The organism is Mesorhizobium sp. USDA 4413 (genome assembly GCF_056280365.1).
In genome coordinates, this window is record NZ_JBVPRP010000001.1 from 6,184,397 (window position 1) to 6,241,384 (window position 56,988).

Here is a 56,988-nt window from a genome sequence, read left to right on the forward strand (position 1 = left end):
TGGTCGTCGACATGCGCGAGGCGCACCGCATGCGGCTCGATCTCTTGGCAACCGAGCTTGCGCCGGTCTTTGCCGATGTCCCGGCCGACATGGATAGCTTCGACTTCGCCGTCTCGTCAGGCTTGCAGCCGCGGCTATGGATCGATGCGGTGAGTCACGTCGCCATGGGACGCGACCGCCGCACCTACCGCTTCCTCAAGGATACGCGCGTCGGCCGTGTCGTGCTGGCCGAGACGACCGAGATGAAAGCCGTCGCCGATGCGGTGACGCGCTACGTGGCCGAACGGGTCGTCGAGCGACAGCATATGATGGAGGGCGGCGTGGAGAACGCCGTTCCCGGCCTGCATCGGCCCGTGGTGCGGGAAGCGGAGCCACCCATTCAATCCGAAAGCCGCCTCAATGGCTGGACAGCCTTCTTCGCCGGCCTCGGCCTGATAGCCGCCGGTGCGCTTGTCGGCCTGGCGGTTTCGCTGGCGATGTTTTGGGATCGCATCGTGCACATGAAGATCAGCTTCTGACGAGCTCGCGGTTCGCGGCCGGCACGTCGAGATCCGTCGTTTGCAGATCCGAAGGCGGCAGCGCCGGCCCGGTCAGGCCACGCCGCGTCAAGCGCACGCGCCAAGCGCCCTTTTCGCCATCGATCTCGAACAGATTGTACTGAGCGGCCGGATGCTTGCTGCCCGGCGCCTGGCCTGCGGCGGCAACCCCGACCACGGGCACTTTGGCGCCACGTGCGCCGATGGTGAACAATGACGGCAGATGCGAATGGCCGTGCAGGACGAGCTCCGCGCCATGCCGGCGAATGACCTTGTGAAAACGGGCGATGCCGAACAGCCGCTTATGTTGCTGGACGGCGCCGCGCACCGGCGGATGGTGGATCATGATGGCGCGGAACAGCCCTTGTCTCGCCGCGTCGTCGAGAACCTTGCCGAGCCGCTCCGCCTGCCCTTCCATGAAGAAACCGTTGGCCATGAAGGGCGCCGTGGCGCGCGCCGTGGTGACGCCGATCAGCGCGACATTGCCGCGCACGCGCAGATACGGAAAGGAATTGCGATCGATAGGAGTGTTGACGCCGTCGCCCGTCATCCAGGGAGCCCACGCCCGGCAGACCTTGTCGAAGGCGCCTGGCACATAGGCGTCGTGATTGCCTGGCACCACGGAAACGTCATGCGGCGATCCAAGCGTCTCCAGCCAGTGTTTCGCCATCTCGATCTCGCCGTCGAGCGCCAGGTTGACGAGATCTCCGGTGACGGCGAGATGGTCCGGCGCGCTCGCCTTTATGTCGGCGACGAGAGTGTCGATGACGGCGTCATGCATGTGGCGGCGCCGGTTGCGCTGCCAGTTGACATAGCCCAGCACCCGCTTGGACGCGAGGTCGCGATAGGTTACATCGGGCAGCGGTCCCAGATGAGCGTCGGAAATATGCGCGAGCCTGAACATGGTCTCTTCTTAAGCGACGCTGGCAGAGCTTTCCACTCACCCTTTGCTGTTCGGACAAGCGGGTTCCGAAAAAGTGTCCCACGGTTTTGCGGCCAGAACCTGCGAAAAACAAGGAAAGCCAAGCAGATAGCCGTGGGGCGACCCACGAACATCTGCTTGGGGATCGTGGAATGAACCGCCGCGCCGATCCGGAAGAGACATTCCGGCAGACCGGTTGGCCGGGATTGCGGGCAAGGCTGTTCCATTTTTACTTCCTGCTGCGCCGGCCCATGACGCTTGGGGTGCGCGGGCTGGTTTACGATCGCGCCTCCAACTCCGTCTTCCTGATCCGTCACACCTACGTTCCAGGATGGCAGCTCCCGGGCGGCGGCGTCGAGATCGGCGAAACGCTTGAGGAAGCGCTGGCGCGCGAGCTGGCCGAGGAAGGCAACATCGCTCTGACGGCTCCGCCGGTGCTGAAGTCGATGCATTTCAACCGCCGCGCCAGCAAGCGCGACCATGTCGGCCTCTATCTGATCGAAGCTTTCAGCCAGACGGCGCCGAAACGGCCGGACCATGAGATCGCCGAAGCAGGCTTCTTCCCGATCGACCGCTTGCCCGAGGCCACGACGCCGGCGACGCTCCGGCGGATAAAAGAGATTTTTCGCGGCGAGCGTATCTCGGCTTACTGGTAGTCACGCCGCCTTCCTGAACCTGTTGCGGTCATGCGGCGCGGCATAATCGAGTTCCGGCCCCGCCGGGACGATCCCCGTCGGGTTGATCGATTTGTGGCTGCCGTAATAATGCGCCTTGATGTGATGCAGATTGACCGTGCTCGAGACGCCGGGCACCTGATAGAGATCGCGCAGATAGTTCGACAGGTTCGGATAGTCGGCGATGCGGCGCAAATTGCATTTGAAGTGGCCGACATAGACCGGATCGAAACGGACCAGCGTCGTGAACAGCCGCCAGTCGGCCTCGGTGATCTGCTCGCCGGTCAGATAGCGCCGCCTCGAAAGACGCTCCTCGATCGCATCGAGTGCCGTGAACAGCTCGCCGAACGCTTCCTCATAGGCTTTCTGCGTGGTGGCGAAGCCGGCGCGATAGACGCCGTTGTTGATCGCCGGATAGACCAGCGCATTGATCCTGTCGATCTCCGCGCGCCGCGCCGCGGGATAGAAGTCGAGACCCGAATCGCCCCATTCGTCGAAGGCGGAATTGAGCATCCGGATGATCTCGGAGGACTCGTTGTTGACGATCGTCCTTTCTTGCTTGTCCCACAGAACCGGCACCGTCACGCGGCCTGAATAGGCCGGATCGGCCTTGGCATAGATCTGGTGCAGGAAATCGAGGCCGTAGAGCGTGTCCCCGGTGGCGCCGTCCTCGGCTTTGAAGGTCCAGCCGTTTTCGCCCATGAAATGGTGCACCACGGAGACGGAGATGATGCTCTCCAGCTTCTTCAGGACACGGAAGATCAGCGTACGGTGCGCCCAGGGGCAGGCGAGCGACACATAGAGATGATAGCGGCCGGGTTCCGCCTTGAAGCCGCGCGGGCGCCCTTCCGCCGGCCTGCCGTCGCGTGTGATCCAGTCGCGCCATTGCGACTCCGTCCGCACGAACCGCCCATCGCTGCCGGTCCTGGGCGAGCGATCCTGCCATTTGCCTTCGATCAGCAGTCCCATGCGAAAAATCTCCCTGTAGCTCAGGCATATCTAGACCGACAACCGGACTGGCGAAGCCTTCGGGCACTGAACAGTTCGTCAAACGACGATCTGGTTCGTTAAACAAACGAACCAGATCGCCAACTGGAGCAGAGAAACGCAAAGGGCACCGATTGCAGCGACACCAATTTGGTGCTAGCGGAGGCGCCCATGTTCGACTTTGCCTCGATCCGGTTCGACCGACGACGAAAGGGCGCCCGCGCTTAAGAAGCGCTGACTGGCGAACGCTGCCGCTTTTGCAGCAAACCTTCCTCGTATACCGGAACGCAAAGACCATGAGCCTTGCCGACGTGAAATACCTGCCGGAAACCCCGGCGCATGATGCCGAAATCGAAGCCATCAACGACGAGGCCTTCGGCCCCGGTCGTTTCGTTCTTGCCGCCTACAAAATCCGCGAGGCCGGGGGGCACGACCGCTCGATGTCCTTTGTCGCCGTCAAGGACGATACGGTGATCGCTTCGGTGCGCATGACGCGCGTGGCCGCGGGCGCCGGTCGCGCGATGATGCTCGGCCCGCTTGCGGTGCGCCCCGCCTTCAAGAATCTCGGCATCGGCCGCAAGCTGGTCGCAATCGCGCTGGAAGCCGCCAGGAAGGCCGGCGCGCCTGCCGTCATTCTGGTCGGCGACGAACCCTACTATGGACCGCTCGGCTTCAAGCGCTTTCCGCGCGGACAGATCACCATGCCGCGCCCGGTCGATCTCGACCGGCTGCTGCATCACGAGATCAAGCCGGGCGCAATCGCCCGTTTTGCCGGCGATGTCTGTCACGCCAACACGGCAAGGGTTGCGGAATTTGCCCCGGCCGCGGCGCGTTCGGCCGCCAGTGCGCAGCCGTCGATCGACCCGCCTATCGCGGTTGCGCCTCCTTTGCGCGCTTCGTAGCATAATCCGGATCCTGGGAGGCTTGCATGAACCCGAACGGCCAGATCGCGATCGTCACCGGCGGCGGGTCGGGCCTTGGCGAGGCAACCGCGCGCGCCTTGGCGGCCAAGGGCGCCCGCGTCGCGATCCTCGACGTCGGCATCGAGCGCACCGCGAAAGTCGCGGCGGACATCAGCGGCATTGCCGTCCAATGCGATGTCAGCAGCGGCGACAGCGCCACGGCCGCAATCGCCGAAGTCGCTGAAAAGCTTGGGCCGCCGCGCATCCTGGTCAATTGCGCCGGGATCGCCATCGGCGTGAAGACGATCGGCAAGGACGGACCGCATCCACTCGACCAGTATCGCAAGGTGATCGAGATCAACCTGATCGGCACCTTCAACATGATCCGCCTCGTCGCCGACCGGGCGGCGAAACTCGACCCGCTCGCCGGCGGCGAGCGCGGCGTCATCGTCAACACCGCCTCCGTCGCCGCTTATGACGGCCAGATCGGTCAGGCTGCCTACGCGGCGTCCAAGGGCGGCGTGGTCGGCATGACGCTGCCTGTGGCGCGCGACCTGGCGCGGTCCGGTATCCGCGTCTGCACCATCGCGCCCGGCATCTTCAAGACGCCGATGATGGCCGGCATGCCGCAGGAGGTGCAGGATTCGCTCGGCGCCTCCGTCCCGTTCCCGCCGCGGCTCGGCGAGCCGTCGGAATATGCGGCGCTTGCCCTCCACATCGTCGAGAACCAGATGCTGAACGGCGAGACCATCCGCCTCGATGGCGCCATCCGCATGGCGCCGAAATAAGCGGGATGGCTGGCTCGCCGACAGGCGCCGATGCCTCTCCCGAAAAGACCGGCCCGCTCGCCGGCCTGAAAGTGATCGAGATGGCCGGGCTTGGTCCGGTGCCGCTTGCGGCCCTGATGCTGTCCGAGATGGGCGCCGGGGTGCTGCGCATCGAACGCGCCGACTCCGGCCAGCCGCTTCTGAGCCTGCCGGAAGAATACGATCTCGACCGCCACGGCCGCTCCATCCTCAAGCTCGACCTGAAGCGTCCGGCGGGCGCGGAACTGCTGCTGCGCCTTATGGCAAAGGCCGACATCCTCGTCGAAGGCTTCCGCCCCGGCGTAATGGAGCGGCTCGGCCTCGGGCCCGATGTCGTTCTCCGGCGCAATCCGGCGCTGATCTATGGCCGCTCGACCGGTTTCGGTCAGGACGGTCCGCTATCCCCGCGAGCCGGGCATGACATCACCTATCTCGCCTATGCGGGCCTCTTGCATGCTCTCGGCAGGCAGGGCGCGCCGCCGGTGCCGCCGCTCAACCTCATCGCGGATCAAGGCGGCGGCGCCATGATGCTGATCGCAGGCGTGCTCGCCGCCCTGTTTCAGCGTTCCGTGACCGGCAAGGGCCAGGTGATCGACGCGTCGATGATCGAGGGAGCCTCGATGCTCGCAGCACCCATCCACGCCTATATGGCGGCGGGTCTGTGGAGCGACAGGCGCGGCGAGAACCTGCTCGATTCCGGAGCGCCGTTCTACGATGCCTATGAGACGGCGGACGCAAGGCACATTGCCGTCGGCTGCCTCGAACCGCGCTTCTTCGCCGAATTCGCCAGGCTGCTGCCGCTCGACAATCATCTCGTCGGCAGCCAGTATGACAAGTCGTCCTGGCCCGTGATGCGCGCCGCCATTGCCGGTCGGATCAAGACGAGGACGCGCGACGAATGGGCCGCGCTTTTCGCCGCGACCGACGCCTGCGTGGCGCCCGTGCTGTCCCTGGCCGAAGCCAGGGATCACCCGCACAATCGCGCCAGGCAAAGCTTCGTGACGTCGGGTAGACTCGAGCGTCCGGCGCCCGCGCCGCGTTTTTCGCAAAGCCCACAGACGCGTGCCACGGCGCCGGCCGCCGCCGATCGCCTGCCCGCGGGCATATTGGCCGGTTTCGGTTTGAGCGAGGAGGAGATCGGAGCCCTTGCAAAGGCGGGTGTACTCGGCCGATAACCGGAGAACAGAAATCAACTTATCTCAGGTGAGCTTGTGACCGAATCGAAAAAAGACGTCATCCGCGAGACCGACGCCGAGGCGGTCAGGCTGGCGAAAACCCTGATCCGCTCGGCGCGTTTCGGCGCGCTCGCCGCGATCGAGCCTGGCACTGGCGCGCCGCTGGCAAGCCGGGTAGGCGTCGCAACCGATATCGACGGCGCACCGCTGATCCTGATTTCGATGCTGTCCGCGCACACCGGGGCATTGCTCGCCGATCCGCGCTGTTCGCTGCTGCTTGGCGAGCCCGGCAAGGGCGATCCGCTGGCGCATCCGCGCATCAGCCTGGCGTGCCGCGCCTTGCGGCTGGAGCGGGGATCGGCCGATCAGATCCGAGCCGAACGGCGCTACCTCAACCGCAATCCAAAAGCGAAGCTTTATGCCGGGCTTGGCGATTTCTCGTTCTTCCGGCTTGAGCCCGAGCGCGCTAGCCTGAACGGCGGCTTCGGCAAGGCCTTTCTTCTCGACCGCGACGATTTCATCACCGGCGCCGCCCTTGCCGAGGAGTTCGCCGGCAGCGAGCAGGCGGCGCTCGATCACATGAACGCCGATCATCGCGACGCGCTTGCCCTTTATGCCCACCATTTCGGCCGTGCGGAGGGTGGCGGCTGGATCGCCACCGGCTTCGACCCTGACGGCATGGACCTCGCCGCCCCGGATGCGACCTGCAGGATTTTCTTTCCCCAGCCTCTGCAAAGCGCGCGCGAATTGCGTTCGGCGCTTGTGGAGATGGCAAAGGCGGGGCGCGCGGCGGAGCAAGAGGGATAGTTGATCGCGAGCCGGCGAAAGCAACGCTTGAGATTTAGATAAAATGATCTACCCTTGTTGTGACGCTGATTCAGCAGCGCCCATCGACATCTGAACATAGTGGAATCAGGCGCCATTGCCCCCTGGCGCCAGGATGATCCAGGACCCTTGGGGGATCTATGATCTCAAATAAGCTAATCGCCAATGCGGAATCGGCGGCCGCCTTTCTCACTCTCATGGGCAACGAAAAGCGCTTGCTGATCGTGGCCCATCTGATCGACAACGAAATGTCGGTCGGTGCCATCGCCGAGAAGGTGCAACTCAGCCAGTCCGCGCTGTCGCAGCATCTCGCCAAGCTGAGGGCACTCGATCTCGTCGAGACCCGGCGCGACCGCCAGATGATCTACTATTCCTGCAAATCCGAAGCGGTGCGCGAATTGCTGCGCATGCTGGAAGGAATTTTCGGCGAAGGTGACCTTTCACAGATGGCCTACCGGTTGCGCCGCGCCGGGGCTTGACCCGCGGTTCCGGTCGCTCATACCTCGCCGACCACTCCTCGGCGAGGTATGCATGAACCTCATCCCTATCGACGACCCTCGGGACCCGCGCGTTGCCGCCTATCTCGACATCCGCGAGCGCGATCTCGTCGGCCGGCAAGGGCGCTTCGTCGCCGAAGGCAAGGTGGTGCTGGACCTCCTGTTGTCGACCGGGCGCTTCGCCGCCGAGTCTGTCCTCATCCTCGAAAACAGGCTGGCTGGCGTCCAGGGGATCCTGCGCAAGGCGCCGCCGGATTTTCCGGTCTATGTTGCCGCCGGTGAGGTCATGGACCGGATCGCCGGCTTCCACATGCACCGCGGCATCCTGGCGATCGGCATGCGCGGCGCGCCGGCCTCCGCCGAAATTCTGGTGGAAACCTTGCCTCGGCGGGCGTTGGCCGTCGTCCTGGTCGGCATATCGAACCACGACAATATGGGGGCGATCTTCCGCAATGCCGCGGCCTTTGGCGCGGACGCCGTGCTGCTCGACCAGACCTGCTGCGATCCGCTCTACCGTAAGGCAATCCGTGTTTCGGTTGGCGCGGCGCTGAAAGTTCCGTTCGCCTCCTTCGGCGATAGCGGAGCCTTCATCGCGACCCTCGATCGGCTTGGCTTCAGCCAGTTCGCTCTGTCGCCGCACGGCGCAACCGACATCCGCGCCGCGCAACGTTCGGCGAGGCTGGCGCTCTATCTTGGCACCGAGGGCGAAGGCCTGCCGCGGGACCTGCTTACCCGGCTGCACACGGTCAGGATCGGTATGGCGCAAGGTTTTGACAGCCTGAACGTCGCCGCCGCGTCGGCCATCGCGCTGCATCACTTTTCCGACCGGTAGCCGCAGAACGACCCGGGGACGCCCTGCGATCGTCTTTTCTCAGTTGGACGAGCCGGCCTTCTGCAAAGCCCTCACGCGGTCGGCAAGGCTGATGCCGCCCCCATTCTGCTGCCCCTCGCCCGCCAGCGCCTTGGCGATAGGAGAATCCGGCCCGTCGAGCTTCATCGTCAGATTGACGACCTCGGCCGCCAGTTCGTTCATCTGTTCGCGAAGACCGGCGCCAGAGCGTGCGTCGCCCGCCGATTCCGGCATTGCCGTCCCCGAGGCGGCAAGATCGGTTTTCAGCCGCTTGTTCTCACGCGCCAGCGCCGCCAGCCTTGCCTCCAGCCGTTCCCGGTCGCCCTCGAGCTTGGCGATTGCCTTATCGACATCGTCATTTGTCCCATCCGAGCCGGCAGCCAGTCGCGCGACGCCGTTCGCGGCGGCGATTTGCTTCGAACGTTCCCGCATTCGAGCAAGGTCCTTCTCGCGCCGGTCGAGCTTTTCCTCGCGGTCGGCAAGTGTGGCGAGCAACCGCTCCACCTTCTTCTCGAGCTCGGCCGTTTTCTTCTTCTCGACCTTCAACGCTTCGCGCGCGGCCTTGCTTTCCGAGGCGATCTCCTGGTTGCGCCGGTCCGCCTCCCTGCGCTGGCCTTTGAGCAGCGCGATGTCGCTCGCGAGCTTTTCCAGCTCCGATTCGCGCGCGACCAGCTCGATCTGGCGGTTCGAGGACGAGAAGCTGGCATCGTCATACATCTGCTCGAGCTTTTGCAGCTCCAGCGCGCGCTTCTCCAATGCCCGCTCCGTCTGTGCGAGCTTTTCCGACAGGCGGTGCAATTCTTCCTCGCGCTGCCGGAGCTCCGCATTTTTGGCCTGCAGATCGGAGAGGGCCTGGTTCTTGTCCTTCGTTTCGACCGCGAGCCCCTTCAAGGCCTCTCGCCCGCGACCGATCTCGACCATCTGTTCGGCCACCTTCTCCTGCAGGTTCTTGACGGTTATCTCCAGCCGGCGCGTCGTCATGGCATATTCCGCACGGACCCGGTCCTTGTCCGCCTGGATCTCGGCGGGCGTCAGCGGCAACGAAGCCTCGAGGCGTCTGCGCGTCAGGACAACGGCCCGCCGCCAGACCGCCGGCGCGATCAGCGACACCAGAAAAACGGCGCAGAGGAAACCAAGTACGAAGAACAGGACCGACTGGACCAAGGCGTGCTATCCACTTTACGGGCGGCAATCGTGGCGTTGTGCCATCTTGGCATGGCGGAAATTCAACGCCGCGGCAAGAGCTTGCCGCGGCGCGATCAGCACTGTCCGAGCGATTGTAGCCAGCGCAAGATCAGAACGGGTTCCAGGTCGGCCTTTCGGTAAGCTTCAGATAGCCGAGATTGACCCCGAGACGGGCACCGACACCGGTGCGGATCGGCACGATCAGCACCCGGTTGGCCTGCAATACGTTGAAGCCGACGCCCGCAATGACATAGGCGGAGCCGGCGACGCCGCCGAACCGGTTATAGAGGCTGCTGATGTCGTCGAGGTTGTAGACCAGCATCATCACCCGCGATCCCTCGCCGCCGAAATCCCAGCCGAGCGACGGACCTTGCCAGAACACCTTATGGTCGCCGGCGTTCTTGGTGTAGAGCGTTCCCTCGCCATAGGTCAGGCCGCCGATCAGGGCGCCCGATCCTTCTTCGCCGAGCAGGTAGCCGTTGGGCAGGCCGTAGGAGGCAAAGATCTTCTCGACGACGGTGGCCAGGCCGCCGGACGTCTCGCCGAAGAATTTATGACCGGAATCGACGATTTCCTGAGCGGTGTACTGCTGAGCCCGCGACGCTGAGGTCGAAAGGACCAAAGCCGCCAGGAGTGTGATGGTCATGGTGAGGACACGGACGAACGTCCGGTCATAGTATCGGGAAAACATGCTTCCAAATCTCCGTCAGGGAGCACTTTCGCCGACGCCTCGCACCCCTACGGCTCTTGCCGGCCGTTCAGGGTGGCTATCACAGGCAAATTATGCCGTAATCCTTTTTCAACCATTAAGCTCCCACACGAAGATGGCGGTTCGAAGGCTGCGCCTGCGCCTGTGCGTCGAGTTTCCCCCGCGAACACACCATTTTCACCGCCGACAATTTTGGATTTGTTGATGCGCGCTCGGGCCCTGTGTATTCAGAAAGCCTTGGAAAAGAGCGTGATTCGTGTGGGCAGGCGCGAAAACTGTCTCTCGGCCATGAACAAGTGACTTAAGCAGGGATTTCGCCGATGGCCGAGCTTTTCACCCTTTCCGCGCCTGATCTCGCCGCGCTGCTTTGCAGCCGCGTCTGCCACGACATTATTTCGCCGGTCGGCGCAATCAACAACGGCCTCGAATTGCTCGACGAAGGCGGCGCCGACGAAGACGCCATGAAGCTCATCCGCCAGAGCGCCAAGAATGCCTCGGCGCGGCTGCAGTTTGCCCGCATCGCCTTCGGCGCCGCGGGTTCCGCCGGCATGATGATCGACACCGGCGATGCCGAGGCCGTGGCCATTGCCTTCTTGAAAAACGAAAAACCGGAACTGGTTTGGAACGGCTCCCGGGCGCTTCTGCCCAAGAACAAGGTCAAGCTGCTGCTCAACCTCATTCTCGTCGCCAACGCGGCCATACCGCGCGGCGGCAAGCTGGTGATCACGCTGGAGAACCTCGAAACCGAGCCGCGTTTTTCGCTGTCAGCCAGCGGCCCGATGTTGCGCGTGCCGCCGAAATTCCTCGAATTGCATTCCGGCCACAAGCCGGAGGAGCCGATCGACGCCCATTCGGTCCAGCCTTACTACACGCTGCTTCTGGCGCGTGAGGCCAATATGACGATCTCGATCCACGCGACGGCCGACGAGATCGTGCTGACCGCCGCATAAGAAAAGCCGAAGTATTTTTGCGGCTAGTATTTGTTCTGACAGTGCAGGTCAAGCAATTCCAGCCGCAATCGATGTAACGTCGCCGCGGACCAAACCGCGCGATACGTCTGTTTGGAAAAACTTTACCCAACGGCTTTTCGGCTTCTTTACCAGATTGGGCGTATGGTGCTTTCGGTTGCCCGGAGGTTGCCGGTTCGGCAGATGGCAAAGAGGACCCGGATATGAAGCGTTGCCTGTTCGTCGATGATTCGAGCGTCATCAGGAAGGTCGCAAAACGCATTCTTGGCGGCTCGGACATGATTGTCGTCGAGGCGTCGACCGGGGTCGAGGCTGCCGACATCTGCGCCGACGACATGCCGGATGTGATTGTCATCGATGGCGGGCTGACCGACATCCAGGCGGTCGACCTCATTCGCCGCATTCGCGCCATCGAAGCTCCCGTCAAGCCGCAGATCCTGGTCTCGCTGGTCGAGGTGGACGTCGCAGCGATCATGCGCGCCAAGCGCGCCGGCGCTCAAGGCTATCTGCTGAAGCCCTTCAACCGCGCGCAACTGCTCGAAAGCTTCCGTTTCCTCAAGATCGCCGCCTGATTCGCGGCAATCGATCCAACAAAAAACCCGGCCGGAGCCGGGTTTCTCGTTTAAATCCCTGGGTCGCCTACGCGCTGACGCGGATATCTTCCGGCTCGCGCAGCACATAGCCGCGGCCCCACACCGTCTCGATGTAGTTCTGGCCTCCGGACGCCGCGTCGAGCTTCTTGCGCAGCTTGCAAATGAAGACGTCGATGATCTTCAGCTCCGGCTCGTCCATGCCGCCATAGAGATGGTTGAGGAACATTTCCTTGGTAAGCGTGGTGCCCTTGCGCAGCGAGAGCAGCTCCAGCATCTGATATTCTTTACCGGTCAGGTGCACGCGCTGGCCACCGACCTCGACCGTCTTGGCGTCGAGATTGACCACCAGGTCGCCGGTGGTGATGACCGACTGGGCATGGCCCTTGGAGCGGCGCACGATCGCATGGATGCGCGCCACCAGTTCGTCCTTGTGGAAGGGCTTGGTCATGTAGTCGTCGGCGCCGAAACCGAGGCCGCGCACCTTGTCCTCGATGCCGGCCATGCCGGAGAGGATCAGGATCGGCGTCTTGACCTTGGAGAGGCGCAGTGTGCGCAGGACTTCATAGCCCGACATGTCGGGAAGATTGAGATCCAGAAGGATGATGTCGTAATCGTAGAGCTTGCCGAGATCGACACCTTCTTCGCCGAGATCGGTCGTATAGACGTTGAAGCTTTCCGATTTCAGCATCAATTCGATGCTTTGTGCGGTTGCACTGTCATCTTCAATCAGCAGAACACGCATTTCATTCCCCTTTTCTGCTGCCGGACCATCTCACGACCCGTCCGGGACCCGGAGCAGTGATTGCCTGAACAGAAGGTGCCACCGACTGGTTAACAAATCCTAATTTCGTGTCATCCACGATACCAGATTTTTTAACCCCTTTCTACACCCGCTTGAATCTAATAACGAATCACAGACCCAAACCGCTAATGCACCACATTAATAAGTCAGCCTAAGTGACTCTAGAGACTCGCCGGCCCGGGCTTCCGCCGCAGCCGGAAATTTTTACCCGGCCTTAAGTCCTCGCCCGTATGATTAACAATGCCCGTAAACGAATGGTTACCGCCGGCAAAAATCTTTAGGGCTTTGTTTCCTATAGCCCAGGGAAAGCCGGGGGAAACGGGCGGCGCTTGGGTCGTTCCGGGCGGACTGGACGGTATGCAGGTGTGCGTTTGCGGAGTATCGAGTCATGAAGTCACGTGAAAACCTCGTTCGGCTGAAGCAGTTTCAGGTGAATGAGAAGCGGCGGCAGCTCTTGCAACTGGACATGATGATCGCCGAGTTCGAGCGCATGGCCGTCGAGTTGGAAGCGCAGATCATCGCCGAAGAGAAAAAAGCCGGCATCACCGACATCAACCATTTCGCCTATCCGACCTTCGCCAAAGCGGCGCGCCTGCGCCGGGACAACCTCAGGAACTCACAAAACGACCTCGCCCAACAGCGAAGCACCGCCGAATCATTACTCGGCGAAGCTGAAGCGGAGCTGTCCAAGGCGGAGATGCTGGAATCGCGCGACACCAAGATCCGCGAGGCCGAAACAGGCGGCCGCAGCGCCATGATCGGCTAATCGCGGGCATTTCGCACTCATGCCGGAGATCTGCCGGCATCTTCAGAACCGGCGATCGGCAGAAGGCGGCGTCGCCGGGCAATTCCAGGAGATGTGAACGGTTGGCCTGGTGTCGCTGCTCGCAGTCCCCGACGCCGTGAAGGCAAAGGCCAAGGACCGGAACATCCGGGTCGAGCGTATGTCGGTCGTGCCCGACCGGGAAGGCCTTGTCGAGCTTGCCGGGCTCGATGCCGGAAAGCTCGCGCCCCGTGTGGCGAAAGCCTTTCCGCTCGACCAGGCGGGGGCTGTGCACGCTTTGCTCGCCACGCGGCCGATCGGCAAGGTCGTGCTGACGGTTTGAGGCTTTTGCATAAAACGGAAGGGCGCGGTGTTCCCGCGCCCTTTCGTCTTAAGTCTTCAGGCCTAGTGCCGGTATTGCTGGATTCGCGTGGTGCGCAGCCCGGCAAGGCCGTATTCGTCGATCGATGCCTGCCAGGAGAGAAATTCTTCGGTGGTGAGCTTGTAGCGCTGGCAGGCTTCCTCGAGGCTGAGCAGGCCGCCGCGCACCGCCGCGACCACTTCTGCCTTGCGCCGGATAACCCAGCGCCGCGTGTTCGTCGGTGGCAGATCGGCGATCGTAAGAGGGCTGCCGTCGGGCCCGATAACATACTTGACTCTAGGTCTAACCAGATCGGTCATCGTACTCTCTACTAAAAACTCAAAGACCCAATCCCCGCCACAGTACCGCCACAGCTTTAAAAATTGCCTAAGCGAACCCTAATCACTAGGTAAGGATCATGAACGCCCGGTTAGGATTTCGTTTAGAATTTGAAACACCGGCCTCCAGGCCCTGAAATTGCCGGTAATCTCGTCCTGGGCCGCAAGCTGGCGCGGACGTGGCGCTTGACCTATATTCCGGCCATTGGCATTGAGCGCCGCACAGTGAAAGCATCATGAACAGCCTCGATCTCCCTCGCCGCCCAGAAGAAACCCGCGTCGTCGTCGCGATGTCGGGCGGTGTCGATTCGTCTGTCGTCGCAGGCATCCTGAAGCGCGAAGGCTATGACGTCGTCGGCGTGACGCTGCAGCTTTACGACCATGGCGCGGCCACCCACCGCGCGGGCTCCTGCTGCGCCGGCCAGGACATCGACGACGCCCGCCGCGTCTCCGAGACGCTGGGCATTCCGCATTACGTGCTCGACTATGAGGAGCGCTTCCGCAAGGCGGTCATCGATCCCTTCGCCGAGAGCTATGTCGCCGGCGAGACGCCCATCCCTTGCGTATCCTGCAACCAGACCGTGAAGTTCGCCGATCTTTTGGCGACGGCGCAGGATCTCGGCGCCGACGCCCTTGCCACCGGCCACTATATCCGCTCGCGCGCCAATGGCGCGCATCGCGCGCTCTACCGGCCGGTCGACGCCGACCGCGACCAGAGCTATTTCCTGTTCGCCACCACGCAGGCGCAGATCGATTACCTGCGCTTTCCCCTCGGTGGCCTGTCGAAGCCGCAGGTCCGCGCCATCGCCGAGGAGATGGGACTCACCGTCGCCGCCAAGCAGGACAGCCAGGACATCTGCTTCGTGCCCCAGGGCAAGTATTCCGACATCATCGCCAAGCTGAAGCCGGCCGCGGCCAATCCCGGCGACATCGTCCATATCGACGGCCGCGTGCTCGGCCGCCATGAAGGCATCCTGCGCTACACGATCGGCCAGCGCCGCGGCATCGGCATCGCCTCCGGCGAGCCGCTCTATGTCGTTCACCTCGACGCCGACCGCGCGCGCGTCATCGTCGGCCCGCGCGAGGCGCTGGAGACGCACAAGATCTATCTGCGCAACATGAACTGGCTGGGCGACGGACCGCTGTCGGACGTTCCGTCCGGCGGGATCGAGCTTTTCGCCAAGGTCCGCTCCACCAGGCCGCCGCGTCCGGCCGTGTTGCATCACCGCGACGGCGTGACTTCCGTCGAGCTGGCCGACGGCGAATCGGGCATCGCTCCGGGGCAGGCCTGCGTGCTCTATTCCGACGACGGCAACGAGGCGCGGGTGTTCGGCGGGGGGTTCATCGAGCGCTCCGAGCGCGGCGCGGAAGCCGAGGCGATGCTGTCCAGGCTTGCCGCCAGGCCGGCGCAGATTCCCGCCGAATAATTCTCAGTCTGATTGCTTCACGCGGATGAGCCGGTGTGGACCACCGTGCCGGCGGTCAGGATGCGCAGCACCCGGATCGCTTCCTCGCCGTCGGTGCGCGGCTCGGCGCGCATCTCGATGCATTGCATGAAATGGGCAAGCTCGCGCGTCAGCGGCATGCCCTCGCCGACGGCCACATAGGAAGGCTCGTTGGCGGTGAAGGCCCACTGGCCACTGTCCTGCCACACCGCGTGGCGGTAGACGGCAAGCTTGCGCTCCCAGGGCTCGACGTCATCGAACACCGCCATCGCCTTGGTGCCGACGACCGTCAGCCGTCGCTCGCGATAGGGATTGAGGCGCGAGGCGAAGAGATGGCTGCGCAGGCCGTTCGGGAAACGCATATGCAGGTGCGCGAAGTCGCTGAGATTGTCGAGGAGTGCAGCCCCCTCGCCCCTCACCTCGATCGGTTCGGTGCCGGTGATGGCGAGGATCATCGACAAATCGTGCGGCGCAAGGTCCCAGAGCGCGTCGTTTTCGGTGTGGAACTTGCCGAGGCCGAGCCGGTGCGAGTGGATGTAGCGCACCTCGCCGAGCTCGCCATTGTCAATCAGCGCCTTCAGCGTCTCGAAGGCGGGATGGAAGCGCAGCACATGGCCGACCATGAAGATGCGGCCATTGTCCTTTGCCGCCTTCACCGCGCGCTCGGCGTCGGCGACCGTGAGCGCGATCGGCTTTTCGACCAGCACGTCCTTGCCGCTTTCGACGGCGCGCACCGCGGTATCGGCATGGAATTGCGGCGGCAGCGCCATGACTATGGCGTCGACGTCGGTCCGCTCGAATAGCCTGTCCGGCTCGATCGCCAGGCAGTCCTGTTCGCTGGCGAAACCTTCGGCGCGGGCGCGGTTGACGTCGGAAACGGCATGCAGCGCGCCAAGCGCCTTGAGGGTGCGGATATGGTTGCTGCCCCAGTATCCGCAACCGAGGACGGCGATGCGCGGCTTCATTCGTTCAAACTCTAGAATTTTATGGCCGAGACATAGCGACGTGCCCCGCCGAACTCAACCCCGGGACATGCCCTGAGTGTCTGTCCGGCAAAGCTTTTCTGGGATGAGATTAGACCGGCCGGATTATGCCGGCATGTCGGCCTTATCCAAGCTTGACAGCCTCACCCTCGCAACCTTATATCCGCGCGACCTCGGCGAACGCCTCGCGACGCCCGTCCATTCAGGACGGTTTTCCGGGCCGTTGCCACCCTGGCGGGGTAGCTCAGTTGGTTAGAGCACGGGAATCATAATCCTGGGGTCGGGGGTTCAAGTCCCTCCCCCGCTACCAGCCCCCTGAGGGCATCCAAACTCAATGAAATAATGGGCGGCTAGGCCTCGTGCCCCGACACGGCCCAATACATCCCTTCCGGAGCCAAAGCGAGCTTAATTGAATTCGCTTTGGCGGCGGCCTATACGTCGCGGCCATGGAAACCATAGCCAACGCCCAGAAAAACACGATCCCGCTGTCCGCCAGCAAGCCTCATGCCGGACGGGCGGCGCCGTTCCTGCCGATGAGCCGCGCCGAAATGACGGCGCTCGGTTGGGATGAATGCGACATCGTGCTTGTCACCGGCGATGCCTATGTGGATCATCCGAGCTTCGGCATGGCAATCATCGGCCGCCTGCTCGAATCCCAAGGTTTCCGGGTCGGCATCATCTCGCAGCCCGATTGGCAGTCGGCGGAGCCGTTCAAGGCGCTGGGCAGGCCCAGGCTGTTCTTCGGTGTCACCGGCGGCAACCTCGATTCCATGGTCAACCGCTATACCTCGGACCGCAAGCTGCGCCACGACGATGCCTATACGGCGGGCGGCGAGGGCGGCAAGCGGCCGGACCGCTGCACCATCGTCTATACACAGCGCTGCCGCGAGGCCTACAAGGACGTGCCGGTGGTGCTGGGCGGCATCGAAGCCTCGCTGCGCCGCATCGCCCATTACGACTACTGGTCCGACAAGGTGCGCCGCTCGATCCTGGCCGATGCCAAGGCCGACCTTTTGATCTACGGCAATGCCGAGCGCGCCGTCGTCGAGGTGGCGAACCGGCTTGCCGCCGGCGAGACGCCACGCCAGCTCGACGCCATCAGGGGCGTCGCCCTGTTCCGGCGCGTGCCCGAACACTTCACGGAACTCAATGCCGACGATCTCGATTCCGCCGACGAGGGCGCGAGCCGCAAACCCGGCGACATCGTGATCCGGCTGCCGTCCTTCGAGCAGGTCGAGAACGATCGCGATGCCTATGCCCGCGCCTCGCGCGTGCTGCATCGCGAGGCCAACCCCGGCAATGCCCGCCCGCTCGTCCAGCGCCATGGCGACCGCGACCTGTGGCTCAATCCCCCGCCCATCCCGCTGACCTCCGAAGAGATGGACGCCGTCTACGACCTGCCCTATGCGCGCGCGCCGCACCCATCCTATGGCAATGCCAAGATCCCCGCCTGGGACATGATCAAGTTTTCGGTGACGGTGATGCGCGGCTGCTTCGGCGGCTGCACTTTCTGCTCGATCACCGAGCACGAAGGCCGCATCATCCAGAACCGCTCCGAGGGTTCGATCCTGCGCGAGATCGAGAAGATCCGCGACAAGACCCCGGGCTTCACCGGCGTGATCTCCGATATCGGCGGGCCGACCGCCAACATGTACCGGATGGCCTGCAAGGATCCCAAGATCGAGGCGGCCTGCCGACTGCCGTCCTGCGTGTTTCCCGATATCTGCCCCAATCTCAACACCTCGCATGACGACCTGATCCGGCTCTACCGCAAGGTCCGCGAGGTCAAGGGCGTCAAGAAGGTCATGGTCGCCTCCGGCGTGCGTTATGACCTCGCCGTCAAGAGCCCCGAATATGTCAAGGAACTGGTGACCCACCATGTCGGCGGCTACCTCAAGATCGCGCCCGAGCACACCGAGCGCGGGCCGCTCGACAAGATGATGAAGCCGGGTATCGGCACCTATGACCGCTTCAAGGAGATGTTCGACGCCGCGGCCAAGGAGGCCGGCAAGAAATACTATCTCATTCCGTATTTCATCGCCGCCCATCCCGGCACGACCGACGAGGACATGCTGCATCTGGCGCTCTGGCTGAAGAAGAACCGCTACCGCGCCGATCAGGTGCAGACCTTCCTGCCTTCGCCCATGGCGACGGCGACGGCAATGTACCATACCGGCGTCAACACGCTGAAGGGCGTCCGGCGCGGCGCGACCGACAAGGTCGAGACCGTTCGCGGCGGGCGGCAGCGCCGGCTGCACAAGGCATTCCTGCGCTATCACGACCCCGACAATTGGCCACTGCTGCGCGATGCCCTGAAGGAGATGGGTCGCGCCGACCTTATCGGCCCTCGCCCCGACCAGCTTGTGCCCGCCCATCAGCCGCCCGGAACCGGCAAGGCCGCCGGCACGAAGCGCCCGGTGCGGCCTATCGGCAGAGGACGGAGGTTCACCACCAAGGGCGTTCCCTTGTCAAAGAAGTGAGCCGCCTGCAAAGCTGGGGCGACCTCTTCTCTTCTTGTCCTCAGTGCGCGCTTGTTGCGGGCGCAGCCTCTCGCTGCATGACGGCGGCAAAGAAGCCGTCGGTATCATTGCGGGCGGGCGTCAGCGACAGATAGTCCAGGTGAGACGAATTCGTTAGTTGCGGCGCGGCCTGGTTGAGCGGCACGGCCCGAAAAGCGGAATGCCTCGCCAGGAAAGCGGCCACCTGCTCCTCATTCTCCTCGGGCAGCATGGAGCATGTCGCGTAGACCAGCCGTCCGCCGGGCTTCACCAGACGCGCCGCGCTCGCCAGAATCCGGGCTTGCAACGACACGAGATTGTCCAGACCCTGTTCCTCCGGCGCCCGCCAGCGTGCATCGGGATTACGTCGCCAGGTGCCGGTGCCGCTGCATGGCGCGTCCACCAGAACGCGATCGAAACCGCCCTTGTGGCGCTTGATCCAGCGATCCGTCTCGCTGGTCAGAAGCCGCGTCTCGATATTGTGCAGTCCTGCCCGCCGGAAGCGCTCGGCACTGCGCTTCAAGCGGCCCTCCATGACGTCGCAGGCGACAATGTGGCCCTTGTTGTTCATCTGCGCGGCGATGGCCAGCGTCTTGCCGCCGGCCCCGGCGCAGAAATCGACCACGCGCTCGCCCGGCCGGGCATCGACCAGCATGGCGACAAGCTGCGAGCCCTCGTCCTGGATCTCGACCTCGCCGGTTCTGAGCATCGGCAGGCTCGCCAGCGAGGGACGTTCATGCACACGAATGCCGTAAGGAGCCATGGCCGAGGCCTCCGCCTGCAAGCCAAGGTCTTTCAACGCGCGAAGCATGGCCTCGCGCGTCGACTTGATCGAATTGACGCGCAGATCAAGCGGCGCCGAGGTCAGAAGCGCGGCCATCTCCTGCCTGAACGCTTCCTTGAAACGGCGCCGCAGGGGGTCGGCTGCCCAGGACGGGCATTCAAGGCGCACTTCTTCCGGCATGCCGGGATGGTCGATCGTGCCTCCCTGCAATTTGACCAGCAGCGCGTGCTCGTGATCCTTCAGGATGGCGGGCGCGGATTTCGCGCCATTGAACAAGCGCTTGATCTGATCGGGCGCCTTGCTTTCCTTCAGCGTCAACCATGCAAGCAGCCGGTTGCGGGGCCTATCATCCCGCCCGTGCCTCGCCAGCCACCAGCCAAGCCGTGCATGATGTCTGAGAAGCGCATAGAGCAAGTCCAGAATCTGACCACGGTCGCTGTCGCCGATATAGCGCCTGGCCCGAAACCAGGCCGAGACGACAGCATCCGCGGGACGCGGAACGCTATCGACTTCATGTATAAGTTCGATTGTGGCTTGCAGACGGGCGGCAGGGGTCACGGAACGGCGATCAGGCTGAAAACACCCCCCTATAGACGACAGATTTGCTCCTGACTATTCTTCGCGCGTCCCCGCGCTCAGCCCTTGCGTTCCTGCAGGATGTTGCCGCCGTCCACGACGATGACGGCGCCGTTGACATAGCTCGCCGCATCAGACGCCAGGAACAGCACGGCGGCCGCGACTTCCTCGGGGCTGCCGGCGCGGCCGAGCGGCGTGTTGCGCGCAGCGGCGAGTTCCTCCGGTGTCGAGGCACCCGTCGCGATCCAGCCCGGCGCCACGGCGTTGACCGTGACGCCGTGGCGGCCGACCTCCAGGGCGAGCGCATGCGTCAGCCCGATCATGCCGGCCTTGGCCGCGGAATAGGCGGCCTCGCCTTCATTCGATACGTAGGGCCCCGTCACCGAGGCCATGTTGACGACGCGCCCATGGCCGCGTTGCACCATGCCTGACAGAAATCCGCGCGTGCTCAAAAAGGCGGTCTTCAGGCTGACATCGATGCCGCGATCCCAGTCGCTTTCGCTGAGGTCGAGAAACCGTCGCTGCAATGCCGGCTGGACAACGGTGCCCATCCCGGCATTGTTGACGAGGATGTCGATCTCGCCGGTCTCGGAGCCTAAGCGCTCGACATCGCCGGAGAGCGTCAGGTCGGCTACGACAGCGCTTATATCGAGCCCTTCCGCCCGCAGTTCCTCCGCGCGTTGCTCGACGCGTGCGGACGAAGCGGTGATGACGACAGAAAGACCGGCCTCGCCCAACGCCCGCGCGATCGCGATGCCGATGCCGTCGGCGGCGCCGGCGCCTGTCACCAAGGCCTTGCGGGACTTGCGGAACACGATCATTTCCTCTCCACCATTAGAATGCCGGTATGCCGTCGCGGGCACTCATGCCCGCAATGAAACCGTCCACCGGTTCAGTAGCCGGCGCTGACGCCGAAATCGATCGAAAGCGCGGCTCCGGTGATCGGCGCCGCGCTTGGCTGGCAAAGATAGTGGACGAAAGAAGCGATCTCCTCCACCTGGATGAACCTTGCTTTGTCTCGTTGCGGATAGTGTCCCAGCAGCCGGCGCTTGTAGCCGTCGGGGTCATCTCCGCCATAGGTCTTGGCCTGATATTCGATCATCGGCGTCGCCGTGTCGCCGGGACAGACGGCGTTGACCCTGATGCCTTGCGGGGCGAGTTCCAGGGCGAGAGCCTTGGTCAAAAGCACCAGCCCGCCCTTCGAGGCGCAATAGACGGAAGCCCCGTTGTTGCCGACGATGCCGGCATCGGAGGCGATGTTGATGATCACGCCTTGCGCTGCCGCCAGAGGCGGGATGGCCGCCGAGATCAGGAAGAAGGCGCCCTTGAGGTTGACGTCCAGCACCAGGTCCCACTGGTCTTCCTCGACCTCGTTTGCCGGGCCTTCCAGCCAGACGCCGGCGGCATTGACGAGAATGTCGATCGCGCCGCCCCACTCCCTGGCCTTGGCCACTGCGTCGCGGCACGCGGCGACGGAGCGGATATCGAGCGGCAAACCGATCGCGTCCGCCCCGGTCGCGGCAATCGCCGCCACGGCGGCGTCGAGCTTGGGGCCGGCAAGATCGGCAAGCGCGATCCGCTCGCCGTCGGCCGCGAAACGCAGCCCGGTCGCGAGACCCATTCCCCCGGCCCCGCCGGCGATGAGGACCGTCCTGCCAGCCATTCGATAACCTCCGCGAAACGCAGTGCCTGACAGAGGCAACCACGTCACCGGGTCATGTCGCATGGACCAGCCGGGCAAAACAATGATCTCAGCGCGCGTACGGCCCGCGATCATCCCAGCTCGAGCGTCGTGATACCGAAGACCGTCGACAGGGTGTTGCCGGGCTTACCGCCCTTGCACAGGCGTGTCGGCGCAAAACCCGGAACCATGCCGGCAGGCTGCTCAGCCAACGGCAAGGGCGGACATATCGAAGATCGTCCCGCTGGTCCGTCGGAAACAGTCCACGCCGGTGGCGCGCTCATCGGGACTCGTCAATTCAACGCAGGGCCGCGGGCCAGACTATATTGGACGGGTTTCCCGAACCGATGCAAAGAGTTACCAACGGATTCACCGCCTAATCGTTCGTTGTTCCAATAGGCAACTGGACAGGACCGGCGAAGATCGGGAATCTTCATTTGTCGTTGCTTGGAATCGCATGGAGTATCGCAGGAAATGCCGCTGAGTGCCGCTGAGATCGCCCGTCATCCGGCAGCGCTTCGCAGCGTCCAGGAACAGGCCAAGGCGCTCATCCATATCTATGAAACAAGCCCGCGGCTGGCTGCCGTCTTTGCCACCCAGCAGCGCTGGCTCCTCGGCCATGTCGGCCTGGCGTTGCATTTCCGGCGCGATCCCAGCGACCGCCGCACCGAGATGACGATGGCGCGTTTCATCGAGGCCGTGCGCCGCAACTCCGTGGCCAGCCGCAACACCGCCGAAGCCTTCGTCAAGGAGATGCTGCACTACAACATCGCCGAATATATCTCGGCCAGCGGTGATGGCCGGGCTCACCCCATGCGGGCCACTGCGAGCACCATCGAGACCTTCACCGGCTGGATCTACGCGCATCTGAGGACGCTTGACCGCATAGACGGCGGGACGCGGCTTGCAGCCTTCCTCGATCGGCCCGAAATGCTGCCCACTCTGCAGCCGCTGATCTCCGATGGGTTGCTCGTCAGCGACGGCGTGCGGGAGCCCGGACCGACTTTCTCGTTGTTTATCTGGCTGAATAACGGCGGCATCGTGATGGACTGGCTGATGTCCGGCATCGACCCGGAGGACGTCCATCTCGACAGGATACCGACCAGCGTCATTTCGGTCAGCGAATTCGCACACTGGCTGAAGCTCTCCCGCACGCATCTGGCGCGCAAACTCCATGATGCCGAGGCGCTCGGCAGCATCGGCTGGGTTGGCCAGCGCGGTCATTCCGTGATGTGGGTTTCGCGACAGTTCTGCGATGAATACATGGCCGTCCAGGCGTCCAAGCTCGCCGTTGTCGACGAAGCTTTCGAAGTCTGTCTCTCGACTCTGAAAGGGCGCTGACCACCGGAACGCCGCAGCCCTGCGCCAGACCGGCCCCCGCCGCTGGCGGGTGCAGGCCAAAACTGCCATCCGCAACGTGCGAGCACACAGCTCGCACTCATCGACGCGGCTTTCGCCGCCAGCACGACGCGAGCGACGGACTGACAGGTGCTATCCGGCCTTCAGGATGGCGGAAAAACGCGGATCGAAGGCCCTGCTGATCGGCTCGGCCGCGGCGCCCACCGCGATCGCCCAGGGATCGGTGGTGCCGAGCTGCAGCCGTGGCAGGTGCCGGACGGGGCGGTCCGCGATCGAGGGCAGCAGCGGATGCATGGCCTGAAGCAGAAGCCGGGCGAGCGCCTCTGGCGCGCTGCTGGTGAGGATTACGGTTTGCGGATCGAAAGATCGTTTCGATCAGATGCACACTCCAGCGCAGGTCGGACGCGGCTCTTTCGACCCAGCCCATGACCCTCGGGTCTTTAGCAAGCGCCAGCGCGCGGAGCTTTTCGTAAAGCCCCCTCTCGGTGGGGTCGAGGCCGAGATGCTGGTAGAGCGAGGCGAGTGAGGCACGATGCTCCAACGGCGTCGAGCCCGGGCCGCTTGGCGAAAGCAGCGCCATGCCGACCTCACCCGCATTGCCGTTGCCGCCGCTGTAGAGTTCGCCATTTAGGATCAGCCCTGCGGCTATGCCGTAACCGACATAAAGGCAGACGGCGTGATCGACGCCATGCGCGGCGCCGACCATCCGCTCCGCCGTCGCGCAGGCCGCCGCATCGTTCTGCAGCCCGACATTGAGCCCGGTGCCGGTTGCCAGCGCCTCCGCCAGCGGAAATTGCTGCCATGCTGGCATCATCCATTTGTTGTCGGGGTTCTTCAGCCCGAACGGCCCCGGCATGGCGACGCCCAATCCGACCAGCCTTCGTTCGGATTGGGAAAACATCCTGGCCAGTTCGCCTCTGACATGGTCGACCAAGCTGAGGATGATCGTGACGCCCGCGGAAGGCTCGTCGAGCGGCAGGCCCGCCTCGGCACGTGCGATCACCTTGCCAACGAGATCGACCACCACCACCCGTGTCAAATGCCGGTCGATCTGCAGCCCGACGGCGAAAGCCCCCTCGGGAACCAGCCGGTAGGGCGTGAAGGGCTGTCCCCTGCCCTTGCGCACCGCATCCAGAGCCACGACCAGGCCGTCCCGCTCGAGATCCTCGACGATGTTGGAAACCGCCTGCTTGGTGAGCTGCGTCGCCCGCGCCAGGTCCGCGCGCGAAAGCGCGCCGTTGAGCCGCAGCGCCTCGATCATGACGCGGCGGTTATGCGCGCTGGTACCCTCCTGGTTGGTGCCGCTCTTGGCACGGATCGGGCTGATGTCGTGCACCGTCGCTTCCCCTCTTGACTCGATTAAAGGATTGATCGACTAATTAAGTCAAGCGAATTGACTTAATAGGTGAAGTTCCCGCGGTTCTACAAGAAGACGGCAAGGCCTTCGGGCTCCGCCGCATGCCGTTGGAGACGGATCCGATCACACGCGAAGCGAATTCGAGGAAGCGGCTCGCCGTCCACTCGCAGCTGTCGAAAATGGGAGAAGACAAATGCTGAAATCGATCGGTAAGACACTTCTGGGCGCGGTGTTCGTCGGCGGACTGTTCGTCCCCCACGCCTTTGCCGAAACCACCTTGAACGCGCTCTTCATGGCGCAGGCCGCCTATAGCGAAGCCGACGTGCGCTCCATGACGGAGGCCTTCACCAAGGCCAATCCGGACATCAAGGTGAACCTCGAATTCGTCCCCTATGAAGGCCTGCACGACAAGACAGTGCTCGCCCAAGGATCCGGCGGCGGCTATGACGTCGTGCTGTTCGACGTCATCTGGCCGGCCGAATACGCGACCAACAAGGTGCTGGTCGACGTGTCGTCGAAGATCACCGACGACATGAAAAAGGGCGTGCTGCCCGGCGCCTGGACCACCGTCCAGTATGACGGCAAGTATTACGGCATGCCGTGGATCCTCGACACCAAATACCTGTTCTACAACAAGGAAATCCTGGAAAAGGCCGGCATCAAGGCGCCGCCAAAGACGTGGGAGGAGCTCGGCCAACAGGCCAAAATCATCCAGGACAAGGGGCTGCTGAAGACGCCGATCGCCTGGAGCTGGTCACAGGCCGAAGCAGCGGTCTGCGATTACACCACGCTGGTCAGCGCCTATGGCGGCGACTTCCTCAAAGACGGCAAGCCCGACTTCCAGAACGGCGGCGGCCTCTCGGCGCTGAAATATATGGTCGACAGCTACAAGTCGGGCCTCACCAATCCGAACTCCAAGGAATTCCTGGAAGAGGACGTCCGCAAGGTGTTCGAGAACGGCGATGCCGCTTTCGCGCTGAACTGGACCTACATGTACAACATGGCCAACGATCCGAAGGACTCGAAGGTCGCCGGCAAGGTCGGCGTCGTGCCGGCGCCGGGCGTCGCCGGCACCAGCGAGGTCTCGGCCGTCAACGGCTCGATGGGCCTCGGCATCACGGCGGTGTCGAAGCATCAGGACGAGGCCTGGAAATACATCGAGTTCATGACCTCGCAGGCGACGCAGAACCAGTATGCCAAGCTCTCGCTGCCGATCTGGGCTTCATCCTATGATGATCCGGCCGTCACCAAAGGCCAGGAAGAGCTGATTGCCGCCGCAAAGCTGGGTCTCGCCGCGATGTATCCGCGCCCGACCACGCCGAAGTACCAGCAGCTCTCGACGGCGCTGCAGCAGGCGATCCAGGAATCGCTGCTCGGCCAGACGACGCCGGAAGACGCGCTCAAGACCGCCGCCGAAAACAGCGGCCTCTGACTTGGCGTTCCTCAATGCGGGCGGCCTCATCCACGAGCGCCGCCCGTGCTATTTCTGACCGGATGAAGGGAGAGAGGGCGCCTCTGATGTCGGGCACCTGGATCACTGCTCGCGCGTGGCTGTTGATGCTGCCGCTTCTGGCTATCATGGTCGCCGTCATCGGCTGGCCATTGGTCGATACCGTCAGGCTTTCCTTCACCGACGCCCAGCTTGTCGGCACGGCGGGCAACTATGTCGGCTTCGACAATTACACCAAGATGCTGACGAGCTCGAATTTCACCCGGACTTTGATCACCACCACCTGGTTCGTCGCCATCTCGGTCGCCGCCGAAATGGTGCTCGGCGTGCTTGCGGCTCTCCTGCTCAATCAGGAATTCCGCGGACGCGCCGTCTTGCGCGGGCTGATGATCCTGCCCTGGGCGCTGCCGACCGTCGTCAATGCGACGCTCTGGCGGCTGATTTACAATCCCGAATATGGCGCGCTGAACGCGGCGCTGACCCAACTCCATCTCATCGACGACTATCGCTCCTGGCTGGGTGAGCCCGGAACGGCGCTCGCCGCGCTGATCGTCGCCGACTGCTGGAAGAATTTTCCGCTTGTTGCGCTGATTGCGCTGGCCGCTTTGCAGGCGGTGCCGCGCGACATCACCGCCGCTGCGCTTGTCGACGGCGCCGGGCCGTTCAACCGCTTCCGATTCGTTATCCTGCCCTATCTTGCAGGCCCGCTGATGGTGGCGCTGGTGCTGCGCACCATCGAGGCGTTCAAGGTCTTCGACATCATCTGGGTGATGACACGCGGCGGCCCGGCCAACAGCACACGCTCGCTCTCGATCCTGGTCTATCAGGAAGCCTTCTCCTTCCAGCGCGCCGGCTCCGGCGCCTCGCTGGCGCTGATCGTCACCCTGCTCGTCACCGTGCTCGCCGTCGCCTATGCGGCGCTGGTCAAGAAGACCGCCGGGAGCGCGGCCTGATGGAACGCAAGAGCCCGGTCTTCACCGTTTTCGTCTATGTCTGCGCCCTCCTGCTTGCCGTTGTCATCCTGGCGCCGCTTGCCTGGCTCTTCGTCATGAGCGTATCGCCGGCGGCCGACCTCGCCGCCAAGCCGCTGCGCTGGTGGCCGCAGGCCGCCGACTTCTCCCGCTACGCGCAGCTTCTGTCGAGGGCCGAGAACAGTGCCGGCGCGGCCTTCACGTCATCGCTGCGCAACAGCCTCGAGGTCGCGGGCATGGCGACGCTCGCCGCGATCCTGCTTGCCGTGCCCGCCGGCTGGGCCGTTTCGCGTACGCCTTCGGTCGGCTGGTCGCTGTCGCTGGTGATCGCCACTTACATGCTGCCGCCGGTGGCGCTCTCGGTGCCGCTGTACATGGGTCTGTCCTATCTCGGCCTGCTTAACAACGTCTTCGGCCTGGCGCTGATCTATCTGACCATCCTCGCGCCCTTCACCACCTGGCTGATGAAATCCGGTTTCGATTCCATCCCGCGCGAGATTGAGGCCGCTGCCATGATCGACGGGGCGGGACTGCTCCAGACCTGGCGCATCATCACCTTGCCGCTGGCCGCACCCGTCGTGGCGACGTCGGCGCTGTTTGCCGTGCTGCTTGCCTGGGACGAGTTCTTCTACGCCCTGCTCTTCACCTCGGACCAGCGGGCAAAGACATTGACGGTCGCCATCGCCGATCTCGCCGGCGGCCGCGTCTCCGACTACGGACTGATCGCTACCGCCGGCGTGCTCGCGGCCTTGCCGCCCGTGCTGATCGGCCTCGTCATGCAACGCGCGCTGATCTCGGGCCTGACCAGCGGCGGAGTGAAAGGATAATCATGACTGCAGAAAAGAAACGCCCGGCCGGGCTTCTCGCGATCGATCGCGAGATGGCGCGCCAGCATGAGGATGCGCTTGCTTCCTTCGAGACCAATCGAGAGGCGGCCGCCAAGGTCGCTGCTTCGATCAGGAAGACCGGCCGGCTTGTCCTGCTCGGCATGGGCGCCTCGCATGCCGTCGCCCGCGCGGTCGAGCCGCTCTATCGGGCGCATGGTATCGACGCCATCGCGCTGCCGCTCTCGGAACAGCTTGGACAGCCGCTGCCGCTTGAAGGCAGGACGGTGATCGTCACCTCGCAGTCCGGCGAAAGCGCCGAGGTGCTGCGCTGGTTTCGCGGGGCCGGCGATCGCGCCGAAACCTTCGGCCTGACGCTGGAGGCCGGCTCCTTCCTCGGCCGCACAGTACCTTGTCTCGTCGGTGCCGGCGGCACCGAGCTTGCCTTTGCCGCGACCCGCAGCCTGACCGTGACCTTCGCCCTGCACCTTGCCATACTGGCCGCGCTTGGCGACGATCCGGCCGGCGCGCTCGCCGTGCTCAAGGCGCCTCAGACGGTCGACATCGATGCCGCGCTCGCGGCGCTGAGCACCGTCGCGACCGTCGTCACGTCCGGCCGCAAGCTTCAAGGCGTGGCTGAAGCCCTTGCGCTCGGCTTCACCGAACTGTCGCGCCTGCCTTGTTTCTCACTGGAAGGCGGCCAGCTGCGCCACGGGCCGATGGAGATGCTGGGCCCAAGCATCGGCGTCGTGCTCTTCCGCGGCGACGACCCGACCGCCGAACTCGTCACCGCCATGGCCGTTTCGGTGGTCGAGACCGGCGCGCCGCTGATCGTGATCGACGCTTCGGGCAAACCGCCGGTCGCGGGTGCCGTGACACTGGCCTTCAAACCCGCCACGGGCCTGGCGGCGATCTTTGCCATGCTGCCTGTGGCGCAACGCCTGATGATCGCCTTCGCCGATTCCCGCGTCGGGAATGCCGGAACGCCGGTGCGTACCACCAAGATCACGCGGAGCGAGTGATGCGGCCGCTTGCGGTGATCGGCAATGTCAATGTCGATCTGATCGTCGGGCCGGTCGCGCCCTGGCCGAAGGCAGGCACCGAGACCGTCGTCGATCATGATGACCTGCGGGTTGGTGGCCAGGCCGGCAATACGGCGCTTGCCTGGCAGGCATTGGGCATCGACTTCGACATTGCCGCCAATCTCGGCGACGACCAGTTCGGGCGCTGGCTGCGCGAAGCCTTCGGACACCGCGCGCAGAAATGGCCGGTTCGTCCGGAGGGCACGACATTGTCGGTCGGCATGACCCATCCCGATGGCGAGCGCACCTTCTTCACCACGCGCGGCCACCTGCCCCGCTTCAGCCTGGGCGACGTGCTCTCGGTGCTGGACGGCAATCGGCTTTCCGGCGGCTATGCGCTGCTCTGCGGCTCGTTCCTCACCGACGACCTGGCGCGCGATTACGACGCCTTCTTCGACTGGGCCGAAGCGCACCGCATCGCCGTTGCGCTCGACACGGGCTGGCCGATCGACGGCTGGACGGACGCGAACTGCGCCGCTGCGCGCGGCTGGCTGTCGCGCTGCGCACTGGCGCTCTTCAACGAAGTCGAGACGACGACATTGGCCGGTCTCGCAAGTCCGGCGGAAGCGGCACGCAAGATCCGCGATGGCATGAGGGACGGCGCGACGGTCGTGGTCAAGCGCGGGCCTGACGGCGCGATCGCCATCGGCGCCGATGGCAAACTCATCGACGTGCCGGCGCCGCGCGTCAGGGTCGTCGACACGATCGGCGCCGGCGACGTCTTCAACGCCGCCTTTCTGGCGGCGCTGGCGAAAGGGCGATCGCTGGAGAACTGCCTGTCAGCCGCCATCCGAGTGGCCTCACGGGCCATCTCAACCCTGCCCCGTGACTATGGCGGGCCGATCCAATTCGAGGATGCCGCCCATGAGCGCGCTTGAAATCCGCGACGTCCGCAAGAATTACGGCAGCGTCGAGACGCTGAAAGGCATCGACATCGCGCTTGAGAACGGCGAGTTCCTGGTGCTGCTCGGCTCCTCGGGCTGCGGCAAGTCCACCTTGCTCAACATCATCGCCGGTCTCGCCGAAGCAACCAGCGGCGACGTGCTGATCGGCGGCCGTTCGGTGCTTGGCGTGCATCCGAAGAACCGCGACATCGCCATGGTCTTCCAGTCCTACGCGCTCTATCCGAACCTGACCGTGAGCCGCAACATCGGCTTCGGCCTGGAGATGCGTAAAGTTCCCGCCGCCGAGCGCGGCAAAGCGGTGCGCGAGGCGGCGAAGCTCCTGCAGATCGAGAACCTGCTCGACCGCAAGCCCGGCCAGCTCTCCGGCGGCCAGCGCCAGCGCGTCGCCATCGGCAGGGCGCTGGTGCGCAAGCCCCAGGTCTTCCTGTTCGACGAGCCGCTCTCCAATCTCGACGCCAAGCTGCGCCTCGAGATGCGCACCGAGCTCAAGCGTCTGCACGAGATGCTGCGCACCACGGTCGTCTACGTCACCCACGACCAGATCGAGGCGATGACGCTGGCGACCCGCATCGCCGTCATGCGCGACGGCCGCATCGAACAGCTGGGCACACCGCAGGAGATCTACAACCAACCCGCGACGCTCTATGTCGCGGGCTTCGTCGGTGCGCCTTCGATGAACATGCTGGAAGCGACGGTCGAGGACGGCAAGCTCGCGATCGCCGGCACAGATGCGCGGCTGGCGCTGCCGGTGCGCTACGCCGATACCGCCCGCGATGGTGCTTCGGTCGTCGCCGGGATCAGGCCCGAGGCGCTTCGCCTTGGTCCGGGCGGCGGCGCCGAATTGTCGTTGCCGGTCGAGATCGACCTGGTTGAACTGACGGGACCGGAACAGGTCACCACCGCCCGTGTCGGCGCGCAGAAATTGACCGCAACCTTGCCGCCGCAGGCTCGCGTCGCCAAGGGCCAGCCATGCGCTTTTGCCTTCGACGCGGCCGCGTTGCGCCTTTTCGATCCCGTGACGGGTAAGGCGCTCTGAGGAGCGGCGTTTCCGCACGGGGAGAGGCCGTCTTGACGCGGCGGGCGTGGAAACGTCATGCTGCCCAGATCAGGCAAGGGGGATTGCATGAAAAAACTTATGAGAAGCCGACGCTGAACAAGCGCCAGAAGCTGTCCGGCGTCACCGCCGTGTGCACGCCTTCCACTTGCGTGGCTTGACCCGCCTCAGGGAAGGGTATGAACTGGCACAAGCCGGAGAGTGGTTCGCCGTTTCCGTGAAACGGCGAACCGCTGTTGACCATACTGAGCCGCTATGGCCGCGGCGCCGTCAATCGATGTCGAAGGACACGCCCTGCGCGAGCGGCAGCGCCTTGGAGAAGTTCACCGTGTTGGTGGCGCGGCGCATATAGGCCTTCCAGGCGTCCGAACCGCTCTCGCGGCCGCCGCCGGTCTCCTTCTCGCCGCCGAACGCCCCGCCGATCTCCGCGCCTGAGGTGCCGATATTGACGTTGGCGATGCCGCAATCCGAGCCGTCGACGCCGAGGAAGCGTTCGGATTCCTGCAGGTCGCGCGTGAAGATCGACGACGACAGGCCCGCGCCCACCGCGTTGTGCTGCTCCAGCGCCTCGTCGAAATCGGTGTATCTCATCACATAGAGGATCGGCGCGAAGGTCTCTTCCGTGACGGGCGAGACCTGCTCCGGCATCTCGACCAGCGCCGGATGCACGTAATAGGCATCCGGATGGCCGTTCTCGACGCGCGTACCGCCCGTCACCTTGCCGCCATGCGCTTGCGCTTCCTTCAGCGCCCTCTGCATGTTTTCGAAGGCCGCCTTGTCGATCAGCGGACCGACCAGCGCCTTGCCTTCGAGCGGATTGCCGACCGAGACGGTCTCATAGGCTTTCTTCAGCCGCGGCAACAAAGCGTCATAGACGCTGTCATGCACGAACAGGCGCCTGAGCGTCGTGCAGCGCTGGCCGGCCGTGCCCATGGCGCCGAAAGCGATGGCCCTGAGCGCCATGTCGAGATCGGCGGTCGGGCAGACGATGCCGGCATTGTTGCCGCCGAGCTCGAGCACGGCGCGGGCGAAGCGCTTGGCAAGCCTGGGACCGACCTCGCGGCCCATGCGCGTCGAGCCGGTGGCCGAGACCAGCGGCACTTTCGGATGGTCGACCAGCACCTCACCGACCGCGCGGTCGCCGATCAGCACCTGGAGCAGGCCCTCCGGCGCGTCTGTGCCGAAGCGCTTTGCGGCGCGCCTGAAGATCGCTTCGCAGGCAAGCGCGGTCAGCGGCGTCTTTTCCGACGGCTTCCAGACCACCGCATCGCCGCAAACGAAGGCAAGCGCCGCATTCCACGACCACACCGCGACGGGAAAATTGAAGGCCGAGATGACGCCGACGACGCCCAGCGGATGCCAGGTCTCCATCATGCGGTGCCCGGGGCGCTCGGTGGCGATGGTGAGGCCATAGAGCTGCCGGGAAAGGCCGACGGCGAAATCGCATATGTCGATCATTTCCTGAACTTCGCCAAGGCCCTCGGACGGGATCTTGCCGACCTCGATCGACACCAGCCGGCCGAGTTCGTCCTTATGCGCGCGCAACTCCTCGCCCAGCAGCCGCACCAGTTCGCCGCGCTTCGGCCCCGGCACCAGCCGCCAGGCCTGGAAGGCCTTGTGCGCGGCATCGATGGCTTTGCCGGCGTCCGCCGCCGAGATCGACTTCAGCGCCGCGATCTGCTCGCCCGTCACAGGGCTGCGCACGACGAGGTCGCCTCCAATAAGCGCATCCTTGGCGACGCCGAGCTTTTCCAGAAGTGAGGCCGTTTCCTTCGCTAATGTCATTTTTATCCCTTTCAGATCCCGCCTCTCATCGGGCGGAAATGGAAGCCATGCGCCATGCCGTGACCGTGTCGTCGGGCACAGCCGAGCGCTTTGATGGCGTGGCATTACTCGTTTCGGGGAAAAACCGCCACCCCGGCATGGTCCAAGGCCGGTTTGCGAAATTGGGCCAGACAACAAGGCCGGGCGAAGGCGCGTGCGTCCTCAGCGCGCCTTTTGCATCGACGACTTCTCGGCGCTTTCCTTGATGAGGCGGTCGATATGCATTCGGATATGCGCCGCCTCGGCGGCGGTGTTGGCCAAAGCGATGGCGCGGTCGAAGGCGACGCGCGCCTCCTCGTTGCGGCCAAGCTGCATAAGCAGCCCGCCCCTCAGCCCGAAGAAGTGGAAATAGCCCGACAGCCGCTCTTCCAGCGGCTCGATCATGGCAAGTGCTGCCTCCGGGCCGCGCACCTTGCTGACCGCTACGGCACGGTTCAGCGTCACCACCGGTGACGGCTGCATCTGCTCCAACAGGCCGTAGAGCAGGTCGATCTCGGCCCAGTCGGTATCCTCGGCCGTCGCCGCCCGCGCATGCAGCGCCGCGATCGCCGCCTGCACCTGGTAGGGTCCGGGCTTGCGATGGCGCAGCGCCTTGTCGACCAGCGCCAGGCCCTCGTCGATCATCTTGCGGCTCCAAAGCGAGCGGTCCTGGTCCTCGAGCAGCACGATCTCGCCATTCTCGTCGAAGCGCGCCGGCGCGCGCGCATGCTGGAGAAGCAGCAGCGCCGTCAGCCCCATGATTTCCGGTTCCTGCTGGAACAGCCTGAGCAGCAGCCGGGCAAGGCGGATCGCCTCTTCGCAAAGCGGCGCCCGGGCCGGTGCCTCGCCGCCATTGCTGGAATAGCCTTCGTTGAAGATCAGATAGACCATCGCGGCGACCGCGGCGAGCCGCTCCGAGCGCTCGACCGCGCCTGGCGTCTCGAACGGCACGCCGGCGTCGGCAATGCGCGCCTTGGCGCGGGTGATGCGCTGTTCCATGGCGCCCTCGCCGACCAGGAAGGCGCGCGCGATCTGCTTGACGGTGAGGCCGGAGACGATGCGCAGCGCCACCGCGATCTGCTGCGTTGCCGGCAGATCCGGATGGCAGCAGATGAACAGAAGCCGCAGGATGTCGTCGCGGTAATGCGCGCCGTCCAGCCGCTCGGCCATGTCCCTCTCGGCGTCCTCCAGATCCGATACCTGGTCTTCCTCCGGCATCGGCGCCTGCTTGGAGCGCTTGCGCACCGCGTCGATGCCGCTGTTGCGCCCGACGAAGATCAGCCAGGCCGCCGGATCGCGCGGCGGCCCGTTCTTCGGCCAGTTCTTGAGCGCCCTCAGGCATGCGTCCTGGAAAGCCTCTTCCGCGGCATCGAGGTCGCGGAAGTAGCGCAGCAGCGCGCCCATCGCCTGCGGACGGGCGTTGCTGATTGCGGTGCTTATCCAGGCGAGCTCTGTCATACCGCGACCTTTGTCGGATTGAAGACCGAAACCGGCCGGATCTCATAGGAGCCGCCGCTCGGATTGACCTCGGAGAGCTCGCGCGCGAATTCGACGGCTTCGTCGAGATCGTTGCATTCGAGCGTGTAGAAGCCCAGGAATTGTTCCTTGGTCTCGGCGAACGGACCGTCGAGCACGACCGACTCCCCCTTGACTTTCCGCAGCGTCGTGGCCGCCGTGGTCGGCAAAAGCCGCGCCACGGGGCCTAGCCGGCCGGCCTTGGCGTATTTGTCCTGCACGTTCAGGAGCTTTGCCATGACCTCGTCGTCCTGTTCCTTGCTCCAGGAGCAAACGACGTCTTCGGAGGCATAGCAGAGGATGGCGTAGAGCATGGTCTCGTCCTTTCCGTATCAAAGGACGCGACACTAGGACCCTTCCCGACACGAGGTCGATAAAAAAATTCATCGCCCGATCACGGACTTGGCGATCTTTGCGCCTGACTGTCAGGCGCCATGCGCCTGCAGCCATCTGAGCACCAGCGTTTCTTCCTCGTCCAGCCCGGATATCAGGCGCTTGCGCTTGTTGGCCTCTGCCATCTCGTCAAGCAGGCGCCCTTTGCTCCAGGCCTCGAACACCAGCGGATGGATGTAGCATTTGCGGCAGACCGCCCGCGTATTGCCCAACCGCTCCGCGACCTTGTCGACGACGCTGTTGATCACCCGGTTTTGCTGCCTTTTGCTTTCCGGCAGCTCGGTCGCGGCAAACAGCGACGCCGCATGGATTGTGCCGCCCCAGGTGCGGAAATGCTTTGAGCTGAAGTCGGCACCGGATGCCTCGCGGATATAGCGGTTGACGTCCTCCGAACGCACCGGCCGCCGGTCGCCATGCTCGTCGAGATATTGGAACAGCTTCTGTCCGGGCAGATCCTGGGCGCCGCGCACCACCTTGGCGATGCGGCGGTCGACCAGCTTCAGCTTCCATTCCTTGCCCGACTTGCCCTTGAAGGCGAAGCGCAGGCTGGAGCCGTTGATCTCCACATGGCGGTCGCGCAGCGTGGTCAGCCCGAAGCTCTTATTGTCGCGCGCATAGGCCGCGTTGCCGATGCGGATCATGGTGTTGTCGAGCAACCAGACCACCGAGGCGACGACACGCTCCAGAGGCAGCCCGTGCCGGCGCAGGTCGGCGTCGATCTGCCGCCTGAGAACAGGCAGGCTTTCCGCGAACGCGACGAGGCTTGAATATTTGACGCCGTCGCGTTCCTCGGTCCATTGCGGGTGATAACGGTATTGTTTGCGGCCGCGCTGATCCCGGCCCGTTGCCTGGATATGGCCGTCCGGATCGGGCGATATCCATACATCCGTCCAGGCCGGCGGAATGACGATCGCCCTGATGCGGGCAAGCGTCGCTTCGTCGACGGCTCTGCCATCGGGTCCCAAATAGGAGAACCCCGTGCCTTTTCGCAATCTGCGGATGCCGGGATCGGCATCGCTGACATAGTTGAGCGACGTGCTCTCCGCCGAGTTGCGGGCGCCGTTCCTTCGGGTTTCCTCGTCCCGCGCCGAGCGGTCCGATGACGATTGTAAATGCTGCAACATGCCGGCTCCGCGAAATGACCCGTAGATAAAGCCGCGCGCCGATGACTGGTTCCGAATGAGATTTCAGTCCCGCCGGTTGACGGACAGATCCGCCATCCAGAGCCCGCCATCGTCGGCATGAGCGGGAAAATACTCGCGGCCCTTTGGCACCGCCTCGAGGACCATTCCCGACTCGTCCGCCAGATAGTCGTAGCCGATCTGCTGCAGCCGGCGATCCGGATCGAGGCGATTGTAGAGTTCGCGGCGCGCCATGCGCCGCTTTGGCTCGATCATCTTCAAATGATAGAGATTGAGGCCGCTATCCTCGAGCCTGAAGCCGATATCGTCGGGAAACCAGGCGCCATGCAGATCCTTCGATCTATAGCGCTCAGGAGGGTAGGCGCCAAAAAGCCTGTGCTGCATCTTCTGGCCCCACGGGCCATCGACCCTGTAGCTGGCCGGCGTATACATCTCCCAGCAGCGGAATCCCCAGGCGATGCGCCTGGACCCGCTGGTCAGCCGGCCGATGCGGCCGGCGACGGCATTTTCCAGCCTTTCGTCGGGATCCATGGCCAGAACCCAATCGGCGCCCGCCTCATGGGCCGCGGCGATAAGCGCGCGCCGCCTCTGCGGCTCGCTGCTGAAAAGCCCCTCCGAGGCGCGGTCGTCATAGGCGATCCAGCCGTCAATGACAGGCTCAAGGTTGGCGATGAGGTCGGGCACGAGGTGCTGATCGTAGCGATAGCTGAAGACGGCGACGATTTTGCGCCGCGACCAAAGCCATCGGCCGCGCCGCCGGCGCGGCGGCTTCATCTCGATGGTGATCATCGCCGGCCCTCCGTCTTGCAGCCATGCCGGGCGCCGGCGGACGCCCCCAACGATTTGGCGAACAATGCCAGCCACACGATCGGCAGCGACAGCCTGGCGAAAGCCCGATCCCTGCCGGACAGCCCCTCCTTGATCAGCGTGCCGACATTGCGCCGGTCGTGGAACACCTTGCGGAACGGGCGCGCGGGTCTTTCGGCTTCGAGGGACCCGAGATAGGCGCCATAGCGGCGCCCGCGGCGATATTGGTCGGCAAGCAATCCGAATAGACTCGTCTCGTTGCGGTGAATAGTCAGGATCCTCGGTTCCCAGACCGGCTGCAAAGCCTGCGGCAACCTGGCCATGAATTCGGTGTCTTCTCCCGACGTCAGCCGCTCGTCGAACGCTCCGTATCGCTCGAACAGCTTCCGGTCGAACGAAACGCCGTAGCGCTGCGCCTTCTCGGCCGGAAGACCGGGCAGGCGTCGCATATAGGTGACGAGATGCGCCGCGCAGGCGACCAGATTGCGCGGGTGGCTGTTGAGGACGGCGCTCGCCACAGCCGCCTCGCCTTTCCGGTGACGCTGCAGCCGGATTTCGGCCCATTGTGGACAGGCCAGGCAATCATCCGCGAGAAAAGCGACGAATGGAGCCTGCGTTGCGGCTATGCCACGATTTCGCGCGGCGCCGGCAAACAGTCGCTCCTCGACATCGATCACCGTGACGTCGATGCCGCAATCGGCAAGCAGCGCTTTGGGGTTGCCGCCGCCGGAATTCACCACCACGATCTCGAGCGGAACATTCTGATCGAGCACCGACCTTACCGCGGCCGCCAGTACGGCGGGTGCCCGGAAACCAATCACCACAACCGCGAGATCCGGCTTCCCGGCCATCAGGCGCTTTGCAGCTGGGCGGCAGGCGCCGAGAACCGGCGCCGCAACGCGATCTTCAGCCGATAGCGCATGCAGCGCCAGACATCCGCACCCGCCCGAGGCGCGGCTTCAGCCACGCTGAGGAATCTCGCCGCCATGTCGAAATCGCCGCGCGCATAATGAACGCGCGCGATCTTCAAAGCGACGAGCCTTCCCGGGTCTTGAGCGACCGCTCCGCGATGCCGCAGGACCGGAGCCGGCGCAGCGCCAGGCGCCATTGGAGAAAGCCCGTGGCAGGCTTGATCGTGAAACGGTCGTCGGACCGCTCAGCCGACACGAAATAGATGAAGATCGGTCGTGTCAGGACCGCAAGCGAGCCTTTGGCCATCAGGCGCGCCCAAAACAGCGTGTCTTCGTCATAGGCGAGCCCGGTCGGGAACCTCGTGTCACCGACAACCCGCCGCGACACCAGCGCGCTGCCGACCGCGATCGATCGTATCCGCCCTTCGAGATAGGCGCAGGCATTGGCCGGTCCGCTTGCCGCATAGCCGCCTGGCAGCTTGATCGACCGCTTCTCGCCATCGACCTGTCGGCGGTAGGCGCCAACGACCATGTCGGCTTCCGATTGCGCCCTTGCCTTGGCCAGCAATGCGCGCAGCCCACCCTCCAAATGAAGGTCGTCGGCATCGATCATATAGATCCAGGGAAAACTGGCCTGTTCCAGCCCTAGATTCCTGGAACCGCCGGCGTCACGGCAGTTCGATTTGATGATGCGCAGCGGCAAGGCAAGCCGCAATGCAGCGTCCGTAGCGACGGCCTCGGTGGCGTCGGAAGACGAATCATCGACCAGCAGCACCTCGCCGATGACTTCTTTTTCCGGCGCCAGCGAAGCGAGCGTCCGCGCGATCGTCCGAGCCGCATCATGTGCCGGAATGATGACGCTTACCGCTTTCAAATCTGTCCCCACGCCGCCACGCGATCCGAGAGCAACCAATCCCGATATTCAAGATACCGGGTGCCCCTGCCCTTGAGAAGCGTCTGCGGGCGACCGGTCTGTTATCACACCTTTTCGACAGCGACCGGAATGACGTCGACCGCCTGTTCGCCGACCTGACCGCCCGTCGTCTTCAGCACGCCGACGATCGGCGCCACGTCGGAATAATCGCGTCCGCACCCGACCGTGATATGGTCGTTGCTCGCCCGCATGCCGTTGGTCGGATCGAACTCCTGCCAGCCGGCATCACGCCCGCACCAGGCCTTGACCCAGGCATGCATGGCATCCGCGCCTTCGAGCCGGGGCTTGCCCTTGGGCGGAATCGTGCGCAGGAAGCCGCTGACATAGCCGGCCGGGATGCCAAGCCCACGCAGGCCGGCGATCATGATATGCGAGAAATCCTGGCACACGCCGCGCTTCAGCGCAAAGGCGTCGCTCGCCCGCGTCTGAACCGTGGTTGCCCTGCCGTCATAGGAGAAATCGCGATGGATGCGATTGCAGAGATCGACCGCCGTGCCCACGACAGAACCGGCAAGGCTCTCCCGCGCATAGGCGGTGATCGCCGGATCAATGCCGACATGATCGCTGGCGGCTAGGAAATGATGCGGCGCGGACGGCGACAATGACCGCACCAGATCGAGCTCAGCCCTCAGCCCGCTCATGCCGGGGGAGACATCGAGGCCCGGCTCGGGCCGCGAGACCGAAACCCGCGCGCTCATCCGGATGTCGAGGGTCTCATGCGCCTCGCGAAAGGCGATCGAGGTGACGTTGTTGCCGAAGAAATCGGAGAAGTCGGCACGCTCGGCCGGCGTCGGCTGAAAGGACAGCGAGGCCGCGATGACGCGCTGCACCCCGGCGATCGTCTGCGGCATCACGCGCACCTGATGCCGTCCGCCGCCGGCGGCGGCGGCATAGTCGTAGTGCAGATGGAGTTTGATGTCGTAGAGCATCTAACCGAAATAGGCTCGGGCAAGGCTGTTGTAGAGATCGCCGATCTGGCCAGCGAGGTCGTCAAGCAGTTTGGCGCTCATGTCCGACGGCTCCATCACGGCGATTGCCGTGTTGAGCTGCAGGATTCCCTTGGCCGCGGGCGACATATGCCCCTCGCCGCCGATCGAAGGCAGCATGCCGATCTCCGCCTTCAGCCGCTCGAGCTGGAACAGGATGGATCGCGGATTGAGCGGGTCGAGCGCCAGCAGGTCGATCACCGTGCGCCGCCCGGCCTGCACCGGATATTGCCGGCGATGGGTCATGACGCTGTCGCCGATCTCCAGCATCATGTCGAGCGCGCCTTCCGGCGCCCCGTTCCTAGTCAGCCGACTGAGCGTACGGGCGATCTGGATGCCGCGTTCCAGCCTGCGGCCGATTTCCAGGAAGCGCCAGCCGGTGAAGCGATACATGTTCTCGTGCAGCAGGCCGGAAAAGCCGGCGAGCTTGCGCAACATCACCGTCATCGCCCGCGTCGCGTCGTCTCCGGGCGCGACCGTCTCCGCGAATTTGTGGATGGTCTTCGACAGGTCCTTCAGCGCCAGCCAGCCATCGGGAGAGAAGCGGTCGCGAATTTGCCCCGCGCTGTAGACCGCGCTGTCCAAAGTGCCGATCAGCCCCTGTGGTATCGCCGTTTCCACCTCGATGCCGAACGGCTCCAGATAGTCCCTGATATCGGCAAGCAGCGGCATATCCGGATCGGACGTCTCGGCAAGCCGCACGTGATAGGCGCGCAACACGCGCACCGTGTCTTCCGAACGCTCGATATAGCGCCCGAGCCAGGTCAGGTTCTCCGCCGCGCGGCTGGGCAGGCTGCCCGGCATGGTGCGGGTGAAGCCGTCATTCTCCTGCGGCAGCAATGTCTCACGCTCGACCGGCCTGTCGCTGACCACCCAGACATCCGCCGCCTGGCCGCCGCGCTGCATCGCGATCGCCGTCGGGTCGAGCGAAAAGCCGACGCGTGCGAAGCCACCGGGCATCACCGTCCAGCCGTCCGGCGTGCGTGCCAGATAGACGCGCAGGCTGGCGGGCCGTGGCTCCAGCACGCCGCCGACGAAAACCGGCGTGGTCGACAGCGTCACCGCTTCCTGGCCGACGAAACCGGCGCCGTCCGCCTCGATGCGCGCGACGAGCTCGGCCCGCTCTCCGGCCGAAAGGGAAGATCCGAGCCGTGTCGCGCCATCGTCCTCGAAGGCGAGCCGGGTCGACAGCGCCGGGCCGACGACCATGCGGTCGATATTGGCCAGCACATGGGCGCGCTCGGCCTCCTGCCCGCACCACCAGGTGGCGATGCTCGGCAGCTTGAGATCGTCGCCTTGCAGTTCTCGCGCGATCCTGGGCAGGAACGACAGCAAGGCCCGCGTCTCCATCAGGCCTGAGCCAAGCGCATTGACCGCCGAAACCGTGCCGCGCCGGATCGCCTCGACCAGGCCCGGCGTGCCGATCTGCGAGTCCGGCCTGAGTTCCAGCGGATCGACAAAGGCGGCATCGAGCCGTCGCCACAAGACGCCGATCGGCAGCAGGCCCGAGACGGTGCGCACCATGAGCCCGCCGCCGGAAACGGTCAGATCCTCGCCCTCGAGGAGCATGATGCCGAGATAGCGGGCGATATAGGCGTGCTCGTAATAGGTTTCGTTGAGCGGTCCGGGCGTCAGGATGGCGACGCGGCCGCCCGACTCCTTGGCCATCCCGTTCAGCGCGTCGCGGAAACGGCGGAAGAAGCCGGCGAGCCGATGCACATGCATCTCGCCATAGACGTCCGACAGCGCGCGCGTCGTGGCGACGCGGTTCTCCAGCGCGAAGCCCGCGCCGGACGGCGCCTGCGCGCGATCGCCCAGGACCCACCAGCGCCCGTCGGGGCCACGGCCGAGCTCGAAGGCGACCATGTGCAGGAAATGCCCGCTGGCCGGGCGGACGCCGGCGACGGGGCGCAGATATTCGGGGCTCGCCGCGATCAGCCCCGCCGGCAGGATGCCCTTTTCGATCAGCCGGTTCGGCCCATAGATGTCGGCCAGGAAGGCTTCGAACAGGTCGGCGCGCTGGACGAGGCCGGCGCTGATCTCGGCCCATTCCTTCTCGTCGATCAGCAGCGGAACATGCGCGAGCGGCCATTCGCGCTCGTTGGCCCCGGCCTGTTCGTAGACGCGATAATAGACGCCGGCGTCGCGCAAATATTGGTCGGCGCGGGCGAACCGCTGCCCAAGCCGCTCCGCCCCCAGATCGTCGAGCGCGTCGATGAAGAAGCGCCAGGCCGGACGCGGGGTGCCGGCCGCGTCGACCATTTCGTCGAAGACGCCTTCGATCGGCCGGTAGCGTTCCAGCAGGCCCTGCGCCTGCGGCTTGCCGCCCGCCCGTCTCTGATTCCCCTTGGCCATTGTCGATCAGAATCTCGCCGGCCGCCTGAGGTCAAGGGTCATGGGAAAATCTTCAGAGGCTTCTTCGTCACGCAGCACATAGCCGCCGGCCGTGTGGCCGCGCGGTTCGAACCGGGCAAGCCGTCGCGCCTCGGCCTCGTTGCCGTTGACCGGGAAGGTGTCGTAATTGCGGCCGCCCGGATGCGCGACATGGTAGACGCAGCCGCCGACCGAGCGGCCCGACCAGCGGTCATAGATGTCGAAGACCAGCGGCGTGCTGACCGGCAGGGCCGGATGCAGGCCCGAGGCCGGCTGCCAGGCCTTGAAACGCACGCCGGCCACCGCGACCTCGCGATTGTCGGTGACCCTCATCGGCACGACGCGGCCGTTGCAGACGATGGCGTGACGCTTCGGATTGAGCCCTTCGGTCCGCACCTGCAGCCGCTCGACCGAGGAGTCGACAAACCGGACCGTGCCGCCGATGGCGCCCTGCTCGCCCATCACATGCCAGGGCTCCAGCGCCTGCCTCAATTCCAGCTTGACGCCGGCATGTTGCACCTCGCCGCAGAATGGAAAGCGGAACTCGAGTTGGGCTGCGAACCATTCGGGACGGAAGTCGAAGCCGCTCAGCTTCAAATCCTCCAGCACGTCGAGGAAATCCGCCCAAACGTAATGAGGCAGCATGAAGCGGTCGTGCAGCGAGGTGCCCCAGCGCACGAACCGGCCGTCGAGCGGGTTCTTCCAGGCGCGCGCGATGATCGCGCGGACCAGCAATTGCTGCGCGAGCGACATACGCGCATTGGGCGGCATCTCGAAACCGCGGAACTCGACAAGGCCCAGCCGGCCGGTCGGACCGTCCGGCGAGAACAATTTGTCGATGCAGATCTCCGAACGATGCGTGTTACCGGTCACGTCGGTCAACAGATTGCGGAACAGCCGGTCGACCAGCCATAGCAAGGGCGCCTCGCCCTTCTCCGGATGCGGCACCTGCGCCAGCGCGATCTCCAGCTCGTAGAGCGAATCGTGCCTCGCCTCGTCGATGCGCGGCGCCTGGCTGGTCGGGCCGATGAACAACCCTGAGAACAGATAGGACAGCGACGGATGCCGCTGCCACTGCAGCACCAGGCTTTTCAGCAGGTCGGGCCGGCGCAGGAACGGGCTGTCATTCGGCGTCGCGCCCCCTACCACGACATGGTTGCCGCCGCCGGTGCCGGTGTGGCGGCCGTCGATCATGAACTTGTCGGTGCCGAGCCGCGACTGCCGCGCCTCCTCATAGATCGCGCTGGTCGTCGCGACGCATTCCCGCCAGTTCGCGGCCGGGTGGATGTTCACCTCGATGACACCGGGATCGGGCGCGACGCGGATGACGTTGAGGCGTGGATCGTGCGGCGGAGCATAGCCCTCGATATGCACCGGCAGGCCGACGGCCTTCGCCGCGTTCTCGGCTGCCGCCACCAGTTCGAGATAATCCTCCAGCGCCTCGACCGGCGGCATGAACACGCAGAGCCGCCCGTTGCGCGGCTCGACGCTGAGCGCGGTGCGCACCGCGCCGCCGATCTCGGTCAGTTGCTGCTCGACCCGGTCCTGCCGGGCCGTGGCGGCGGTGAAGGACGCCTCGGCCTGTTGCCGCGCCATTTCGTCGGCGCCGCCGGCCGGCGCTTCCCGCAGGATGGCATCGCGCGCCGGCAGCGTGCCGCGCGGCACGGAGGGATCGACCGGCACGATATAGGGGAATTGCGCCGGCGGCACGTAAGGCAGCGCGCCGAGCGGCAGGCGATAGCCGACCGGTGAATCGCCCGGCACCAGGAACAGGCGGCCCCGCCGCGTCCTCCATGTCTCCGAGCGCCAGCGATTACCGGCGGCCTGGCTGTTCCAGCGCTGCACCGGCAGCACATAGCCGGACGGCTTGGTCAGCCCGCGCTCGAAGACGCGCGCCATACGGCTGCGCTCTTCCGGATCCTCCAGCTTCGAGTTGGACGGGTCGACATTGTCGGGCAGCTTGCTTTCCTTGAGCAGCCATTCGCCCGGATCCTCATAGGCCTCGCTGACCATCGCCTTGTCGATGCCGAGTTCGCCGGCGATCGCCTTGAGCAGGCTTTCGGCCTGCTCCGGTCCCACGGCGGCACCACCCTTTTCCCGCGCGATCAGCGACGGATCGCGCCAGACCGGCTCGCCGTCGGTGCGCCAGTAGAGCGAGAAGGTCCAGCGCGGCAGGCTTTCGCCCGGATACCACTTGCCCTGACCGTAATGCAGGAAACCGCCCGGCGCGAAGCGCTCGCGCAGCCGGCGGATGAGCTGGTCGGCCTTGTCGCGCTTGGTCGGGCCGACGGCGGCCGTGTTCCATTCGGCGGATTCGAAATCGTCGATCGACACGAAGGTCGGCTCACCGCCCATGGTGAGCCGCACGTCCCCGTCTTTCAGCGCCGCGTCGACTTTTTCGCCCAGTCGGTCAAGCTCCTCCCAGCTTTCATCGGAGAACGGCTTGGTGATGCGCGGATGTTCGGCGATGCGCTCGACCCGCATGTCGAAGCCGAAATCGACATTGGCGAAGCTCGCCATGCCGGAGATGGGAGCCGCATTGCGGAAATGCGGCGTCGCGGCCAGCGGCACATGGCTTTCGCCGGTGAGCAGGCCGGAAGTCGGGTCGAAGCCGATCCAGCCGGCACCGGGAATATAGACCTCGCACCAGGCATGCAGGTCTGTGAAATCGACCGAGGTCCCGGGCGGTCCGTCGAGCGCGACGAGGTCCGGCTTGAGCTGGACCAGATAGCCGGAGACGAAACGCGCGGCGATGCCGAGGTTGCGCAGGATCTGGACCAGGAGCCAGCTTGAATCCCGGCACGAGCCCTTGCCGGCGGAAAGCGTCTCTTCCGGCGAATAGACACCGGTCTCCATGCGCACGATATAGGCGATCTCGCGCTGCAGCCTTGCATTGAGGCCTACGAGGAAGCTGACGGTGTTGGCCGGGCTGCGGTCTATGCTTTCGAGGAATTTGGACAGGAGCGGTCCTGCCGGTTCCGGTTTCAGGTAGATGGCGAGATCTTCCCTGACCTCCTCAGGGTAATCGAACGGGAAGTTTTCCGCGCTCTCCTCGACGAAGAAGTCGAACGGATTGTAGACCGTCATGTCGGCAACGAGGTCGACCTCGATCTTCAGTTCCGTCACCGGCTCCGGAAAGACGAAGCGGGCGAGGAAGTTGCCGTATGGGTCCTGCTGCAGGTTGACGAAGTGGTTCTTCGGCTCGACCTTCAGCGAGTGGCTGAGCACCTTGGTGCGCGAATGCGGCGCCGGCTGCAGCCTGATCACCTGGGGACCGAGCGCCACCGGCCGGTCATATTTTTAATGGGTCAGGTGATGGACGGCCGCCAGAATTGCCATGGTGCCCCGGAGAATGGCGTTTTATCGCCAGACCGTGACACAAGTCATGGCCATTCTCCAAGCAGAGATGTTGCGCTGCACCCAAATTAAGCAGCGTTACCGGTTCAGAAAAACGCCTGCAGCCCCGTCTGCGCTCTTCCGAGGATCAGCGCATGCACGTCATGCGTGCCCTCATAGGTGTTGACCGTCTCCAGGTTCTGCGCGTGGCGCATCACGTGGTAGCCGATCTGGATGCCGTTGCCGCCATGCATGTCGCGGGCTTGGCGGGCGATGTCGAGCGCCTTGCCGCAATTGTTGCGCTTGACGATCGAGATCATCTCCGGCGCCATCTTGCCTTCGTCCATCAGCCGGCCGACGCGCAACGAACCCTGCAGTCCGAGAGCGATCTCGGTCTGCATGTCGGCAAGCTTCTTCTGGAAGAGCTGCGTGCCGGCGAGCGGCTTGCCGAACTGTCTTCTGTCGAGGCCATATTGCCGCGCCCGGTGCCAGCAATCTTCCGCCGCGCCCATCGCGCCCCAGGAAATGCCGTAACGCGCCCGGTTGAGGCAGCCGAACGGACCTTTCAGGCCCGAGACATTGGGCAGCAGCGCCTCTTCGCCGACCTCGACGCCTTCCATCACCACTTCGCCGGTGATCGAAGCGCGGAGGCTGAGCTTGCCGCCGATCTTCGGCGCCGAAAGCCCCTTCATGCCCTTTTCCAGGATAAAACCGCGGATCTGGTTGTCATGCGCGGCCGACTTCGCCCAGACGACGAAGACATCGGCGATCGGCGCATTCGAGATCCACATCTTGGAACCGGAGAGCTTATAGCCGTTCGCGGTCTTCTCGGCGCGCGTCTTCATGCCGCCCGGGTCGGAGCCGGCATCCGGCTCGGTCAGGCCGAAGCAGCCGATCCATTCGCCGGAGGCGAGCTTCGGCAGGTATTTTTTGCGCTGCTCTTCCGAGCCATAGGCATGGATCGGATACATGACCAGCGACGACTGCACGCTCATCATCGAGCGGTAGCCGGAATCGATGCGCTCGACCTCACGCGCCACCAGCCCGTAGGTGACATATCCGGCGCCGAGCCCGCCATATTCTTCCGGAATGGTGATGCCGAGCAGGCCCGCCTCGCCCATCTCGCGAAAGATCGACGGATCGGTCTTCTCGTCGGCATAGGCTTCCTCGATGCGCGGCGCCAGCTTGTCGGCCGCGAACGCCGCCGCCCCGTCGCGCACCATGCGCTCGTCCTCGGAAAGCTGGTCCTCGATCAGGAAAGGATCGTTCCACACGAAGGCATTCTTCTCAGCGGCCATGGCCCGCTCTCCCGGCATATTTGAGGTGCCCGGCTTATCGGCCTCCGCAGGGGAAAAATCAAACGAAATTGCATCACGGATCAATGAGCGTTAGTAATGGATCATGAACGTCCAGCGCCGCCTTTTGCCCAACACCGCTGCCCTTGCCGCCTTCGAAGCGGTGGCGCGCCTCGGCTCCTTCACCGCCGCCGCGCGCGAGCTCGACCTGACGCAAGGGGCCGTCAGCCGGCAGATCAACCTGCTGGAAGAGCAGTTCGGCCGGCGTTTGTTCGAGCGCGACAGCCGCAATGTCAGGCTCTCGACGGCCGGCGAGACCTATGCCGAAGCGGTGCGCTCGGCGCTTGGCCAGTTGCGCGACGCAGCACTTGGATTGATGAGCAATCGGCATAGCGGTGTTCTCAATCTGGCCATCCTGCCGACCTTCGGCACGCGCTGGCTGATGCCGCTGATCCCGGATTTCGTCGCTCGCCACCCCGATGTCACGATCAACTTCGCCACCCGTATCGGCCGCTTCGACTTCACGCGCGAGCGCCTCGACGCCGCGATCCATCACGGCATGCCCGATTGGCCCGAGGCGGATTGCACGCTTCTGATGCGCGAAACCGTTATGCCGGTGGTTTCGCCCGAATTCCTGGCCAACCGCGCGATCGCCGCGCCGGCCGATATCAGTCGCTTGCCATTGCTGCATATGGCGACGCGTCCCGGCGCCTGGAGCGAATGGTTCGAGCATCAGGGGCTGGAGGCGCCGACCGGTCCCGGCATGCAGTTCGAGCAGTTCGGCACCGTCGCCCAGGCCTGCATGGCCGGGCTCGGTGTGGCGCTGCTGCCGGAAATTCTGATTGCGGGTGAATTGCAGCGCGGCCAGTTGGTGCCCGCCCCCGGCCAGCCGATGCAAAGCCGCAGCGCCTATTATCTGGTCGTGCCGCACGACAAACGCGGCCACCCGCCGGTCGCCAGTTTTCGCGACTGGCTGCTGGGTCAGATCGGCAAGGAGCCAGCAGTGCTCGCGTGGTAGCTACTTCCGTTTCATCGCTTCCGCGAGCGCCGCACCGAATGCGCCCTGCGAAGGGCGCTCCGGCTGGCGATGCGGCGCCTGAGATCGCGGCGCCGGCTTGCCGCCACTATGGTCGCGCTGGCCGCCACGGGGCGCCCCGCCCTCGCCGCCATCCTTGCGCATCGACAGCCCGATGCGCTTGCGTTTGATGTCGACATCGACGACCCGCACCTTCACCACGTCGCCCGCCTTCACCACCTCATGCGCATCCTTCACGAAACGGTCGGCCAGTTGCGAGACATGCACCAGCCCGTCCTGGTGCACCCCGATATCGACGAAGGCGCCGAAGGCCGCGACATTGGTGACGGTGCCTTCGAGCAGCATGCCTGGTTTCAAATCCTTGATGTCGTCGACGCCCTCGGCAAAGGTCGCGGTCTTGAAGCCGGGGCGCGGGTCGCGTCCGGGCTTTTCCAGCTCGGCGATGATGTCGCGCACCGTCGGCAGGCCGAAGCGCTCATCGACGAAGACGCGCGGATCGAGCGCCTTGAGCACGGCGCTGTCGCCCATCAACGAACGCACGTCGCGGCCGCAGGCGGCGACGATCTTCTTCGCCACGCCGTAGGCTTCCGGGTGTACCGATGACGCATCGAGCGGCTCAGTGCCGTTCGGGATGCGCAGGAAACCGGCGCACTGCTCGAATGCGCGCGGCCCTAGCCGCGCCACCTTGAGCAGGTCCTTGCGGCTGGCAAACGGCCCGGTCGCGTCGCGATGCGCGACGATCGCCTCGGCGAGCGACGGCCCAAGCCCCGACACCCGCGCCAAGAGCGGCGCCGACGCCGTGTTGAGGTCGACGCCAACCGCGTTCACCGCATCCTCGACCACCGCTTCGAGCGAGCGGCCGAGCCGGTATTGGTCGACATCGTGCTGGTACTGGCCGACACCGATCGATTTCGGCTCGATCTTGACCAGCTCGGCGAGCGGATCCTGCAGTCGCCTGGCGATCGACACCGCGCCGCGCAGCGAGACGTCGAGACCGGGGAATTCTGCCGCTGCCGTCGCCGAGGCCGAATAGACCGAGGCGCCGGCCTCGCTGACGATCACCTTGAGCGGCTTCGGTCCGGCGCCGGCCGGCAGCTCCGACAGCATGTCGGCCACCAGCTTTTCGGTCTCGCGGCTGCCCGTGCCGTTGCCGATGGAGATCAGCTCGACCTTGTGCTGGCGGATCAAGGCGGGCGAGTTCCGCCTGCGTGCCGCGCACATCGTTTTTCGGCGGGAACGGGTAGACGGTCGTCGTCGCCACCAGCTTGCCGGTGCCGTCGACTACCGCCACCTTGATGCCGGTGCGGATGCCGGGGTCCAGCCCCATGGTCGGCCGCGAGCCGGCGGGAGCGGCCAACAGCAGGTCCTTCAGGTTGCGGGCAAAGACATGGATCGCCTCGTTCTCGGCCCGCTCGCGCAAGTCGCGCATTAAGTCGAGCGTCAGATGCAGCGACAGTTTTATCCGCCAAGTCCAGCCGGCGACTTCCATCAGCCATTTGTCGCCCGGCAGGGTGCCGCCGATCGCATAGGCATTGGCGATCATGCGTTCGACCGGCTTCACCGGTGAGGTATCGTCGGCATCGACCTCGATATCGAGCGACAGCACCTCTTCATTGCGGCCGCGCAGCATGGCCAAAGCACGGTGGCTGGGCACGCCCGACCAACGCTCGACATGGTCGAAATAGTCGGAAAATTTCGCGCCGGCTTCCTGCTTGCCGTCGACCACTTTTGCGCGCAGGAAGGCGCGTTCCTTCATATAGGCGCGCAGCTTGCCGACCAGATCGGCATTCTCGGCGAACTGCTCCGACAGAATGTCGCGCGCGCCTTCGAGCGCTGCCTTGGCGTCGGGAACCTCGTCGGTGACATAGGCGAGCGCAAGCTCGCTCGGTACCGCCGACCGGTCGGCCAGGATTGCCTCGGCGAGCGGCCTGAGCCCGCGCTCCTTGGCGATCTCGGCCTTGGTGCGCCGCTTCGGCTTATAGGGCAGGTAGATATCCTCGAGTTCCGCCTTCGTGGTGGCCGCCGCGATCTTGGCTTCCAGCTCCTCGGTCAGCTTGCCCTGCTCGCGGATGGAGCTGACGATCGTCTCCCGCCGGGAATCGAGCTCGCGCAGATAAGCGAGCCGCTCGGAAAGATCGCGCAACTGCGTGTCGTCCAGACCCCCGGTGACTTCCTTGCGGTAGCGCGCCACGAGAAGGGGACTGTCGCGCCCTCGTCGAGCAGCCCGATCGCCGCTGCGGCCTGTTCCGGCCGCGCGCCGATCTCGGCCGCGATGATTGCTGCGATGCGCTTGATGTCCGATGCCATGCTGGTCCCTGCAGAAACGAGCGGCGACCATAGGCCGGCAGAACCGCTACGCCAACCGCAGCGGTTTCATCACAGGGCGAAGGTCCACAGAAAACAGCCCTTGGAACCAGCCTCCAGTCGGCTCAAACCATTTGGCTCAGCGCTCCCAGGAACGCCACAATGTCGTCGTCCAGCTTCTCATCCACCGGCTCCGGCTGCGACGACATCTTGGCAATGACCACTTCCGTCTTCGGATTGACGTAGAGCCACTGGCCGTGAATGCCGATGCCGCAGAAGGCGCCACTGTCATGGCCGGTCTGGTACCATTTGTTGCGGTAGCGTCCCTTCGGGAACAAAAACGCCATCGTGCCGCGCCGCCAGGCTTCATGGCTGCCGCCGGTGGCGACCGTGTCGCGCACCCAGGCTTCCGGCACGATGCGGCGGCCGTTTGCCGTGCCGCCCTGCCGCATCATCTCGCCGATGCGTGCAAGGTCGCGCGGGGTCATCGACATGCCGCCGGCCGTGCGCGCCGTGCCTTCCATGTCGACCGTCACCGACATGTCGCTTGCGGCCCCCAGCGGCAGCCAAAGCTTCTCGCGGAGCAACTCGCTCACGCGCGTTCCCGACGCCCGCTCGACGACGATGCCGAGCACATCTGAATTGGGCGAGCGGTAGCGATAGGTCTGGCCATGCGGCTCGGCAAGGCGCCGGATGGTCATCAGGAAGGAAGCGAGGCTCTCCGATCCGCCGCCGGGATTCCACAGCGTCGAGCGGCGGTAGCGGGCAAAGGCGCTTTCCGGATCGAGATAGGCCTCCTCGAAATCGAGGCTCACCGTCATGTCGAGCACATTGCGCACGCTCGCATCGGCATAGGCCGAGCCCTTGGCTTCGGGAATGTATTGCGTCACCGGCGCGGTGGGGTCGAACAACTCCTCGCCTTCCAATATGCCTGCGAGGATCGCCGTCACCGACTTGCTGATCGAAAAGATGATGTGGCGGGCTCCGAACGGCATATGCGGCGCCGACCAGTCGCCGACCAGCTTGCCGGTCTTCAGAATCGTCAGTCCGTCCGTGTCGGAACGTTTCAGAAAGCCCTCGACCGTTTCACTGCCGCCGGCGAGTGAGACCTTCTCCTCGAGCAATGCGCCGAGCGATTTCGCCTGCTCCTCGCCGCCGGGCGCCGCCGCGACATGCGCGCTCGGCACCAGTTCGCCGACATTCTGGAAGGACCATCGGTTGAACGGCGAAAGCCGCCAGGTTTCGAGCCGCACATCCTTGCGGGCAAAGCCATATTTGGCCTCGAAGGCGCTCTTGCCAGTCACGACACTCTCCCAGATTCGATTTGCGGTTTCAGGCCAGCGCGGCGGCGATGGCATGCACCGCCTTCTGCGTCGCCACCGAATAGGCGAAGTTGAGGAAATCCGGATAGGTCGAAAGCTTCACCACAACCATCCTGTGTTCCCAGCTGATATGGATCAATTGGCCGAACACGCCGCGGCACATCAGCGAGCGTGAGCGCGAATCCTCGATCCAGAACTGGTTGCGGTAGCTGCCGTCCGGCAGGGTCGGGCTGAAATTCGGTCCGTGCCTGCCGGTGCGCGTCGCCTCGATCCAGTCGGCCGGAATGACGCCGCCGCCATGGTCGAGGATCAGCTGCCCGAAGCGGCCGTAGTCACGCAGCGTCGCGTTGAAGCCGCCATCGGCCAGCGCATAGCCGGCACTGTCGACGGTGAAGCAGGCGCTTTCGTCGGCGCCGAGCTTTTGCCAGAGTTCTTCCGAGACGAGCTGCGCCAGGCGCTTGCCGCTCACGCGCTCCATGATGAAGGCGAGCACGTCGGTCTCGATCGAGCGGTATTCGAAAGCCTCGCCATGCGGGCGCACTTTGTCCTTCAGCCGCAGGATCAGCTCGAACAGATGCGACGGCCACGCAAAATCCGGATCGCTACCTGGCGGGATCGGCTTCCAGCCGGTCGCGACATCGAGCTGGCCGATCTCGGAATAGCGGTCGGTATATTCCTCGGAAAAGCGCACGCCCGTCGTCATGTCGAGCACTTGCTGGACGGTAGCGCCGGCCCAGCCGGTCTCGCCGAGTTCCGGCAGATAGTCGGTCACCAACCTGCCCGGATCGATCAGGCCGCGCCCGACCAGTATGCCGCACACCGATCCGGTGACGGACTTGGCCATCGACTGCGACAGATGCAGCGTGCGCTCGTCCATGCCGTTGAAATAGCGCTCATAGGCTATTCTGCCGTCCTTCAGCACCAGGAAGCCGTCGGCATAGGTTTCGTCGAGCAGGCCAGCGAGTGTCGTCGGTGCGTCGTTGCTGTCGGCCACCGGCAGATCGTCGAGATCCACCTCCGAGCGCTCGAGGCGACGGCGATGGCCGTTGCCGCGCCAAACCTCGACCGTCGGCAGGAATTCGCGGATGTGCTGGAAGGCCCAGCGGTTCCACGGCGGCCGGTCCCAGTCGAGCTTCGGCGGCACCAGCCTCGGCGGCGAGCCCTGCATGATCGGCGGCCGCGGATCGGAGTTGCGATAGGACGACAAGAATTTCCTCCTCGAGGCATGCCGCTCAAAAGCCCCTCGTAGAGCGATATGCACAGAAACACTCACAAGGAAGGGAGGCCGTAGCCTCCCCTCCTTTCATGCGTCGCGCTGTTTATTTGCGCAGGTTGGTCCAGATCTTGTTGTAGATCTCCACCACGTCCGGCGGGCACGGCGGCACGAATTCCGGTGTCGGCGAGCCAGCCGGAGGGCTGATTTCCGGCGAGTTGGCGAATTCCGCAGGCAGGAATTTGTGGCTGCCCGCGATGCCATTGTCATAGCCGGCGAACTCCGAGATCAGCGCCGCGTTTTCCGGAGCCATGACGAAGTCCTGGAACAGCTTGGCGTTCTCGAGGTTCTTTGCGCCCTTCAGCACCGCGACATTGTCCATCCAGCCTTCGATGCCTTCCTTCGGATAGGCATATTTGATCGCCGGGATCTTCTGCCGCGAACGGTAGCTGGCGCCGTTCCACTGTTCCGAAACGATGACGTCGCCGGAAGTGATCTTGGTGATGGTGTCGTAGCTGAAGGTTTTCCACGACGGCTTGGCGGCCATGAGGATGTCGTTGATCTTCTTCAAATTGGCTTTGTCCGCGCCGCAGCGCGGCACGCCGGCATAGCGCTCGGCCGCGTGCATCACGGTGTTGACGTCGTCGAGCATGTTGATCTGACCCTTCAGTTCATCGGGCGGATTGAACAGGATGGCCAGCGTGTTGATGTCGCCCTTGAACTTGTCCGTATTGACGGAGAACGCGGTCGTGCCGAATTGCCACGGTGCGGTATAATGGCGCCCGGCATCCCAATAGACGTCGACGAAACGCGGATCGATGTTCTTGCCGTTCGGCATCGCGTTGGGCTCGGTCTTTTCGAGCAGGCCCTCTTCGACCATGATCTTCACGGTGTAGTCGGACGGCACCACGATGTCATAGCCGGAATTGCCGGCGCGCACCTTGGACAGCATGGTTTCGTTGGAATCGTAGTCGTCCAGCGTCACCTTGACGTTGTACTGCTTCTCGAATTTTTCGATCAGCTTGGGGTTGGTGTAGTCGCCCCAGTTGTAGATATGCAGCTCGCCGTCGGCGAGCGCCGGCACTGCCCACAAAAGAACGGCCGCGGAAACGGCCGCCATCAGTTTTCCAGACATTTTATGTTCTCCTTGCCTTCCCATTGTTGTGTTGGAGCTCGTGGATCATTTCGCGCGTCGCCGCGCGATCAGGAACGAGACCGTGACGAACAGGATCGACACCAGGAGCAGGATGGTCGAGATGGCGTTGATCTCCGGCGTCATCGGTCGCCGGATCTGGTTCCAGATATAGAGGGGCAGCGTCGTCTGGCCGGGGCCGGCGACGAGCTGCGTGATGGTGAAATCGTCGAATGAGACGATGAAGGCGAGCGCCGCGCCAGACATGATGCCGGGCACCAGCAGCGGCAGCGTGATGCGCTTGAACGCGTTCCACGGCGTAGCGTACAGGTCCGCCGCCGCATATTCCAGCGTCAGGTCCATGTCCTCGAGCCGCGCCCTGATCGGCATATAGGCAAAGGGGATGCAGAACACGGTGTGGGCGAGGATCAGGTTGCCGATGCCGAAATTCAGCCCGAGCGTGCCGGCAATCAGCGCGAAGAAGGAAAGTGTCGCGACCGCCGTGATGATCTCGGGCACCATCAGCGGCAGGTTGATGACTATGAAGGCGGCCGACAAGCCGCGCCACGGCTTCACGCGCGTCATGCCGATCGCGGCAAGCGTCGCGCAGATCGTCGAAACGATCGTCGCCGTCACCGAGATGATCAGCGTGTTCTTCGCCGCGTTGTGGAACTCCTCGTTGAGGAATGCGCTGCCGTACCAGTTGAGCGTGACGCCTTCCCAAATGCGTGACCAGCGAGCCGCTGTTGAGCGAGAAGACCATCAGGATCAGCACCGGTGTATAGAGCACCAGCAGGCAGATGACGGCGATCGAGCGGAAGCCCGGCAGGTCTTTGATGTCCATGATGCGGGGCTCAGCCATGCTGCACCTTCCCCGACGTGTTGCGGACATAGAAGAACAGCGCCACCAGCACCGCCGCCATCAGGATCAGCGCCTGCGCGCAGCCGAGCGGCCAGTTGCGCCCCGATCCGAATTGCTGCGCGATGAGATCGCCGATCATCAGGTGGACGCCGCCGCCCAGGATCAGCGGCGTCACATAGGCGCCGAGCGCCGGGATGAAGACGAGCAGGCAGCCGGCGATGATGCCGGGCTTGGACAGCGGGATGATCACCCGCCACAGCACCTGCCGGCGCGTCGCGTAAAGATCGTAAGCTGCCTCGACCAGGCGGAAGTCGAGCTTCTCCAGGCTCGAATAGAGCGGCAGCACCATGAACGGCAGGAAGGCATAGAGCAAGCCGATCTGGATGGCGAAGTTGGTGTAGAGCATCGTGATCGGCTTATCGATCACGCCGAGCGCAAGGAGCGCGTTGTTGATCAGACCCTCGTCGCGGATGATGAACATGATCGCCAGCGTGCGGACCAAAAGGTTCGACCAGAATGGGATGGTAATCAGAAGCACCCACCAGTTGCGCTGCGCCGGCGGCCGCGTGGCCATGAAATAGGCGGTCGGGAAACCGAGCAGCAGGCAGATGATCGTCGTCACGACCGCGAACAGGAAGGAGCGCAGGTAGATGATCAGGAAATCCGGCGTGAACTGCAGCGTGTCGTCGAAGATGTCGCGCTGGAACAGGAAGTTGAGATAGGCGTCGGTCGAGAACTGCCACTGCACGCCGCCATAGGGCGCGGCGACGAGGAACGAGTAGATGCAGATGATGATCAGCGGCAGCACGCCGAAAATGCCGATGATGATCAGCGCCGGCAGCGATAGCAGGCGGTTGCGCCGCGCACTTGTCTTCACCGCCTGGGCTTCGAACAACGCGGCCTTGGAAAGCGTGGTCGGGGAGAGCGTGGCTGTCGTCATCAGTCTTTCAGGACGCGGGCGGCGTCCTCCTCGAACTGGATGCCGACCTTGGCGCCGGTCTCGTAGGTCACCACGCTCGAACGGCTGTTCTGATGGCGCACGATGAAATTCTCGCCGCCGCCGTCGAGCTTGACGTGATAATGCGTGTCGGTGCCGAAATAGACGATGTTGGAGAGCGTGCCGGTGATCGTGCCCTTGGCCGGATCGGGAACCAGATCGGCATGCTCGGGACGCACCACCAGCGTCACCTCGCCGGTCGGATTGAAGCCTTCCGGATAGCCGGCGCTGATCGTGGCGCTGCTGGCGAATTTGACCGTCGCCACGCCGGCCTGTTTCGACACCACCGTGCCGGGCAGGAAATTCGTTTCGCCGATGAAGTCGGCGACGAAGCGTTCGGCCGGCCGGTCGTAGATGTCGCGCGGCGTGCCGACCTGCAGGATCTTGCCGGCCGACATCACCGCGATGCGATCGGACATGGTCAGCGCTTCTTCCTGGTCGTGAGTGACGAAGATGAAGGTGATGCCGGTCTCGTTCTGCAGCCGCTTCAGCTCGATCTGCATTTCCTTGCGCAGCTTGTAGTCCAGCGCCGAAAGCGGCTCGTCGAGCAAGAGCACCTTTGGCTGCGGCGCCAAGGCCCGGGCCAGCGCCACGCGCTGCTGCTGGCCGCCCGAGATCTGGCTGGTGCGGCGCGCCTTGAGCGCCTCCATCTTGACCAGCTTCAGCATCTGCGCGACGCGCGCCTCGATCTCCGCTTTCGGCTTGCCGAGCATCTCCAGCCCGAAGCCGATATTCTGCGCTACCGTCATGTGCGGGAAAAGCGCATAGCTCTGGAAGACGGTGTTGACCGGGCGTTTGTAGGGTGGGAGCGGCGCGATGTCCTGGCCGTGAAGCAGGATCTCGCCGGCGGTTGGGAAATCGAAGCCGGCAATCAATCTCAGCAGTGTCGTCTTTCCGCATCCGGAGGGGCCGAGCAGCGTGAAAAACTCATTCTCGCGGATCGACACCGACACCGTGTCGAGGGCGGCTACCTGGTTTTCGCCGGTACCAAAGACCTTGCGAACACCGCGAACTTCGATCGCGTTCTTACCCGGCTGTTCCGGCACGATTACCCCATTGAGAGAGCCTGCTCTTGTCGGCAGGTGTGTTCCTGTTTTGATTGTCACCACAAGCCGGTCGGCTTGGCAACTGCTGAGCGGTGACTCGATCCGAGCCTCTGTTCAATTAAGCAATTCCTATGCCATCGTTAGGCCTGGTAGGTGATCCTCCCCCCGCAGATGGTGGTCATCGGACGCACGGTGTGCAACGCTTCCGGCGCGGTCGCCTCGATATCCGCCGACAGGACGACGATATCGGCGAGATATCCGGTTTTCAGGCGCCCCTTGCGATGTTCGTTGAACTCCGCATAGGCGCCTTCGACCGTGTAGCCCTCTATTGCTTCCCGCAACGAGAAGCTCTGGTCCGGCATCCCTTCTGCCCAAGGCTTACGCATCACCGCCGCCTGAATGGACAGGATCGGATCGACCGGCGAGACCGGCCAGTCGGATGCGAACACCACGCGCGCGCCGGCGTTCTTCAGCGTGCGCCAGGCATAGCTTAACGGCCACTTGTCGCGGCCGATGCGCGAGATTGTCGGCTCCAGCGGGAAGTTCAGCGCGCCCGGCGGATGCGCCGGCTGCATCGAGGCAAGCACGCCGAGCTCCGCGAAGCGCGGCACGTCGGAGGCCGTGATCACCTCGATATGCTCGATGCGGTGCCGGCTGTCGCGCCGGCCGTTCTTCTTCAGCGCCGCCTGATAGCCGTCGAGCACCGCCCGCACGGCGCC

Annotated in this window: 50 protein-coding genes, 1 tRNA gene and 3 pseudogenes (2 of these 54 only partly in view); 23 read left to right on the forward strand and 31 right to left on the reverse strand. The window is 64.4% G+C overall.

Annotation, left to right across the window (positions count from 1 at the left end):
* Positions 1–518, forward strand: partial view of a hypothetical protein gene (locus tag ACVMIM_RS30060; RefSeq protein WP_476116425.1) — the 3' portion only. 100 nt of this gene lie to the left of the window's left edge; the window shows 518 of its 618 coding nt (coding positions 101–618); its start codon lies beyond the left edge, outside the window; the stop codon is at positions 516–518.
* Here the strand turns inward: ACVMIM_RS30060 and ACVMIM_RS30065 are convergent.
* Positions 508–1,440 (reverse strand): metallophosphoesterase family protein, encoded by a 933-nt coding sequence (locus ACVMIM_RS30065; RefSeq protein WP_476116427.1) that lies wholly within the window; start codon positions 1,438–1,440, stop codon positions 508–510. The genes ACVMIM_RS30060 and ACVMIM_RS30065 overlap by 11 nt on opposite strands.
* A gap of 170 nt (positions 1,441–1,610) precedes the next feature.
* Here ACVMIM_RS30065 and ACVMIM_RS30070 point away from each other — a divergent pair, with 170 nt between their 5' ends.
* On the forward strand, positions 1,611–2,114 hold the full coding sequence (locus ACVMIM_RS30070) for an NUDIX domain-containing protein (protein WP_476116429.1): 504 nt from the start codon (positions 1,611–1,613) through the stop codon (positions 2,112–2,114).
* Here ACVMIM_RS30070 and ACVMIM_RS30075 read toward each other — a convergent pair whose 3' ends face one another.
* Positions 2,115–3,101 (reverse strand): glutathione S-transferase family protein, encoded by a 987-nt coding sequence (locus ACVMIM_RS30075; protein ID WP_476116431.1) that lies wholly within the window; start codon positions 3,099–3,101, stop codon positions 2,115–2,117.
* Between the two features lie 314 nt (positions 3,102–3,415).
* Here ACVMIM_RS30075 and ACVMIM_RS30080 point away from each other — a divergent pair, with 314 nt between their 5' ends.
* From ACVMIM_RS30080 to ACVMIM_RS30105, 6 genes are all read left to right on the forward strand, one after another.
* Positions 3,416–4,021, forward strand: a complete 606-nt coding sequence (locus ACVMIM_RS30080; RefSeq protein WP_278049273.1) for a GNAT family N-acetyltransferase — start codon at positions 3,416–3,418, stop codon at positions 4,019–4,021.
* A 26-nt stretch (positions 4,022–4,047) separates the two neighbouring features.
* Positions 4,048–4,809, forward strand: coding sequence for a 3-hydroxyacyl-CoA dehydrogenase (locus tag ACVMIM_RS30085; RefSeq protein WP_476116433.1), 762 nt, complete (start codon positions 4,048–4,050; stop codon positions 4,807–4,809).
* 5 nt (positions 4,810–4,814) lie between these two features.
* Positions 4,815–6,002, forward strand: a complete 1,188-nt coding sequence (locus ACVMIM_RS30090) for a CaiB/BaiF CoA transferase family protein (protein ID WP_476116435.1) — start codon at positions 4,815–4,817, stop codon at positions 6,000–6,002.
* A 36-nt stretch (positions 6,003–6,038) separates the two neighbouring features.
* On the forward strand, positions 6,039–6,809 hold the full coding sequence (locus ACVMIM_RS30095) for a HugZ family pyridoxamine 5'-phosphate oxidase (protein WP_476116437.1): 771 nt from the start codon (positions 6,039–6,041) through the stop codon (positions 6,807–6,809).
* Between the two features lie 158 nt (positions 6,810–6,967).
* Positions 6,968–7,306, forward strand: a complete 339-nt coding sequence (locus ACVMIM_RS30100; protein ID WP_040997000.1) for an ArsR/SmtB family transcription factor — start codon at positions 6,968–6,970, stop codon at positions 7,304–7,306.
* 52 nt (positions 7,307–7,358) lie between these two features.
* The gene (locus ACVMIM_RS30105) at positions 7,359–8,156 is read left to right on the forward strand and encodes a TrmH family RNA methyltransferase (RefSeq protein ID WP_476116439.1); all 798 of its coding nucleotides are present in this window, start codon (positions 7,359–7,361) and stop codon (positions 8,154–8,156) included.
* Between the two features lie 39 nt (positions 8,157–8,195).
* Here ACVMIM_RS30105 and ACVMIM_RS30110 read toward each other — a convergent pair whose 3' ends face one another.
* Together ACVMIM_RS30110 and ACVMIM_RS30115 are read right to left on the reverse strand one after the other, a co-directional pair.
* Positions 8,196–9,338: a coiled-coil domain-containing protein gene (locus ACVMIM_RS30110; RefSeq protein WP_476116441.1), complete on the reverse strand. Its 1,143-nt coding sequence runs from the start codon at positions 9,336–9,338 to the stop codon at positions 8,196–8,198.
* 130 nt (positions 9,339–9,468) lie between these two features.
* Positions 9,469–10,005, reverse strand: coding sequence for a DUF1134 domain-containing protein (locus ACVMIM_RS30115; RefSeq protein WP_476117424.1), 537 nt, complete (start codon positions 10,003–10,005; stop codon positions 9,469–9,471).
* Between the two features lie 383 nt (positions 10,006–10,388).
* Between ACVMIM_RS30115 and chpT the strand changes: the two genes are divergently transcribed.
* Complete coding sequence (gene chpT / locus ACVMIM_RS30120) at positions 10,389–11,018, forward strand: histidine phosphotransferase ChpT (protein WP_040997007.1); 630 nt, start codon at positions 10,389–10,391, stop codon at positions 11,016–11,018.
* A gap of 221 nt (positions 11,019–11,239) precedes the next feature.
* Positions 11,240–11,608, forward strand: coding sequence for a response regulator (locus ACVMIM_RS30125; protein WP_040997008.1), 369 nt, complete (start codon positions 11,240–11,242; stop codon positions 11,606–11,608).
* 67 nt (positions 11,609–11,675) lie between these two features.
* Here the strand turns inward: ACVMIM_RS30125 and ctrA are convergent, their stop codons facing one another.
* A complete protein-coding gene (ctrA, locus tag ACVMIM_RS30130) occupies positions 11,676–12,371 on the reverse strand; it encodes a response regulator transcription factor CtrA (protein WP_006203583.1) in 696 nt (231 codons plus the stop codon).
* A gap of 448 nt (positions 12,372–12,819) precedes the next feature.
* Between ctrA and ACVMIM_RS30135 the strand changes: the two genes are divergently transcribed.
* Together ACVMIM_RS30135 and ACVMIM_RS30140 are read left to right on the forward strand one after the other, a co-directional pair.
* Positions 12,820–13,197, forward strand: coding sequence for a flagellar export protein FliJ (locus ACVMIM_RS30135; protein ID WP_040997010.1), 378 nt, complete (start codon positions 12,820–12,822; stop codon positions 13,195–13,197).
* A gap of 109 nt (positions 13,198–13,306) precedes the next feature.
* Positions 13,307–13,537 (forward strand): zinc-binding dehydrogenase, encoded by a 231-nt coding sequence (locus ACVMIM_RS30140; RefSeq protein ID WP_476116444.1) that lies wholly within the window; start codon positions 13,307–13,309, stop codon positions 13,535–13,537.
* 62 nt (positions 13,538–13,599) lie between these two features.
* Here ACVMIM_RS30140 and sciP read toward each other — a convergent pair whose 3' ends face one another.
* A complete protein-coding gene (gene sciP, locus ACVMIM_RS30145) occupies positions 13,600–13,875 on the reverse strand; it encodes a CtrA inhibitor SciP (RefSeq protein ID WP_006203587.1) in 276 nt (91 codons plus the stop codon).
* Positions 13,876–14,129: 254 nt separating this feature from the next.
* Here sciP and mnmA point away from each other — a divergent pair, with 254 nt between their 5' ends.
* Positions 14,130–15,320 carry a tRNA 2-thiouridine(34) synthase MnmA gene (gene mnmA / locus ACVMIM_RS30150; protein ID WP_476116447.1) on the forward strand — a complete coding sequence of 397 codons (1,191 nt, stop codon included), beginning with the start codon at positions 14,130–14,132 and terminating at the stop codon, positions 15,318–15,320.
* 17 nt (positions 15,321–15,337) lie between these two features.
* On the opposite strand, the gene ACVMIM_RS30155 is transcribed toward mnmA, so the two are convergent.
* Positions 15,338–16,303 carry a Gfo/Idh/MocA family protein gene (locus ACVMIM_RS30155; protein WP_476116449.1) on the reverse strand — a complete coding sequence of 322 codons (966 nt, stop codon included), beginning with the start codon at positions 16,301–16,303 and terminating at the stop codon, positions 15,338–15,340.
* 251 nt (positions 16,304–16,554) lie between these two features.
* Between ACVMIM_RS30155 and ACVMIM_RS30160 the strand changes: the two genes are divergently transcribed.
* A tRNA-Met gene (locus ACVMIM_RS30160) sits at positions 16,555–16,631 on the forward strand.
* A gap of 136 nt (positions 16,632–16,767) precedes the next feature.
* Entirely contained in the window at positions 16,768–18,801 is a 2,034-nt protein-coding gene (locus ACVMIM_RS30165) for a YgiQ family radical SAM protein (RefSeq protein ID WP_476116450.1), read from the forward strand.
* A gap of 40 nt (positions 18,802–18,841) precedes the next feature.
* Here ACVMIM_RS30165 and ACVMIM_RS30170 read toward each other — a convergent pair whose 3' ends face one another.
* From ACVMIM_RS30170 to ACVMIM_RS30180, 3 genes are all read right to left on the reverse strand, one after another.
* A complete protein-coding gene (locus ACVMIM_RS30170) occupies positions 18,842–20,017 on the reverse strand; it encodes an RsmB/NOP family class I SAM-dependent RNA methyltransferase (protein ID WP_476116451.1) in 1,176 nt (391 codons plus the stop codon).
* A 221-nt stretch (positions 20,018–20,238) separates the two neighbouring features.
* The gene (locus ACVMIM_RS30175; protein WP_476116453.1) at positions 20,239–20,994 is read right to left on the reverse strand and encodes an SDR family NAD(P)-dependent oxidoreductase; all 756 of its coding nucleotides are present in this window, start codon (positions 20,992–20,994) and stop codon (positions 20,239–20,241) included.
* Between the two features lie 77 nt (positions 20,995–21,071).
* Positions 21,072–21,842 (reverse strand): SDR family NAD(P)-dependent oxidoreductase, encoded by a 771-nt coding sequence (locus tag ACVMIM_RS30180; RefSeq protein WP_476116455.1) that lies wholly within the window; start codon positions 21,840–21,842, stop codon positions 21,072–21,074.
* A gap of 492 nt (positions 21,843–22,334) precedes the next feature.
* Here ACVMIM_RS30180 and ACVMIM_RS30185 point away from each other — a divergent pair, with 492 nt between their 5' ends.
* Positions 22,335–23,201: a hypothetical protein gene (locus ACVMIM_RS30185; protein ID WP_476116456.1), complete on the forward strand. Its 867-nt coding sequence runs from the start codon at positions 22,335–22,337 to the stop codon at positions 23,199–23,201.
* Between the two features lie 150 nt (positions 23,202–23,351).
* On the opposite strand, the pseudogene ACVMIM_RS30190 reads toward ACVMIM_RS30185, so the two are convergent.
* Positions 23,352–24,555: pseudogene (locus ACVMIM_RS30190) on the reverse strand (ROK family transcriptional regulator).
* A 214-nt stretch (positions 24,556–24,769) separates the two neighbouring features.
* Here ACVMIM_RS30190 and ACVMIM_RS30195 point away from each other — a divergent pair.
* The 6 genes from ACVMIM_RS30195 (at position 24,770) to ACVMIM_RS30220 (ending at position 30,844) form a co-directional block, all read left to right on the forward strand.
* The gene (locus tag ACVMIM_RS30195) at positions 24,770–26,008 is read left to right on the forward strand and encodes an extracellular solute-binding protein (protein ID WP_476116458.1); all 1,239 of its coding nucleotides are present in this window, start codon (positions 24,770–24,772) and stop codon (positions 26,006–26,008) included.
* 86 nt (positions 26,009–26,094) lie between these two features.
* The gene (locus ACVMIM_RS30200) at positions 26,095–26,979 is read left to right on the forward strand and encodes a carbohydrate ABC transporter permease (protein WP_476116459.1); all 885 of its coding nucleotides are present in this window, start codon (positions 26,095–26,097) and stop codon (positions 26,977–26,979) included.
* Entirely contained in the window at positions 26,979–27,824 is an 846-nt protein-coding gene (locus ACVMIM_RS30205) for a carbohydrate ABC transporter permease (RefSeq protein WP_476116461.1), read from the forward strand. The genes ACVMIM_RS30200 and ACVMIM_RS30205 overlap by 1 nt, the downstream gene beginning before the upstream one ends.
* A gap of 2 nt (positions 27,825–27,826) precedes the next feature.
* On the forward strand, positions 27,827–28,843 hold the full coding sequence (locus ACVMIM_RS30210; protein ID WP_476116463.1) for an SIS domain-containing protein: 1,017 nt from the start codon (positions 27,827–27,829) through the stop codon (positions 28,841–28,843).
* The gene (locus ACVMIM_RS30215; RefSeq protein WP_476116465.1) at positions 28,843–29,781 is read left to right on the forward strand and encodes a PfkB family carbohydrate kinase; all 939 of its coding nucleotides are present in this window, start codon (positions 28,843–28,845) and stop codon (positions 29,779–29,781) included. The genes ACVMIM_RS30210 and ACVMIM_RS30215 overlap by 1 nt, the downstream gene beginning before the upstream one ends.
* Complete coding sequence (locus tag ACVMIM_RS30220) at positions 29,768–30,844, forward strand: ABC transporter ATP-binding protein (protein WP_476116467.1); 1,077 nt, start codon at positions 29,768–29,770, stop codon at positions 30,842–30,844. Before ACVMIM_RS30215 ends, ACVMIM_RS30220 begins: the two co-directional genes overlap by 14 nt.
* Before the next feature lie 288 nt (positions 30,845–31,132).
* Here the strand turns inward: ACVMIM_RS30220 and amaB are convergent, their stop codons facing one another.
* The 12 genes and pseudogenes from amaB to ACVMIM_RS30280 all read right to left on the reverse strand — a co-directional run bounded on the left by amaB (position 31,133) and on the right by ACVMIM_RS30280 (position 46,360).
* Complete coding sequence (amaB, locus tag ACVMIM_RS30225) at positions 31,133–32,647, reverse strand: L-piperidine-6-carboxylate dehydrogenase (RefSeq protein WP_476116468.1); 1,515 nt, start codon at positions 32,645–32,647, stop codon at positions 31,133–31,135.
* 201 nt (positions 32,648–32,848) lie between these two features.
* Positions 32,849–34,123 (reverse strand): RNA polymerase sigma factor, encoded by a 1,275-nt coding sequence (locus ACVMIM_RS30230; RefSeq protein WP_476116469.1) that lies wholly within the window; start codon positions 34,121–34,123, stop codon positions 32,849–32,851.
* Positions 34,120–34,494 (reverse strand): YciI family protein, encoded by a 375-nt coding sequence (locus ACVMIM_RS30235; protein WP_040997043.1) that lies wholly within the window; start codon positions 34,492–34,494, stop codon positions 34,120–34,122. Before ACVMIM_RS30235 ends, ACVMIM_RS30230 begins: the two co-directional genes overlap by 4 nt.
* 111 nt (positions 34,495–34,605) lie before the next feature.
* A complete protein-coding gene (locus ACVMIM_RS30240) occupies positions 34,606–35,697 on the reverse strand; it encodes a DNA topoisomerase IB (RefSeq protein ID WP_476116471.1) in 1,092 nt (363 codons plus the stop codon).
* Positions 35,698–35,760: 63 nt separating this feature from the next.
* A complete protein-coding gene (locus ACVMIM_RS30245) occupies positions 35,761–36,504 on the reverse strand; it encodes a hypothetical protein (RefSeq protein WP_476116473.1) in 744 nt (247 codons plus the stop codon).
* Entirely contained in the window at positions 36,501–37,373 is an 873-nt protein-coding gene (locus tag ACVMIM_RS30250; RefSeq protein ID WP_476116474.1) for a glycosyltransferase family 2 protein, read from the reverse strand. The genes ACVMIM_RS30245 and ACVMIM_RS30250 overlap by 4 nt, the downstream gene beginning before the upstream one ends.
* The gene (locus tag ACVMIM_RS30255; RefSeq protein WP_476116476.1) at positions 37,373–37,552 is read right to left on the reverse strand and encodes a hypothetical protein; all 180 of its coding nucleotides are present in this window, start codon (positions 37,550–37,552) and stop codon (positions 37,373–37,375) included. The genes ACVMIM_RS30250 and ACVMIM_RS30255 overlap by 1 nt, the downstream gene beginning before the upstream one ends.
* Positions 37,549–38,307 carry a glycosyltransferase family 2 protein gene (locus tag ACVMIM_RS30260; RefSeq protein ID WP_476116477.1) on the reverse strand — a complete coding sequence of 253 codons (759 nt, stop codon included), beginning with the start codon at positions 38,305–38,307 and terminating at the stop codon, positions 37,549–37,551. Before ACVMIM_RS30260 ends, ACVMIM_RS30255 begins: the two co-directional genes overlap by 4 nt.
* A 104-nt stretch (positions 38,308–38,411) precedes the next feature.
* A complete protein-coding gene (locus tag ACVMIM_RS30265) occupies positions 38,412–39,296 on the reverse strand; it encodes a transglutaminase family protein (RefSeq protein ID WP_476116479.1) in 885 nt (294 codons plus the stop codon).
* Complete coding sequence (locus tag ACVMIM_RS30270; RefSeq protein ID WP_476116481.1) at positions 39,297–41,708, reverse strand: circularly permuted type 2 ATP-grasp protein; 2,412 nt, start codon at positions 41,706–41,708, stop codon at positions 39,297–39,299. It abuts the gene before it with no gap.
* 6 nt (positions 41,709–41,714) lie between these two features.
* Positions 41,715–45,065 (reverse strand): annotated as a pseudogene (locus ACVMIM_RS30275) (transglutaminase family protein).
* Positions 45,066–45,169: 104 nt separating this feature from the next.
* Entirely contained in the window at positions 45,170–46,360 is a 1,191-nt protein-coding gene (locus ACVMIM_RS30280) for an acyl-CoA dehydrogenase (protein WP_476116483.1), read from the reverse strand.
* 103 nt (positions 46,361–46,463) lie between these two features.
* Here ACVMIM_RS30280 and ACVMIM_RS30285 point away from each other — a divergent pair, with 103 nt between their 5' ends.
* On the forward strand, positions 46,464–47,375 hold the full coding sequence (locus ACVMIM_RS30285; protein WP_476116485.1) for a LysR family transcriptional regulator: 912 nt from the start codon (positions 46,464–46,466) through the stop codon (positions 47,373–47,375).
* Here ACVMIM_RS30285 and ACVMIM_RS30290 read toward each other — a convergent pair.
* From ACVMIM_RS30290 to ACVMIM_RS30325, 8 genes and pseudogenes are all read right to left on the reverse strand, one after another.
* Positions 47,376–49,700, reverse strand: a pseudogene (locus tag ACVMIM_RS30290) (Tex family protein). It abuts the gene before it with no gap.
* Positions 49,701–49,822: 122 nt separating this feature from the next.
* Entirely contained in the window at positions 49,823–51,001 is a 1,179-nt protein-coding gene (locus ACVMIM_RS30295) for a serine hydrolase domain-containing protein (RefSeq protein WP_476116487.1), read from the reverse strand.
* A 28-nt stretch (positions 51,002–51,029) separates the two neighbouring features.
* On the reverse strand, positions 51,030–52,226 hold the full coding sequence (locus ACVMIM_RS30300) for a serine hydrolase domain-containing protein (RefSeq protein WP_476116489.1): 1,197 nt from the start codon (positions 52,224–52,226) through the stop codon (positions 51,030–51,032).
* Positions 52,227–52,338: 112 nt separating this feature from the next.
* Positions 52,339–53,367 (reverse strand): extracellular solute-binding protein, encoded by a 1,029-nt coding sequence (locus ACVMIM_RS30305; protein ID WP_040997071.1) that lies wholly within the window; start codon positions 53,365–53,367, stop codon positions 52,339–52,341.
* Between the two features lie 45 nt (positions 53,368–53,412).
* The gene (locus tag ACVMIM_RS30310; protein WP_476116492.1) at positions 53,413–54,000 is read right to left on the reverse strand and encodes an ABC transporter permease; all 588 of its coding nucleotides are present in this window, start codon (positions 53,998–54,000) and stop codon (positions 53,413–53,415) included.
* Positions 54,001–54,218: 218 nt separating this feature from the next.
* Entirely contained in the window at positions 54,219–55,166 is a 948-nt protein-coding gene (locus ACVMIM_RS30315; RefSeq protein ID WP_476116494.1) for an ABC transporter permease, read from the reverse strand.
* Positions 55,166–56,269, reverse strand: coding sequence for an ABC transporter ATP-binding protein (locus ACVMIM_RS30320; RefSeq protein ID WP_476116496.1), 1,104 nt, complete (start codon positions 56,267–56,269; stop codon positions 55,166–55,168). Before ACVMIM_RS30320 ends, ACVMIM_RS30315 begins: the two co-directional genes overlap by 1 nt.
* 140 nt (positions 56,270–56,409) lie before the next feature.
* Positions 56,410–56,988 carry the 3' end of an amidohydrolase gene (locus ACVMIM_RS30325; protein ID WP_476116498.1) on the reverse strand. 1,089 nt of this gene lie beyond the right edge of the window, so only the last 579 of its 1,668 coding nucleotides appear in the window; its start codon lies off the right edge, out of view; the stop codon is at positions 56,410–56,412.

Excerpts from the sequence above, each read along its gene's own strand:
- ACVMIM_RS30085 (WP_476116433.1), top strand. The coding sequence starts at position 4,048 with ATGAACCCGAACGGCCAGATCGCGATCGTCACCGGCGGCGGGTCGGGC.
- ACVMIM_RS30235 (WP_040997043.1), bottom strand. The coding sequence starts at position 34,494 with ATGCTCTACGCCATCCTCTGCTATGCCTCCGAAGACGTCGTTTGCTCC.
- ACVMIM_RS30135 (WP_040997010.1), top strand. The coding sequence starts at position 12,820 with ATGAAGTCACGTGAAAACCTCGTTCGGCTGAAGCAGTTTCAGGTGAAT.
- ACVMIM_RS30285 (WP_476116485.1), top strand. The coding sequence starts at position 46,464 with ATGAACGTCCAGCGCCGCCTTTTGCCCAACACCGCTGCCCTTGCCGCC.
- ACVMIM_RS30065 (WP_476116427.1), bottom strand. The coding sequence starts at position 1,440 with ATGTTCAGGCTCGCGCATATTTCCGACGCTCATCTGGGACCGCTGCCC.
- ACVMIM_RS30215 (WP_476116465.1), top strand. The coding sequence starts at position 28,843 with ATGCGGCCGCTTGCGGTGATCGGCAATGTCAATGTCGATCTGATCGTC.
- mnmA (WP_476116447.1), top strand. The coding sequence starts at position 14,130 with ATGAACAGCCTCGATCTCCCTCGCCGCCCAGAAGAAACCCGCGTCGTC.
- ACVMIM_RS30210 (WP_476116463.1), top strand. The coding sequence starts at position 27,827 with ATGACTGCAGAAAAGAAACGCCCGGCCGGGCTTCTCGCGATCGATCGC.
- amaB (WP_476116468.1), bottom strand. The coding sequence starts at position 32,647 with ATGACATTAGCGAAGGAAACGGCCTCACTTCTGGAAAAGCTCGGCGTC.
- ACVMIM_RS30080 (WP_278049273.1), top strand. The coding sequence starts at position 3,416 with ATGAGCCTTGCCGACGTGAAATACCTGCCGGAAACCCCGGCGCATGAT.
- ACVMIM_RS30200 (WP_476116459.1), top strand. The coding sequence starts at position 26,095 with ATGTCGGGCACCTGGATCACTGCTCGCGCGTGGCTGTTGATGCTGCCG.
- ACVMIM_RS30205 (WP_476116461.1), top strand. The coding sequence starts at position 26,979 with ATGGAACGCAAGAGCCCGGTCTTCACCGTTTTCGTCTATGTCTGCGCC.
- ACVMIM_RS30185 (WP_476116456.1), top strand. The coding sequence starts at position 22,335 with ATGCCGCTGAGTGCCGCTGAGATCGCCCGTCATCCGGCAGCGCTTCGC.
- ACVMIM_RS30155 (WP_476116449.1), bottom strand. The coding sequence starts at position 16,303 with ATGAAGCCGCGCATCGCCGTCCTCGGTTGCGGATACTGGGGCAGCAAC.
- ACVMIM_RS30280 (WP_476116483.1), bottom strand. The coding sequence starts at position 46,360 with ATGGCCGCTGAGAAGAATGCCTTCGTGTGGAACGATCCTTTCCTGATC.
- ACVMIM_RS30240 (WP_476116471.1), bottom strand. The coding sequence starts at position 35,697 with ATGTTGCAGCATTTACAATCGTCATCGGACCGCTCGGCGCGGGACGAG.
- ACVMIM_RS30105 (WP_476116439.1), top strand. The coding sequence starts at position 7,359 with ATGAACCTCATCCCTATCGACGACCCTCGGGACCCGCGCGTTGCCGCC.
- ACVMIM_RS30075 (WP_476116431.1), bottom strand. The coding sequence starts at position 3,101 with ATGGGACTGCTGATCGAAGGCAAATGGCAGGATCGCTCGCCCAGGACC.
- chpT (WP_040997007.1), top strand. The coding sequence starts at position 10,389 with ATGGCCGAGCTTTTCACCCTTTCCGCGCCTGATCTCGCCGCGCTGCTT.
- ACVMIM_RS30270 (WP_476116481.1), bottom strand. The coding sequence starts at position 41,708 with ATGGCCAAGGGGAATCAGAGACGGGCGGGCGGCAAGCCGCAGGCGCAG.
- ACVMIM_RS30125 (WP_040997008.1), top strand. The coding sequence starts at position 11,240 with ATGAAGCGTTGCCTGTTCGTCGATGATTCGAGCGTCATCAGGAAGGTC.
- ACVMIM_RS30195 (WP_476116458.1), top strand. The coding sequence starts at position 24,770 with ATGCTGAAATCGATCGGTAAGACACTTCTGGGCGCGGTGTTCGTCGGC.
- ACVMIM_RS30220 (WP_476116467.1), top strand. The coding sequence starts at position 29,768 with ATGAGCGCGCTTGAAATCCGCGACGTCCGCAAGAATTACGGCAGCGTC.
- ACVMIM_RS30245 (WP_476116473.1), bottom strand. The coding sequence starts at position 36,504 with ATGATCACCATCGAGATGAAGCCGCCGCGCCGGCGGCGCGGCCGATGG.
- ACVMIM_RS30305 (WP_040997071.1), bottom strand. The coding sequence starts at position 53,367 with ATGTCTGGAAAACTGATGGCGGCCGTTTCCGCGGCCGTTCTTTTGTGG.
- ctrA (WP_006203583.1), bottom strand. The coding sequence starts at position 12,371 with ATGCGTGTTCTGCTGATTGAAGATGACAGTGCAACCGCACAAAGCATC.
- ACVMIM_RS30315 (WP_476116494.1), bottom strand. The coding sequence starts at position 55,166 with ATGACGACAGCCACGCTCTCCCCGACCACGCTTTCCAAGGCCGCGTTG.
- ACVMIM_RS30165 (WP_476116450.1), top strand. The coding sequence starts at position 16,768 with ATGGAAACCATAGCCAACGCCCAGAAAAACACGATCCCGCTGTCCGCC.
- ACVMIM_RS30180 (WP_476116455.1), bottom strand. The coding sequence starts at position 21,842 with ATGGCTGGCAGGACGGTCCTCATCGCCGGCGGGGCCGGGGGAATGGGT.
- ACVMIM_RS30090 (WP_476116435.1), top strand. The coding sequence starts at position 4,815 with ATGGCTGGCTCGCCGACAGGCGCCGATGCCTCTCCCGAAAAGACCGGC.
- sciP (WP_006203587.1), bottom strand. The coding sequence starts at position 13,875 with ATGACCGATCTGGTTAGACCTAGAGTCAAGTATGTTATCGGGCCCGAC.
- ACVMIM_RS30100 (WP_040997000.1), top strand. The coding sequence starts at position 6,968 with ATGATCTCAAATAAGCTAATCGCCAATGCGGAATCGGCGGCCGCCTTT.
- ACVMIM_RS30115 (WP_476117424.1), bottom strand. The coding sequence starts at position 10,005 with ATGACCATCACACTCCTGGCGGCTTTGGTCCTTTCGACCTCAGCGTCG.
- ACVMIM_RS30250 (WP_476116474.1), bottom strand. The coding sequence starts at position 37,373 with ATGGCCGGGAAGCCGGATCTCGCGGTTGTGGTGATTGGTTTCCGGGCA.
- ACVMIM_RS30265 (WP_476116479.1), bottom strand. The coding sequence starts at position 39,296 with ATGCTCTACGACATCAAACTCCATCTGCACTACGACTATGCCGCCGCC.
- ACVMIM_RS30230 (WP_476116469.1), bottom strand. The coding sequence starts at position 34,123 with ATGACAGAGCTCGCCTGGATAAGCACCGCAATCAGCAACGCCCGTCCG.
- ACVMIM_RS30070 (WP_476116429.1), top strand. The coding sequence starts at position 1,611 with ATGAACCGCCGCGCCGATCCGGAAGAGACATTCCGGCAGACCGGTTGG.